At 63.0% G+C, this 52,247-nt stretch carries 70 protein-coding genes, 1 tRNA gene and 2 pseudogenes (1 of these 73 running past the window's edge); 45 read left to right on the top strand and 28 right to left on the bottom strand.

The genetic code is table 11. The annotated features are described in order from the left end of the window. The 7 genes from KBY85_RS02990 to hisF all read right to left on the bottom strand — a co-directional run. Positions 1–728, bottom strand: partial view of a tyrosine-type recombinase/integrase gene (locus tag KBY85_RS02990; RefSeq protein WP_254960062.1) — the 5' portion only. It extends 571 nt beyond the left edge of the window; the window shows 728 of its 1,299 coding nt (coding positions 1–728); the start codon lies at positions 726–728; its stop codon lies beyond the left edge, outside the window. Between the two features lie 188 nt (positions 729–916). Further along, positions 917–1,423: a GGDEF domain-containing protein gene (locus tag KBY85_RS15950; protein ID WP_254960061.1), complete on the bottom strand. Its 507-nt coding sequence runs from the start codon at positions 1,421–1,423 to the stop codon at positions 917–919. Positions 1,424–1,450: 27 nt separating this feature from the next. Then, positions 1,451–2,038, bottom strand: coding sequence for a cache domain-containing protein (locus KBY85_RS02980; protein ID WP_254960058.1), 588 nt, complete (start codon positions 2,036–2,038; stop codon positions 1,451–1,453). Positions 2,039–2,189: 151 nt separating this feature from the next. Beyond that, on the bottom strand, positions 2,190–2,936 hold the full coding sequence (locus KBY85_RS02975) for an EAL domain-containing protein (protein ID WP_254960057.1): 747 nt from the start codon (positions 2,934–2,936) through the stop codon (positions 2,190–2,192). A gap of 98 nt (positions 2,937–3,034) precedes the next feature. Then, positions 3,035–3,739, bottom strand: coding sequence for a bifunctional demethylmenaquinone methyltransferase/2-methoxy-6-polyprenyl-1,4-benzoquinol methylase UbiE (gene ubiE, locus KBY85_RS02970; protein ID WP_254960056.1), 705 nt, complete (start codon positions 3,737–3,739; stop codon positions 3,035–3,037). Beyond that, positions 3,726–4,010 (bottom strand): hypothetical protein, encoded by a 285-nt coding sequence (locus KBY85_RS02965; RefSeq protein ID WP_254960055.1) that lies wholly within the window; start codon positions 4,008–4,010, stop codon positions 3,726–3,728. The genes ubiE and KBY85_RS02965 overlap by 14 nt, the downstream gene beginning before the upstream one ends. Before the next feature lie 45 nt (positions 4,011–4,055). Further along, entirely contained in the window at positions 4,056–4,841 is a 786-nt protein-coding gene (hisF, locus tag KBY85_RS02960; RefSeq protein WP_254960054.1) for an imidazole glycerol phosphate synthase subunit HisF, read from the bottom strand. A 57-nt stretch (positions 4,842–4,898) separates the two neighbouring features. Here hisF and KBY85_RS02955 point away from each other — a divergent pair, with 57 nt between their 5' ends. From KBY85_RS02955 to KBY85_RS02945, 3 genes are all read left to right on the top strand, one after another. Beyond that, the gene (locus KBY85_RS02955; RefSeq protein WP_254960053.1) at positions 4,899–5,114 is read left to right on the top strand and encodes a DUF2862 domain-containing protein; all 216 of its coding nucleotides are present in this window, start codon (positions 4,899–4,901) and stop codon (positions 5,112–5,114) included. A gap of 71 nt (positions 5,115–5,185) precedes the next feature. Next, positions 5,186–6,106 (top strand): chlorophyll synthase ChlG, encoded by a 921-nt coding sequence (gene chlG, locus KBY85_RS02950; protein ID WP_396121808.1) that lies wholly within the window; start codon positions 5,186–5,188, stop codon positions 6,104–6,106. A 1-nt stretch (position 6,107) separates the two neighbouring features. Continuing rightward, positions 6,108–8,228, top strand: a complete 2,121-nt coding sequence (locus KBY85_RS02945; protein WP_254960051.1) for a transglycosylase domain-containing protein — start codon at positions 6,108–6,110, stop codon at positions 8,226–8,228. A 7-nt stretch (positions 8,229–8,235) separates the two neighbouring features. Here KBY85_RS02945 and KBY85_RS02940 read toward each other — a convergent pair whose 3' ends face one another. Continuing rightward, positions 8,236–9,579 (bottom strand): 16S rRNA (cytosine(967)-C(5))-methyltransferase, encoded by a 1,344-nt coding sequence (locus KBY85_RS02940; RefSeq protein ID WP_254960141.1) that lies wholly within the window; start codon positions 9,577–9,579, stop codon positions 8,236–8,238. Between the two features lie 120 nt (positions 9,580–9,699). Next, positions 9,700–10,062, bottom strand: coding sequence for an MGMT family protein (locus KBY85_RS02935; protein ID WP_254960050.1), 363 nt, complete (start codon positions 10,060–10,062; stop codon positions 9,700–9,702). 163 nt (positions 10,063–10,225) lie between these two features. Here KBY85_RS02935 and KBY85_RS02930 point away from each other — a divergent pair, with 163 nt between their 5' ends. Beyond that, the gene (locus KBY85_RS02930) at positions 10,226–10,921 is read left to right on the top strand and encodes a TrmH family RNA methyltransferase (protein WP_254960049.1); all 696 of its coding nucleotides are present in this window, start codon (positions 10,226–10,228) and stop codon (positions 10,919–10,921) included. Between the two features lie 21 nt (positions 10,922–10,942). Here the strand turns inward: KBY85_RS02930 and KBY85_RS02925 are convergent, their stop codons facing one another. Beyond that, positions 10,943–11,155, bottom strand: a complete 213-nt coding sequence (locus tag KBY85_RS02925; RefSeq protein ID WP_254960048.1) for a hypothetical protein — start codon at positions 11,153–11,155, stop codon at positions 10,943–10,945. A gap of 101 nt (positions 11,156–11,256) precedes the next feature. Here KBY85_RS02925 and KBY85_RS02920 point away from each other — a divergent pair, with 101 nt between their 5' ends. Together KBY85_RS02920 and KBY85_RS02915 are read left to right on the top strand one after the other, a co-directional pair. Continuing rightward, on the top strand, positions 11,257–11,385 hold the full coding sequence (locus tag KBY85_RS02920) for a hypothetical protein (RefSeq protein WP_254960047.1): 129 nt from the start codon (positions 11,257–11,259) through the stop codon (positions 11,383–11,385). Between the two features lie 45 nt (positions 11,386–11,430). Next, entirely contained in the window at positions 11,431–12,549 is a 1,119-nt protein-coding gene (locus KBY85_RS02915) for an ATP-binding protein (protein WP_254960046.1), read from the top strand. 40 nt (positions 12,550–12,589) lie between these two features. Here KBY85_RS02915 and KBY85_RS02910 read toward each other — a convergent pair whose 3' ends face one another. Genes KBY85_RS02910 through KBY85_RS02900 form a run of 3 tightly spaced genes read right to left on the bottom strand, consistent with a single transcriptional unit; the run spans position 12,590 to position 14,248 of the window. After that, positions 12,590–13,453, bottom strand: coding sequence for an ABC transporter permease (locus tag KBY85_RS02910; protein ID WP_254932458.1), 864 nt, complete (start codon positions 13,451–13,453; stop codon positions 12,590–12,592). A gap of 17 nt (positions 13,454–13,470) precedes the next feature. Continuing rightward, entirely contained in the window at positions 13,471–13,926 is a 456-nt protein-coding gene (locus tag KBY85_RS02905) for a TA system VapC family ribonuclease toxin (RefSeq protein ID WP_254932459.1), read from the bottom strand. Continuing rightward, positions 13,907–14,248, bottom strand: a complete 342-nt coding sequence (locus tag KBY85_RS02900; RefSeq protein WP_254960045.1) for a hypothetical protein — start codon at positions 14,246–14,248, stop codon at positions 13,907–13,909. Before KBY85_RS02900 ends, KBY85_RS02905 begins: the two co-directional genes overlap by 20 nt. A gap of 38 nt (positions 14,249–14,286) precedes the next feature. Between KBY85_RS02900 and KBY85_RS02895 the strand changes: the two genes are divergently transcribed. From KBY85_RS02895 to KBY85_RS15940, 8 genes and pseudogenes are all read left to right on the top strand, one after another. After that, positions 14,287–14,589 (top strand): AbrB/MazE/SpoVT family DNA-binding domain-containing protein, encoded by a 303-nt coding sequence (locus tag KBY85_RS02895; protein WP_254960044.1) that lies wholly within the window; start codon positions 14,287–14,289, stop codon positions 14,587–14,589. A 5-nt stretch (positions 14,590–14,594) separates the two neighbouring features. Beyond that, complete coding sequence (locus KBY85_RS02890) at positions 14,595–14,750, top strand: type II toxin-antitoxin system PemK/MazF family toxin (RefSeq protein ID WP_254932462.1); 156 nt, start codon at positions 14,595–14,597, stop codon at positions 14,748–14,750. Between the two features lie 201 nt (positions 14,751–14,951). Further along, entirely contained in the window at positions 14,952–15,221 is a 270-nt protein-coding gene (locus KBY85_RS02885) for a CopG family transcriptional regulator (protein WP_254932463.1), read from the top strand. Further along, positions 15,218–15,703: a TA system VapC family ribonuclease toxin gene (locus KBY85_RS02880; protein WP_254932464.1), complete on the top strand. Its 486-nt coding sequence runs from the start codon at positions 15,218–15,220 to the stop codon at positions 15,701–15,703. The genes KBY85_RS02885 and KBY85_RS02880 overlap by 4 nt, the downstream gene beginning before the upstream one ends. Before the next feature lie 69 nt (positions 15,704–15,772). Further along, positions 15,773–16,024, top strand: a complete 252-nt coding sequence (locus KBY85_RS02875) for a FitA-like ribbon-helix-helix domain-containing protein (RefSeq protein WP_254932465.1) — start codon at positions 15,773–15,775, stop codon at positions 16,022–16,024. After that, complete coding sequence (locus KBY85_RS02870) at positions 16,024–16,422, top strand: type II toxin-antitoxin system VapC family toxin (RefSeq protein ID WP_254960043.1); 399 nt, start codon at positions 16,024–16,026, stop codon at positions 16,420–16,422. Before KBY85_RS02875 ends, KBY85_RS02870 begins: the two co-directional genes overlap by 1 nt. Before the next feature lie 107 nt (positions 16,423–16,529). Then, positions 16,530–16,757: pseudogene (locus KBY85_RS15945) on the top strand (response regulator transcription factor); the annotation flags it as partial. A 105-nt stretch (positions 16,758–16,862) separates the two neighbouring features. Next, complete coding sequence (locus KBY85_RS15940) at positions 16,863–17,126, top strand: winged helix-turn-helix domain-containing protein (RefSeq protein WP_315859525.1); 264 nt, start codon at positions 16,863–16,865, stop codon at positions 17,124–17,126. On the opposite strand, the gene KBY85_RS02860 is transcribed toward KBY85_RS15940, so the two are convergent. The 5 genes from KBY85_RS02860 to KBY85_RS02845 all read right to left on the bottom strand — a co-directional run bounded on the left by KBY85_RS02860 (position 17,095) and on the right by KBY85_RS02845 (position 19,280). Further along, positions 17,095–17,706 carry a zeta toxin family protein gene (locus KBY85_RS02860; protein WP_254960040.1) on the bottom strand — a complete coding sequence of 204 codons (612 nt, stop codon included), beginning with the start codon at positions 17,704–17,706 and terminating at the stop codon, positions 17,095–17,097. The genes KBY85_RS15940 and KBY85_RS02860 overlap by 32 nt on opposite strands. Continuing rightward, a complete protein-coding gene (locus tag KBY85_RS02855; RefSeq protein ID WP_254960038.1) occupies positions 17,703–18,119 on the bottom strand; it encodes a ParD-like family protein in 417 nt (138 codons plus the stop codon). The genes KBY85_RS02860 and KBY85_RS02855 overlap by 4 nt, the downstream gene beginning before the upstream one ends. Before the next feature lie 42 nt (positions 18,120–18,161). Next, positions 18,162–18,371 (bottom strand): hypothetical protein, encoded by a 210-nt coding sequence (locus KBY85_RS16040; RefSeq protein ID WP_396121805.1) that lies wholly within the window; start codon positions 18,369–18,371, stop codon positions 18,162–18,164. Beyond that, on the bottom strand, positions 18,277–19,038 hold the full coding sequence (locus KBY85_RS02850; RefSeq protein ID WP_254960037.1) for a HAMP domain-containing sensor histidine kinase: 762 nt from the start codon (positions 19,036–19,038) through the stop codon (positions 18,277–18,279). Before KBY85_RS02850 ends, KBY85_RS16040 begins: the two co-directional genes overlap by 95 nt. An 86-nt stretch (positions 19,039–19,124) precedes the next feature. Continuing rightward, on the bottom strand, positions 19,125–19,280 hold the full coding sequence (locus KBY85_RS02845) for a hypothetical protein (protein ID WP_254960036.1): 156 nt from the start codon (positions 19,278–19,280) through the stop codon (positions 19,125–19,127). A 108-nt stretch (positions 19,281–19,388) separates the two neighbouring features. On the opposite strand from KBY85_RS02845, the gene KBY85_RS02840 reads away from it, so the two are divergent. From KBY85_RS02840 to KBY85_RS02810, 7 genes are all read left to right on the top strand, one after another. After that, complete coding sequence (locus KBY85_RS02840) at positions 19,389–19,817, top strand: prepilin-type N-terminal cleavage/methylation domain-containing protein (RefSeq protein ID WP_254960035.1); 429 nt, start codon at positions 19,389–19,391, stop codon at positions 19,815–19,817. A gap of 621 nt (positions 19,818–20,438) precedes the next feature. Then, positions 20,439–21,479 (top strand): hypothetical protein, encoded by a 1,041-nt coding sequence (locus KBY85_RS02835; protein WP_254960034.1) that lies wholly within the window; start codon positions 20,439–20,441, stop codon positions 21,477–21,479. A gap of 86 nt (positions 21,480–21,565) precedes the next feature. Further along, positions 21,566–22,117: a hypothetical protein gene (locus tag KBY85_RS02830; protein WP_254960033.1), complete on the top strand. Its 552-nt coding sequence runs from the start codon at positions 21,566–21,568 to the stop codon at positions 22,115–22,117. Next, complete coding sequence (locus KBY85_RS02825) at positions 22,114–22,653, top strand: type II secretion system protein (RefSeq protein WP_254960032.1); 540 nt, start codon at positions 22,114–22,116, stop codon at positions 22,651–22,653. Before KBY85_RS02830 ends, KBY85_RS02825 begins: the two co-directional genes overlap by 4 nt. Further along, complete coding sequence (locus KBY85_RS02820) at positions 22,653–23,228, top strand: prepilin-type N-terminal cleavage/methylation domain-containing protein (RefSeq protein WP_254960031.1); 576 nt, start codon at positions 22,653–22,655, stop codon at positions 23,226–23,228. The genes KBY85_RS02825 and KBY85_RS02820 overlap by 1 nt, the downstream gene beginning before the upstream one ends. A gap of 9 nt (positions 23,229–23,237) precedes the next feature. Further along, positions 23,238–23,756, top strand: coding sequence for a type II secretion system protein J (locus KBY85_RS02815; protein ID WP_254960030.1), 519 nt, complete (start codon positions 23,238–23,240; stop codon positions 23,754–23,756). A 16-nt stretch (positions 23,757–23,772) separates the two neighbouring features. Then, positions 23,773–23,907, top strand: coding sequence for a hypothetical protein (locus KBY85_RS02810; RefSeq protein ID WP_254960029.1), 135 nt, complete (start codon positions 23,773–23,775; stop codon positions 23,905–23,907). 103 nt (positions 23,908–24,010) lie between these two features. On the opposite strand, the gene KBY85_RS02805 is transcribed toward KBY85_RS02810, so the two are convergent. Genes KBY85_RS02805 through KBY85_RS02790 form a run of 4 tightly spaced genes read right to left on the bottom strand, consistent with a single transcriptional unit; the run spans position 24,011 to position 25,956 of the window. Then, a complete protein-coding gene (locus KBY85_RS02805) occupies positions 24,011–24,589 on the bottom strand; it encodes a prepilin-type N-terminal cleavage/methylation domain-containing protein (RefSeq protein ID WP_254960028.1) in 579 nt (192 codons plus the stop codon). Further along, positions 24,586–25,098 carry a GspH/FimT family pseudopilin gene (locus KBY85_RS02800; RefSeq protein ID WP_254932257.1) on the bottom strand — a complete coding sequence of 171 codons (513 nt, stop codon included), beginning with the start codon at positions 25,096–25,098 and terminating at the stop codon, positions 24,586–24,588. The genes KBY85_RS02805 and KBY85_RS02800 overlap by 4 nt, the downstream gene beginning before the upstream one ends. Next, a complete protein-coding gene (locus tag KBY85_RS02795) occupies positions 25,085–25,492 on the bottom strand; it encodes a hypothetical protein (RefSeq protein WP_254932258.1) in 408 nt (135 codons plus the stop codon). The genes KBY85_RS02800 and KBY85_RS02795 overlap by 14 nt, the downstream gene beginning before the upstream one ends. Then, complete coding sequence (locus KBY85_RS02790) at positions 25,489–25,956, bottom strand: hypothetical protein (RefSeq protein ID WP_254932259.1); 468 nt, start codon at positions 25,954–25,956, stop codon at positions 25,489–25,491. Before KBY85_RS02790 ends, KBY85_RS02795 begins: the two co-directional genes overlap by 4 nt. A 92-nt stretch (positions 25,957–26,048) precedes the next feature. Between KBY85_RS02790 and KBY85_RS02785 the strand changes: the two genes are divergently transcribed. From KBY85_RS02785 to KBY85_RS02775, 4 genes are all read left to right on the top strand, one after another. Next, positions 26,049–26,189, top strand: coding sequence for a hypothetical protein (locus KBY85_RS02785; protein ID WP_254960027.1), 141 nt, complete (start codon positions 26,049–26,051; stop codon positions 26,187–26,189). A 33-nt stretch (positions 26,190–26,222) separates the two neighbouring features. Beyond that, positions 26,223–26,387 carry an EAL domain-containing protein gene (locus tag KBY85_RS16035; protein ID WP_396121807.1) on the top strand — a complete coding sequence of 55 codons (165 nt, stop codon included), beginning with the start codon at positions 26,223–26,225 and terminating at the stop codon, positions 26,385–26,387. An 81-nt stretch (positions 26,388–26,468) separates the two neighbouring features. Then, the gene (locus KBY85_RS02780) at positions 26,469–26,663 is read left to right on the top strand and encodes an Rpn family recombination-promoting nuclease/putative transposase (RefSeq protein WP_254932260.1); all 195 of its coding nucleotides are present in this window, start codon (positions 26,469–26,471) and stop codon (positions 26,661–26,663) included. Positions 26,664–26,682: 19 nt separating this feature from the next. Beyond that, positions 26,683–26,823, top strand: a complete 141-nt coding sequence (locus tag KBY85_RS02775) for a DUF4351 domain-containing protein (protein ID WP_254960026.1) — start codon at positions 26,683–26,685, stop codon at positions 26,821–26,823. An 82-nt stretch (positions 26,824–26,905) separates the two neighbouring features. On the opposite strand, the gene lepA is transcribed toward KBY85_RS02775, so the two are convergent. After that, on the bottom strand, positions 26,906–28,714 hold the full coding sequence (gene lepA, locus KBY85_RS02770) for a translation elongation factor 4 (RefSeq protein ID WP_106502140.1): 1,809 nt from the start codon (positions 28,712–28,714) through the stop codon (positions 26,906–26,908). A gap of 163 nt (positions 28,715–28,877) precedes the next feature. On the opposite strand from lepA, the gene KBY85_RS02765 reads away from it, so the two are divergent. From KBY85_RS02765 to serS, 8 genes and pseudogenes are all read left to right on the top strand, one after another. Then, positions 28,878–29,480 carry a hypothetical protein gene (locus KBY85_RS02765; protein ID WP_254960025.1) on the top strand — a complete coding sequence of 201 codons (603 nt, stop codon included), beginning with the start codon at positions 28,878–28,880 and terminating at the stop codon, positions 29,478–29,480. Between the two features lie 53 nt (positions 29,481–29,533). Next, the gene (locus KBY85_RS02760) at positions 29,534–29,806 is read left to right on the top strand and encodes a NifU family protein (protein WP_254960024.1); all 273 of its coding nucleotides are present in this window, start codon (positions 29,534–29,536) and stop codon (positions 29,804–29,806) included. Positions 29,807–30,284: 478 nt separating this feature from the next. After that, complete coding sequence (locus tag KBY85_RS02755; protein WP_254960023.1) at positions 30,285–33,080, top strand: hypothetical protein; 2,796 nt, start codon at positions 30,285–30,287, stop codon at positions 33,078–33,080. Beyond that, complete coding sequence (locus tag KBY85_RS02750; RefSeq protein WP_254960022.1) at positions 33,077–33,724, top strand: hypothetical protein; 648 nt, start codon at positions 33,077–33,079, stop codon at positions 33,722–33,724. Before KBY85_RS02755 ends, KBY85_RS02750 begins: the two co-directional genes overlap by 4 nt. Beyond that, complete coding sequence (locus KBY85_RS02745) at positions 33,721–34,287, top strand: prepilin-type N-terminal cleavage/methylation domain-containing protein (RefSeq protein WP_254960021.1); 567 nt, start codon at positions 33,721–33,723, stop codon at positions 34,285–34,287. The genes KBY85_RS02750 and KBY85_RS02745 overlap by 4 nt, the downstream gene beginning before the upstream one ends. A 4-nt stretch (positions 34,288–34,291) precedes the next feature. Then, positions 34,292–34,945: a prepilin-type N-terminal cleavage/methylation domain-containing protein gene (locus KBY85_RS02740; protein WP_254960020.1), complete on the top strand. Its 654-nt coding sequence runs from the start codon at positions 34,292–34,294 to the stop codon at positions 34,943–34,945. Beyond that, a pseudogene (locus tag KBY85_RS02735) lies at positions 34,946–35,062 on the top strand (NifU family protein); the annotation flags it as partial. Positions 35,063–35,118: 56 nt separating this feature from the next. Beyond that, a complete protein-coding gene (serS, locus tag KBY85_RS02730) occupies positions 35,119–36,396 on the top strand; it encodes a serine--tRNA ligase (protein ID WP_254960018.1) in 1,278 nt (425 codons plus the stop codon). A 50-nt stretch (positions 36,397–36,446) separates the two neighbouring features. Here the strand turns inward: serS and KBY85_RS02725 are convergent, their stop codons facing one another. Then, positions 36,447–37,697, bottom strand: coding sequence for an ATP-binding protein (locus KBY85_RS02725; protein WP_254960016.1), 1,251 nt, complete (start codon positions 37,695–37,697; stop codon positions 36,447–36,449). A gap of 214 nt (positions 37,698–37,911) precedes the next feature. Here KBY85_RS02725 and KBY85_RS02720 point away from each other — a divergent pair, with 214 nt between their 5' ends. Then, positions 37,912–38,055 (top strand): type II toxin-antitoxin system YoeB family toxin, encoded by a 144-nt coding sequence (locus KBY85_RS02720; protein ID WP_254931161.1) that lies wholly within the window; start codon positions 37,912–37,914, stop codon positions 38,053–38,055. Between the two features lie 84 nt (positions 38,056–38,139). Here the strand turns inward: KBY85_RS02720 and KBY85_RS02715 are convergent, their stop codons facing one another. Continuing rightward, complete coding sequence (locus KBY85_RS02715; protein ID WP_254960015.1) at positions 38,140–38,958, bottom strand: neuromedin U; 819 nt, start codon at positions 38,956–38,958, stop codon at positions 38,140–38,142. Between the two features lie 195 nt (positions 38,959–39,153). Between KBY85_RS02715 and rseP the strand changes: the two genes are divergently transcribed. From rseP to KBY85_RS02700, 3 genes are all read left to right on the top strand, one after another. Further along, positions 39,154–40,242: an RIP metalloprotease RseP gene (gene rseP, locus KBY85_RS02710; protein WP_254931163.1), complete on the top strand. Its 1,089-nt coding sequence runs from the start codon at positions 39,154–39,156 to the stop codon at positions 40,240–40,242. Between the two features lie 56 nt (positions 40,243–40,298). Next, positions 40,299–40,601 carry a 30S ribosomal protein S14 gene (gene rpsN, locus KBY85_RS02705; RefSeq protein WP_254960014.1) on the top strand — a complete coding sequence of 101 codons (303 nt, stop codon included), beginning with the start codon at positions 40,299–40,301 and terminating at the stop codon, positions 40,599–40,601. 143 nt (positions 40,602–40,744) lie between these two features. Then, positions 40,745–42,871, top strand: a complete 2,127-nt coding sequence (locus KBY85_RS02700) for a polyribonucleotide nucleotidyltransferase (RefSeq protein WP_254931165.1) — start codon at positions 40,745–40,747, stop codon at positions 42,869–42,871. 234 nt (positions 42,872–43,105) lie between these two features. On the opposite strand, the gene KBY85_RS02695 is transcribed toward KBY85_RS02700, so the two are convergent. After that, positions 43,106–44,041 carry a 3'(2'),5'-bisphosphate nucleotidase CysQ gene (locus KBY85_RS02695; RefSeq protein WP_254960013.1) on the bottom strand — a complete coding sequence of 312 codons (936 nt, stop codon included), beginning with the start codon at positions 44,039–44,041 and terminating at the stop codon, positions 43,106–43,108. Between KBY85_RS02695 and rsmI the strand changes: the two genes are divergently transcribed. Together rsmI and KBY85_RS02685 are read left to right on the top strand one after the other, a co-directional pair. Beyond that, entirely contained in the window at positions 44,040–44,948 is a 909-nt protein-coding gene (gene rsmI, locus KBY85_RS02690; protein WP_254931167.1) for a 16S rRNA (cytidine(1402)-2'-O)-methyltransferase, read from the top strand. The genes KBY85_RS02695 and rsmI overlap by 2 nt on opposite strands. A gap of 39 nt (positions 44,949–44,987) precedes the next feature. Beyond that, entirely contained in the window at positions 44,988–45,227 is a 240-nt protein-coding gene (locus KBY85_RS02685; protein WP_106502124.1) for a hypothetical protein, read from the top strand. A 42-nt stretch (positions 45,228–45,269) separates the two neighbouring features. Here the strand turns inward: KBY85_RS02685 and KBY85_RS02680 are convergent, their stop codons facing one another. After that, positions 45,270–46,073, bottom strand: a complete 804-nt coding sequence (locus KBY85_RS02680; protein ID WP_254960012.1) for a hypothetical protein — start codon at positions 46,071–46,073, stop codon at positions 45,270–45,272. 50 nt (positions 46,074–46,123) lie between these two features. Then, positions 46,124–46,372, bottom strand: coding sequence for a hypothetical protein (locus KBY85_RS02675; RefSeq protein ID WP_254931169.1), 249 nt, complete (start codon positions 46,370–46,372; stop codon positions 46,124–46,126). A 68-nt stretch (positions 46,373–46,440) separates the two neighbouring features. Here KBY85_RS02675 and KBY85_RS02670 point away from each other — a divergent pair. The 6 genes from KBY85_RS02670 to KBY85_RS02645 all read left to right on the top strand — a co-directional run. Beyond that, positions 46,441–46,514: transfer RNA gene (locus tag KBY85_RS02670), tRNA-Arg, on the top strand. Positions 46,515–46,699: 185 nt separating this feature from the next. Further along, positions 46,700–47,872 carry a site-specific integrase gene (locus KBY85_RS02665; RefSeq protein WP_254960010.1) on the top strand — a complete coding sequence of 391 codons (1,173 nt, stop codon included), beginning with the start codon at positions 46,700–46,702 and terminating at the stop codon, positions 47,870–47,872. A gap of 174 nt (positions 47,873–48,046) precedes the next feature. Further along, on the top strand, positions 48,047–48,253 hold the full coding sequence (locus KBY85_RS02660; protein WP_254960009.1) for a helix-turn-helix domain-containing protein: 207 nt from the start codon (positions 48,047–48,049) through the stop codon (positions 48,251–48,253). Further along, positions 48,253–50,982, top strand: coding sequence for a DUF3987 domain-containing protein (locus KBY85_RS02655; RefSeq protein WP_254960007.1), 2,730 nt, complete (start codon positions 48,253–48,255; stop codon positions 50,980–50,982). The genes KBY85_RS02660 and KBY85_RS02655 overlap by 1 nt, the downstream gene beginning before the upstream one ends. 441 nt (positions 50,983–51,423) lie before the next feature. After that, positions 51,424–51,549: a hypothetical protein gene (locus tag KBY85_RS02650; protein WP_254960006.1), complete on the top strand. Its 126-nt coding sequence runs from the start codon at positions 51,424–51,426 to the stop codon at positions 51,547–51,549. Positions 51,550–51,649: 100 nt separating this feature from the next. Continuing rightward, on the top strand, positions 51,650–52,247 hold a 598-nt coding region (locus KBY85_RS02645), incomplete at its 3' end, for a transposase (RefSeq protein WP_396121804.1).

Genomic DNA, 52,247 nt, shown 5'->3' with positions numbered 1-52,247 from the left:
CTTGCAACCAGCTCTGACGGCCGGTTGCCGACCCAGCGGGCAGTTTGCAGGTAGCGACGGAAGCACTGCCGCCAGTAGCGGTGGGAGGCCCGCTTAAGCGGCTCCTCTGACCAGGTCCGCAGGTGCCTCCAAGTTTTTTCCCACTCCTTTGAGCTGAAGGGCGGGTTGGCTTCAAAAGTGTCGTCGTAGGTGTCGCGCAGCTTCACCCTTGGTTCAACACCAGTCAGACCTCGTTGCTTGAGGTACTTGGTGAAGAACGTTCTAAAGGCGGTCAACTCGCGGTTCAGGGTGCTGTCCTTGACGCCTGTGGTCTTTTGACTGCGCTTCACCAGCTTTGGTGACACATTCAGGCGCCACTGCCGGTAGTCGTTGAGTCCGTCAGCTGGAAAGTCTCGAACAAACCGAAAACCCTTGTGTTTGCAGTACAGCAGGAAAACTGTCGAGAACAGGGTTCTTGTGCACCTCAAGGTGTTCGCGCTCACCTCGCTGTCTGCACAGCGCTGGTCCTGCAGCTTCATGTACTCCCCTACTACCTGTTCCAGAGAGGTTCCCAGTGGCGAGCCACCGGCTTCAGCCGTGTTCCGCCAGACCCTCCAGGTTTTAACAGCGAACTCCTTTGCTTCCTCAAGGTCGTTGGTCTTGCAGCTCTTCGTGGCGTAGCGACGCTCCCCAGACAGGTACAGCCGGGCGCAGTAGTACGGCTTGGTGGCGTAGAGGACAACCTCCACCTCGCCGCCCAGAAGGGGGTGGCGCTCAAGGACACGAGGCAAGGACCAACACGGGCGACCGCCGCGACGTCAGAAGTCCGGACGCTAGCCCAGTTTTATTGGTCGTTTGCTGGTCTGTGCAGTTTACCCGGCGCAGAAGGCTTGCAAAGTCAGGGCTTCCGGAAGGGTTGCACTTCTGTCCTGGAAGTTCACGCTGCTGTGCTGGGCTTTGGATCGATTCTGCCCAGTAGGGGGGCCTCAGCCTCCAGGCACACAACCCGATCACGCCCCCCACGCTTGGCCGTGTAGAGAACCTGATCAGCCCGCAGCAGCAGCTCCTTAAGAGTTTCACCGTGCTGATAGGTGGTGACGCCGCAGCTGAGGGTGGGTGGGGCAATGGGCTCAGCCGAGCTGGAGGAAGCGGCCAGCAGCAACACCACCGCTGACACCGCCAGGGCAATCAGCAGATTCTGAGCAAGGATCGACAGCAGAGCTGCCTTGCTCGGATCGTTTTGCTGCAGCACCACAATCACCCAACCGAGTGCGGGGATCTGGCGACTGTTCACGAACAGCTGGCCCTCGCCATGGGGGAACTGCAGGGATGTGGCGGGCTGATTAAGGATCCGGGAAACATAAGGAGCCAGCCCGGAAACCTTTTTGAGGGTTGCCCCAGAGTCGGCGCCGGGGGAGAGCACCACCTGACCTGCATGGGTCACCAAAAGCACCCGGGCGCCATAGCGATCCTAATAGCGATTCAGCTCCCGGGCCAACTCGCGCACGTCCATACCTAAGCCGATAGAGCCAATGAAGCCACCCGCCTGATCCAGCACCCGAAAGTTGGTGAAGGCGGTTACCCGGTTGGGATCGGCCGTATCCCTATCGATGTTGACTTCAAAGGGATCGGCACTGGCCTGCACCCGGTAAAACCAGCGGTCGTTGGGATCGCTAGGGGAGACAGACTTAATCACCCCGTTTAGGTGGTAATAGCGACCGGTGCGATCGGACACAAAAAAGGCAGTGGTGGCTCCGTGTTCGGCCTGGATATTGCGGAGACAGCCAACCATTGCGGTTTGATCCCGCTCCCCGGCGGCAACCCAGCTCTCCAGGAAGGTGTTGCGTGCCATTGAAGACGAAAGCAGCGCCTGCGGGGTGAGGTACTGCTCCACTTCACCGGAGAGCGCCTGGGCCGTTAACGGCAGGGTGGTGTTGGCCAGCTGGCGATCAAGGATGCCGCGGGCACTGAAGTAGCTGAAGGCGCTGGAGGCTCCAAAACCGCAGAGCAGCAGCACCCCCATGGTGGGCAAAAACGGAAAGCGCCGCCCAGCCCGCACCGAAACAGGCCCAAAAGAAAAAGCTACTTAGCGTAAGCGGAGTCATAGGGCACTTAGCTCCAAGTTACCCCTCAAAAGATAGAGAATTAAAGGCATCTAGCCAGCCTGTTATCGCTCAACGCATTTGCTATACCAGCGACGGGGTTTTGATTCAGGATGCGTTGAGCATGCGGCCGAGCGACTCAGTGACGGCTGCGCTTGGCACGGTGAGGTTTTCAAACTGCTCAGCAGGTATGGCCTTGCTCCACAGCCAGCCCTGGCCCTGGTTGACGCCGATGCGGCGTAGGAAGGTGGCCTCCGATTCCGTTTCCACACCCTCGGCGCAGACATCCACGTTGATGGCGTGACAACCAGACACCAGCCACTTGAGAAAACGCTGGCGGAAGGAATCGGCATCAATGCCGGAGACAATCGAGCGATCCACCTTCACCTTGCTGAAATTCAGATTCAGCATGTGGGACAGGGGCGCATCTCCAGTGCCGAAGTCGTCCACCGCAATGGTGTGCAGCGAGGTGAGCTCGTTAATAAACGACGACTCATGCTGGCCGGACACACCACGCTCTGTGACCTCCACCACCAGGCGGCGACCAACCTTGCGGCGCAGGGTTTCGAGATCACCAACCGCCTTGGAGATCGGCCGGAAAAACATCTTGCCAGAGCCGATGTACTGGCAGGAGAGATTCACCGACAGCCACACGTTCGACTGCATCCGGTCGAGGGCCCGCAGAGCAAATATGAAAGAGTCTTGTGTGACGGAGATATTGAGAGCGGGATCTTCATCTAGAGCCTGAATCTCCTCAGAGCTGGGCACGTTGTGGTTGGGGCGCCACAGGACCTCGCCGCCGCAAACCCGGCCGGAAGAAAGGTCGATGATGGGCTGGATGTAGAAGTTTTCCAAAACCCTTGGGGATTCAACCCCTATTCAAAACAGATACTCCAATAGTAGTCACAATCGGGCCGCACACCAGGAGCCAGGATCCAAGCTGTCCACTGGCCTCAGGCCACCAGCTCCAGCAAACCCATCAGGCCACCAGCCAGGGGCCGATGCCTCACTTCGCTGAAGCCCGCCCGCCTCGCCAGCTGCTGCTGCTCGGAGCCCGTGGGAAACCGCTGCAGGCTCTCCTCCAGGTAGGCGTAGTGCTCGGGAATGCCGAACCGCTCGGCGGTGGGCACCACCAACCGGCGTAGATAAAAGCTCTGGAAACTCTCTACAGCCCCAGAGGTGCGATTGAAATCAAGCACTGCGGCGCGGCCGCCGTCGCGCAACAGCCGTCGCAACTCCAGCAGGCCTGCCCCTGGATCAGCGAGGTTGCGCAGCCCGTAGGCGATCACGGCCCCATCGCAACTAGCGCTCGCCAAGCCAGTGGCCAGGGCATCCCCCTGCTGCCAGCTCACCGCTAGCCAGGGCTGGGCGGCTGCCCGACGGGCCGCCACCGCCAGGGGGGCAGCGGCCGCATCTATGCCGAGCACGCTTCCACCCGGCCGCACCCGGTCAGCCAGCACTAGGGCCAGATCGCCGGTGCCGCAACAAAGATCTAAAAGATGCTGGCCAGGCTGGGGCTGCAACCAAGCAATCGCCTGACGTTTCCAGAGGCGATGCAGGCCAAAACTGAGCAGGTCGTTGAGCTGGTCGTAGCGGGGCGCTATCTGTTCAAACAGCTCCTGAACCGCATGTGGATCTCCGGGCCTAAAGCTGGCCATCCCAAGGCAACACAATCGAATCGAGACTGATGCCCGCATCCACAGCAGGCAAAAAGCTGGGGCTGGTGAAGGTGAGCACCATCACGGTGGCCAGGCCAACTGCAGCTGAGCACACCATGCAGCCAGCCAGCATCAACGAAAATTCCTGGCGATCGTTGGCGGCCTGCATCAGCTGCAGCGCCCAAGCAACCAGAGCCACCACAGCCGCCACCATGCCGAGGGCAATTGCGGTGGAGGCATTAGACGGGAGTACGGGAAGGGCAGAGAACAAGTGCTGGCCGAACCGAGTGAAGGTCTCTAGCCAATGTAACGAGCCTTAACAACTCAATGCGAGGGGCCGTATCGGCAAACCACGGCGCAGCAGCTCGGTCTTGATCTGCTCAACGCTGAGAATGCCATCGTGCAGCAAGGAGGCCAATAGGGCTGCTGAGGCATGGCCACCCGCCAGACCGGGGTCGAGGACCTCAGCGAGGTGGTCGATGCAGCCGGCACCGCCGGAGGCGATCACTGGCACCTGCACCGCATCGGCCACGGCGCGGGTGAGCTCCAGGGCGTAGCCCGCCTGGGTGCCATCACCATCCATGGAGGTGAGCAGGATCTCGCCAGCTCCGAGGGCCACCACCTGCCGGGCCCAGGCCACCGCATCGAGGCCCGTGTTCTCGCGGCCACCTTTGACGTACACATCCCAGCCCCCGCCAGCGCGGGCCCGGGCATCGATCGCCACCACGATGCATTGGCAACCAAAGCGCTCGGCGCCGCGGGCCACCAGCTCGGGATCGCGCACGGCTGATGAGTTGAGGCTCACCTTGTCGGCGCCGGCGCGCAGCAGGGCGGTGATGCCCTCAACGCTGCTGATGCCACCGCCCACGGTGAAGGGAATGGTGACCGCTTCAGCGGTGCGTTGCACCAGCTCCACCAGGGTGCCGCGGCCCTGGTGACTGGCGGCGATGTCGAGGAAAACCAGCTCATCTGCCCCAGCAGCGCTGTACCGACAGGCCAGCTCGACCGGATCACCAGCATCGCGCAGCCCAACAAAATTCACCCCCTTCACCACCCGGCCATCGGCCACGTCGAGACAGGGAATGATCCGCTTGGCAACCATGGACTGGAGCTCCGTAGGGCACTGTTAAGGTTGCGCCACTTTCCAGTCGCGCCGGCCATGTCCCAGGCTGCCACCATCAACATCGGCTCGAAGGTGCGGATCACCCGGGTTCGGGATCGCATCTCCAGTGAGATGGTTGATTCCCTGAAGGCCGATTCCACCGGCACCGTGACCGGCTTCCGCACGGTGGATGGCAAGGGCATCGGTGTGGTGGTGGAGCTAAGCGGTGGTCAGATCGCCTGGTTCTTTGACGACGAACTCACCCTCGCCTGAGGCCTAGGCCGTTGACCAACAGCCCCAATCCCGAAGCGGCCAGCGGCGGCGGCGCCCGTCAGCTGCTGGGCATGAAGGGTGCCAGCGGTACCAGCAGTATCTGGAAAATCCGGCTGCAGCTGATGAAGCCGGTCACCTGGATACCCCTGATTTGGGGTGTGCTGTGCGGTGCTGCCGCCTCAGGCAATTTCCATTGGAGCCTCAGCGAGGTGGGAGCCTCGATCGCCTGCATGCTGATGAGCGGGCCCCTGCTGGCCGGCTACACCCAAACGATCAACGACTACTACGACCGCGAAATCGACGCGATCAACGAGCCATACCGGCCGATTCCTTCAGGAGCGATTCCTTTAGGCCAGGTGAAGGCCCAGATCTGGATCCTGCTGCTAGCAGGGCTAGGAGTGGCCTACGGCCTTGATCTCTGGGCCGGTCACACCACCCCGGTGCTGCTGCTGCTGGCCCTGGGCGGCTCCTTTGTGAGCTTTATCTATTCAGCTCCGCCGCTGAAGCTCAAGCAAAACGGTTGGCTGGGAAACTACGCCCTTGGCGCCAGCTACATCGCCCTGCCCTGGTGGGCAGGCCAGGCTCTTTTTGGCCAGCTCACCTGGACCACCGCCCTACTCACCCTGGCCTACTCCCTAGCGGGCCTTGGCATCGCCGTGGTCAACGACTTCAAGAGCGTCGAGGGCGACCGTGCCATGGGCCTGCAATCCCTACCGGTTGCTTTCGGTATCGAAAAAGCCAGCTGGATCAGCGCCGGCATGATCGATGTATTTCAGCTGGCGATGGTGGCCGTGCTGATCGCCATCGGCCAACACTTCGCGGCGGTGTTGTTGGTGCTGCTGATCATTCCCCAGATCACCTTCCAGGACATCTGGCTGCTGCGTGATCCAGTTGCCTTCGATGTCAAATACCAGGCAAGTGCCCAACCATTCCTGGTGCTCGGCATGCTTGTGACCGCCCTGGCAATCGGCCACAGCTCCCTCGTTAGCTGAGGTGAACCGCCAGCCCCCCGCCAACGGCAAAGCTCCCCAGCCCCGCCGCACCAACCTGGTGGGAGTAGGGCTGCTTGCAGCCCTGATTGGCGGTGGCGTTGCCTGCGGCCAGGCGGCGCTAGTGGCGGGCTTTGACAGCCTGCTGCCCGACGCCCGCGGCATCAACCACTTCAACCGCCCAGGCACCCTCACCATCCTCTCGGCCGATGGCCAGGTGGTGCACAAGATCGGGCCGGTTACTCGCGAAAAGCTGACGCCCGAAACGATGCCGGCGTTGGTGCAGCAGGCTTTTATCGCCGCGGAAGACCGGCGCTTCTATCGGCACGACGGCATTGACCCGGTAGGGATCGGCCGGGCCATGGTGCGCAACCTGCGCAAGGGCTCGGTGGAGGAGGGGGCCAGCACGATCACCCAGCAGCTGGCCCGCACCGTATTTCTGAGCCAGGATCGCACCCTGATTCGCAAGCTCAAGGAGGCCGCCCTGGCCGGCAAGCTCGAGCGCCAGCTCAGCAAACCGCAGATCCTCACCGAATACCTCAACGTCGTTTATCTCGGCTCAAGCGCCTACGGCGTGGCCGACGCGGCCTGGGTGTATTTCACAAAAACCCCAGACCAGCTAACCCTCCCGGAAGCCGCCCTGATCGCAGGGCTGCCACCAGCCCCCTCGGTTTATTCGCCCCTGGTGAATCCCGACCTGGCCCTGGAGCGGCGGGCAGTGGTGCTGCGCCGCATGGAGGAGGCGGGCTTCATCAGCGTCAGTGAGCAACAGCAGGCTGAAGCGGCACCGCTGCAACTGAAGCCAGCTGAACCCAAATACTTAGACAGCCGCGCCCCCTACTTCAGCAGCTGGGTGCAGCAGGAACTGCCCAAGGTGCTCAGCCCCGAGCAGCTCGAGGTGGGTGGTTTGACAGTGCGCAGCAGCGTCAATTTGGCCTGGCAGGAGAAGGCGCAGTCGGCGGTGAACATCTATGCCACCGGCAGCATGCAGGGCGCTCTGGTGGCGATGGAGCCCGGCACCGGCCTGGTGCGGGCGATGGTGGGTGGCACCGACTTCAAGGACAGCCAGTTCAATCGGGCAGCCCAGGCCCTGCGCTCGCCCGGCTCCACCTTCAAGTTGTTTGTGTATCTCACGGCCCTGCAGCGGGGGATGCTGCCAGAGCGAATATTCCGCGATTCGGCCCGCTGCTTCGCCGGCTACTGCCCCAAGAACTTCGGCAACCGCTACTTCGGTTCGGTGTCGATGGTGATGGCGCTGCAGAACTCGCTCAACACGGTGGCGGTGGGGCTGCTGCAGGAGCTGGGCTTCGACAAGGTGATTGAAACGGCCAAGAACCTCGGCATCACCCGCGAGCTGGGGCGCTTCTACCCCCTAGCTCTTGGCGCTACCGAGCAAACCGTGGTGGACATGACCGCCGCCTACGCCGCCATCAATAACGGTGGTATCTACGTGAAACCAACACCGTTTGAAGAGATCCTCGGCCCCGATGGCGAGCTGCTGTGGAGCCGCCGGGTGGATGGCGATCAAGGGCGCCGGGCCGTCAATAGCGACATCGCTGCCCTGATGCTGTGGATGCTGGAGCAGGCGGTGCGGTCGGGCACGGGCGGCGGCGCGGCCCTGCCAGACCGGCCGGTGGCCGGCAAGACGGGCACCTCAGAGGGGGGCCGCGACCTGTGGTTTATCGGTTCGATTCCCCAGCTCACCACTGGGGTGTGGCTGGGCTACGACGACAGCCGCACAACCAGGGACACCAGCGTGGTGGCCACCTACGCCTGGCGGGCCTTTATGGCGCCGATAAGCAAGGACCTGCCAGTGCGCCAGTTTCCGCCCAAGCCGCAGCTAGAGGACACCTACCGGCGCGATAAGAAGCAAGCTGAGCGCCGCCGTAAACCGGCAGCCAGCCCCGAAAGCTGGCGTGAACCGGCACCCCAGCCGTTGGAGCTTGATCCCACCCCCAGCCTCAACGAGCAGCCCTACACACCAGCCGTACCGGCCAGCCCTGCCGCGCCCCAGCCGCAAACACCAAGCACCCCTGCTGCTCCAAGCCCGGCGCCCGCCCCACCGCCACCGCCACCGCTGGAAGCCCCGCCACCCCCGGTGATGGCGCCACCACCACCCCCCTAACCCCGCCTTAGGCCTGCAGCCGGCCGGCAAAAAAGCCGTCGCCACCACTGGCGGCTGGCCAGCGCTGCCAGCTCTGCTGCAGCTGCCAGCCGGGGTGATCAGCAAGGAAGCCAGCGAGCAGCTGGCCATTTTCAGCCGGATGCACGGTGCAGGTGGCATACACGAGCTGACCGCCCGGCTTGAGCAGGGGCAGCAGGGATTCCAGCAGGGCCCGCTGCAGGGGCACCAACTCGGTGATGGATTCAGGGCTGATCCGCCAGCGGGCATCGGCGTGGCGGGCCAGGGTGCCGAGGCCCGAACAGGGGGCATCCAGCAGGATGCGATCAAACCAGCCGAGCCACTCAGGCTTCTCAGCCGCCAGGGCAGTGGCATCGGCGGCCAGGGTGTGGATGCACTGCAGGCCAAGGCGGGCGGCATTGACGCCCACCCGGCGCAGGCGCCCCTCGGAGCGATCCACGGCCCACACCTCACCCTCGTTGCCCATGAGCTCAGCGAGATGGGTGCTCTTGCCACCGGGGGCGGCGCAGGCATCGAGGATCCGCTCGCCGGGCTGGGGATCGAGCAGCAGACCCACCGCCTGGGCAGCGCGATCTTGCACGCACCAGTGCCCCTCGGCGTAGCCGGGCAGGGCGCGCAACTCACCGCTGCGGCCCAGCAGCGTGAGGCCCCCGGGCAGATCCGGCAGGGGGGCCGCCTCGATCCCGGCGGCAGTGAAGGCCTCCAAAACAGCAGCAGGCGTGGTGCGCAGCAGGTTGAGGCGCAGGTCGAGGGCGGGGGGTTGGTTGCAGGCCAGACCGAAGGCCTCGGGATCAGGCCACTGCAACGCCAGCTCAGCGAGCCAGGCGGGCAGGGAATGGCGCAGGCCATAGCTGGCGGCGGGGTCGCTGGGCAGGGGGCCCAGACCATCCCAGGGCTCAGGCCCGGCCTCCGCGCGCCGGCGCCCGCAGGCCCGAAGTAGGCCATTGGCCACCGGCGCCAGCCGGCCGAGTTTGCCCCGTTTCGCCAGCTCCACGGTGGTGCTCACCGCCGCGGAGGCCGGCACCCGGCTGCTGAACAGCAGCTGGTAGAGCCCCAAGTGCAGCAGCCAGCGCAACTTGGGCGGCTGGCGGGCTGCGGGCACCTTGCCGAGGGCATCGAGCCAGGCATCGAGCAGGCGCCGCTGGCGGATGGTGCCGTAGGCAAGTTCGGTGGCTAGGGCCCGGTCGGCGCCCTCAAGGGGATGGCGCTGGAGCTCCCGCTCGAGCGCCACATCGGCGTAGGCGCCAGCGCCCACCGCCAGCAACACCTGCCAGGCAAGCTGGCGCGGCGCCAGGCCAATCGCGGGAGTTTCGGCTGGGGGGGCGAGTGCCAGGGAGTGGGAAAGCGGAGGTCAAGGCTCCACAACTAGCGCGCAGGGGTGTGATGGGCGGGGGGAGGCGGCGGGGAAGGTGGCTGGGGAGGTGGATGTTTTTTGCTAGTTAGCTAAGGAGAACTAATTGATAAACACACCTTCTCCATCCCCAGCTCCAGTTCCAGCCCGCCAACGGTGCTGGGCCAGGGGAAGCTGGCCGGCTGCATCTACGGGGATGCCTTCAGCGAGCAGCAGCTCACGCTGGATCCAGTCGCTGCCTTCACGGCTGGGGTTGAAGCTGATCTGGCCGCGGGCATTCACCACCCGCTGCCAGGGAATGGGCGACGGCAACGGCAGCCGCCGCAGGGCCCAGCCCACCTGGCGGGCGGCGCCCCACACCCCAACCAGCTCAGCGATCTGGCCGTAGGTGGCCAGCTGTCCGCAAGGGATCTGGGCAACGACGGCGTAAACCCGCTGATCAAACGTGGGGGCGGGAGCTTGCATCGAGCGCCGGGCGGGAGGAAGCAAAGCTGGTTTGAGCTTGGGCAACCGAATGTTGAACCCAGCCTAAAAACAAAAAAGTGACTGCCGAAGGCCTACTTGTCATTAGGGAGACTGGGCATTCGGGAGATGCCCGTGATTCCGCACCTCAACTAAGCCCGACGCCATGCCCCTGCTGCCCCGCCGCTTTGAGCGGCTCAAGGCCGTGCTCGATCGCCGCATGGGCGATCTCACCGTGGTGCTTGAGCACGTGGATAAGCCCCACAACCTCTCGGCGATCCTGCGCAGCTGCGATGCGGTGGGGGTGCTGGAGGCCCATGTGGTGAGCCTGGCGGGCCGCACCCCCACCTTCAATTGCACCTCTAAGGGCAGTGAAAAGTGGGTACCGCTGCATCGCCATAGCGACGGCGCCAGCGTGGCCCTGCTGCGCCAACTCAAGGACCAGGGCTTTCGGCTCTATGGCACCCACCTGTCGGTGGAAGCGGTGGACTACCGCCAGTGCGACTTCACCGGCCCCAGCGCCCTGGTGCTGGGGGCGGAGAAGTGGGGTTTAAGCGCTGAAGCGGCGGCATTGGTAGATCAGCCGATCGTGATCCCGATGCACGGCATGGTGCAGTCGCTGAATGTGAGCGTGGCCTGCGCCACGCTGCTGTTTGAGGCGCTGCGTCAGCGGCAGGCCGCCGGGGTGCTGCCACTCCACGGCGAAGGGGTGCCGGCCGGGCGCTACGACAACCTGCTGCTTGAGTGGGCCTATCCGGAGGTGGCGGCCTGGTGCCAGCGGGAAGGCCGCCCCTATCCAAGCCTTGATGCCGAGGGGGCCATCAGCGAAACCCTGCCCCGCACGATCAAGCTCAGGCACTGAAGCCCGGCTACTGATGCTGGGCTACTGATATCTGCGGGCACTGGGCAGCCACAGGGCCAAGCCGAGGGCCAGCAGCTCCAGGAAAATCTGGCGGCCGCCCAGCAGCACCACCGCCAGGGCAACGGCAGCGAGAAACTTCTGGAACAGGCTCCAAACGTCGTCGTCATTGGCGTTGCCGCTGCACCAAAGCGCCGTCGCTGCAGAGAGCAGAAGCAGATCCAACCACCAGGGCATGGCTATCCACAGGCTGGCGGGACGTTCCCATTGTGGGGCGCCACTTGCAGGCCGTGTCCCCTAGCCCTGCAAGTTTGCAGATTCCGGCTTCGATCGGGTAGGTGGTCGACAAGATCACGATCCTGGAGCCCAAGGCCGCGCGGCTCAGCGGCGAGCGGCAGATCAACGCCAAGCCCGGGAGCATCAAGAAACAAGCGAGTAAACGCCTAGATCCCGTGCAAAATGGCTAGCAAAACTCCATTTTGGCTGCGTATATGGCGGCAATGCGGCGATTTTTGCAGCCACCTCCTGGCAGCTTCTTCCTTTTTGGCCCCCGCGGCACCGGCAAGTCGACCTGGCTGGCACAGGTGTTTCCCGAAGCCCTGCGGCTGGATCTGCTGGCACCGGATGTACTGAGGGCCTACCAGGCCCGGCCAGAGCGGCTGGCCGAATTAATCGCTGCCGCTGGCAAATCCGCTCACACGGTGGTGATCGACGAAATCCAGAAAGCCCCCCAGTTGCTCGATGTGGTGCATGCCCTGGTGGAGCAGCGGCGTGATCTGCGTTTTGTGCTCACCGGTTCGAGTGCTCGCAAGCTGCGCCACGGGGCTGCCAACCTGCTCGGCGGGCGGCTGGTGGCAGTGCACATGGGGCCCTTCATGGCTGCTGAGCTCGGCCAGGATTTTGATCTGATGCGGGCCCAATCCAATGGACTAGTGCCCCTCGTGTGGCAGGCAGTGGATCCCCAGGCAACCCTGGCGGCCTATGCCTCGCTGTATCTGCAAGAAGAGGTGCAGGCAGAAGCCCTGGTGCGTCAGATCGGGGATTTCGCAAGGTTTCTAGAGGTGATTAGCTTTTCGCAGGGCTCATTACTAAACCTGGCAAACCTGGCCCGGGAAACCGAGATACCCCGCAAAAGGGCCGAAAGCTATCTGGGAATTCTTGAGGATCTGTTGATCAGCTTTCGACTACCGGTGTTTCAACGACGGGCCCAGCGGCAGCTGGTGCAGCACCAGAAGTTTTTCTGCTTCGATGCCGGAGTTTTTCGCTCCCTCAGGCCCCGCGGCCCGCTTGATGCACCGGAAGAGATTGGCGGCATCGCTCTGGAATCCCTGGTGGCACAGCACCTGCGGGCGCTCTGCCAGCTGCGGCCAGGAGGGGCCCAACTCAGCTTCTGGCGCACCCGATCTGGATTGGAGGTGGATTTCGTTGTGTATGGCCCAGACCTGTTTATGGCAATCGAGGTGAAACACAGCAGGCGCATCGATCGGAGCGACCTCAAGGCGCTGCGGGCCTTCGGCGAGGACTACCCGGAGGCAGAGCGCTTGCTGCTCTCCTTTTGCCCAGAACCGCTGCTGATCGATGGCATCCGCTGTGAACCTCTGGAAGCCTGGCTTAGGCAGCTGCGCCCCTGAAGGAGCCAGGCTTCTGCTCTGGGCTTTCAAGATCTGGGCTTCAGGATCCCGTCCGCTGGGCGCTGCCACCGCTGAGCCAGGTCTCGAGGCCTTCACCTAAAAACGACAGCCCCAGCACCAGCACAAACATGGCCAGGCCCGGGTAGAGGGCGGTCCACCAGATGCCGGTGGGCACGGCGGTGAGGGCCTGCTGCAGGTCGCCGCCCCACTCGGGGATGGTTTCGGGCAGGCCCAGGCCAAGAAAGCCGAGGCCACCGAGCACCAGCACGGCATCGGCGGCGTTGAGGGTGAGCAGCACCGGCACCGAGGTGATCACGTTGCGCAGCAGGTAGCGGCGCAGGATCCAGATCGGGCCGGCGCCAAGCGACTGGGCCGCCTCCACAAACAACTCGGCCTTCACCTGGGCGGTTTGGTTGCGCACCACCCGGAAGTATTGGGGGATGTAGACGACGCAAAGGGCGGCGGCGGCATTGGGCAGGCCCCGGCCCAGCAGGAAGGCCAGCACAACCGAGAGCAGCAGCACCGGCAGGGTGTAGAGGGTGTCCATCAGCAGCACCAGCACCCGATCCACCCAGCCGCCCAAGTAGCCGCTCACCATGCCAAGCGGCACACCGATCAGCAGGGCGATCACCAGGGCCAGCAGCACCACCTGCAGGGCCACGCCACTGCCGGCCAGGGTGCGCACGCACACGTCGCGGCCCAAACGATCGGTGCCGCACCAGTGGCTCAGCGAGGGCTGGGCGTAGATCGGATTTTGCAAGCCGGAGTTGGGATCGGCCAGCCAGCCGGCATGCACCAGCAGCGGCGTGAGCAGGGCCACCAGGGCGTAGGCCACCACGATCACCAACCCCCAGCGGGCCATGCGGGCCGAGAGGCTGGGGGCGCGGCGCAGCGATAGGAGCATGGCGCGACCTTACGCAGCTAGGCGGCGTGAGGCAACAGCCACAGATCCAATCCCTGGGGCTGAAAGCTGCGGAAATCGCGATCGAAGCTGATCAAACACCAGCCGCCCGCAATGGCCACGGCAGCCAGATAGGCATCCATCCAGCGCTTGGGGGCCACCTGATCGACAGCGGCCAACCTGGCCCAGTGGGCCATCACCCCGGGCGGCTCCTCCACAAACGCCACCTGCCGAAGCACCAACCACTGCTCAAGTGCTGCCATGGCATCGGCATTGGTAGCTCGTTCCACTCCGCACGAGCGAAACACGGCCGCGGTGCTGGCTAGGCGCAAAAAACTCTGCTGCGTGGCCCGGCACCACAGCCAAGGATCGGCGGGTGTGGCAGCCAAGAGCTCCTGACGGGCGCTTTGATGACAGGGATGGCCTTCAAAAGTGGCGGCCAACCACACGTTGGTGTCAACCAGGGAAGCCGGCACGCTGCTGGTCCTCCGCCGCCAGGGTGGTGTGCTCGAGCTCCAGAAGCTCCTGCAGCGAGGGGATTTGCGGCGCCACAGCTGGATCGCGGCGGAACACCGGCAGGCCATCGGCCGCCAACTCAAGTGGACTGCCTGGCCGGGTTGCTGGCTTGGCACCCACCTGGCTCAATCCCTGGCGAATGAACTCGGCAACCAGGTCTTTAAAGGGGCGACCTTCATGCAAGGCGCGCTGCCTGGCCTGATGCAGCAGTGTGTCTGGCAGATCGATGGTGGTTTTCACGGTCGACGCCCTCAGCAGCCACAAAAGCCAGCTTACTGGCATGCCAGCAAGCATGCCCAGTTGACCATGCCCAGCTGACCATGCGAGCCGAAAGGCTTCCTTACCGAAAGGAGACCTCAGCCCTAGGGTGGGATACCGAGGGCATTGGTGAGAGGGTGATGGAGGTCGCAACCCATACGGCCAAGGGGCAAGTGACCGTACCCAAGGCGGTGCGTGAAGCCTTGGGGCTGCGGCAGGCGGATCAACTCAGCTGGGAGATGGAAGATGGCTCGGTCCGCGTGCGGGCAATTGCTCCACTCGACCTGGCCTACTTACGCAGCCTCGATGCCAGCCTGCAGGAGTGGAGCAGCCCAGCGGATGAGGAAGCCTTCGCCGGGCTATGAAGCCGTTGGAACGTCATTCGCTGGTTCTGGTGCCGTTCCCCTTCACGGATCGCGCCACCCAGAAGCGGCGACCGGCGGTGGTGCTGTCTTCACCCGACTTCCAGCGCGCCTCAGGCCACGTGCTGCTGGCGATGGTGACGTCGGCCAAACAATCCGCGTGACCCCTGGATTGGAGGATCCAACACCACCAGGCCGCCGGCCTGCCCCAGCCCTGCCTGGTGCGCTTCAAGGTGTTCACGCTGGATGAACGCCTGATCCTGAAGACCCTGGGACACATGGCCCCGCCCGATCGCGATGGGGTCGCAGCCCAGCTGCACAAATTGGTGGGCTGAGAACGAGGCTGAAGATCGCGGCTAAGGTTGATGATTGATGCCTCACACCAGATGCGCACCACCCTGCGGCTGGATGACGACGTGCTCTCAGCAGCACGGGTGCTGGCTCGCGAACAGCGCCAACCCATCGGGAACGTGATCAGCGACTTGCTACGCCGCGCCCTAACCACCCCAGGGCCAGCAGATCCCGGCAGCCCGCCGCCGGAGCAGCGCAATGGGTTTCCGTTGCTGCCCCTGCAACCCAGCGGAGGCCCCGTGGATCTTGAGCTCGTCAACAGCCTGCGGGAGGACGGGGAGTGATCCCTGTTGCCCTGCTCGATGCCAACGTGCTAATCGCCTTAATCGACCCAAGGCATGTGCACCACGAGAGCTGCCACCGCTGGTTTTCCAGCCGGGGCGAAGCTCCCTGGGCCAGTTGTGTGATCACCCAGAACGCAGTCCTGCGGATCGTGGGGCATCCCCGCTACCCGAATTCCCCGGGATCGCCGGCGGTGGTGAGCCGGATCCTGGAGGAGCTGGTTGGCCATCCGCAGCACCGGTTCTGGGCAGACGCCCCGAGCCTGCTGGGCCTTAGCCATGTCAACCCCCGGGCCCTGGTGGACTCGGGCCAGATCACCGACACCTATCTCCTAGCTCTGGCGGTGCAACAGGGAGGGGTGCTGGCCAGCCTCGACCAACGCCTCACCACCGTTGCCGTGGCAGGCGGGCAGGCCAGCCTCGAGCTGATTGCCACGGACACCGCAGGCTTGGCAGGTCATGCCCCTGAACGCGCCAGCCAGTAGCTGGAGAGCCCAAGCAAGTGCATGCATAACGCATGCGCTTGCATTAAAGTGTTTACCGAGTCCGACACGATGACGATGCCGTCGCTTCAGATTCGCGACCTGCCCGAACCGCTGCATCGGCTGCTGCAGCGGCGTGCCCGGGCCCACAAACGCAGCCTCAGCCAGCAGGCCTTGTCCGACCTGGAAACCCAGGCGGGCGGAGATCCCCGTCTACGGCGCCGAGCGGCCCTGGAGCGCATCGAACAACGCTGGTCACAGAGCCCGCCCCTGAAGTGGTCCCAGTCCCCGGAAGATCTGGTCCGGGCCGACCGGGAGCGCTAATGGACGCCATGCCGACTTGTGTGCTGGATGCCTCTGCAGCGATCCGGGTGATAACGGGCGATCCGGTGGGGTCCAAGTGGCTGGATCAACTCAAAGAGGCCCCGCTGGTCCTGGCACCAGAGTTGATGTTGAGCGAAGTAGCCAACACCTTGTGGAAACTGCAGCGCGGCGGCAACCTCAACGGACTTGATCCGCAGGCCCTGCTGGCGGATGCCCGCGATCTGGTGGATCAAATCGAACCGGATCGCCACCTACAGGTGGAGGCACTGGCACTGGCCTGCCACCTCGACCATCCTGTCTACGATTGTCTTTACCTTGCCCTAGCCAGGCGAGAGGCAGCCCAGCTATTAACGGCTGATCAGCGCCTTGAGGGACTTGCCTCCAAGGTGCTGCCGTGAAACTCATACCCAGCCCCCGCCTACTGATCGTCGACGACGACCCGGAGCTGCGGATGTTTCTGCGCACCGAGCTGGAGATCGAGGGCTAAGCCTGCACGGAGGCGGCCAGCGGCCAGCAGGCCCTGGGGTTGATCCGCGCCGAATCCTGGGACCTGCTGCTGCTGGATTGGACCCTGCCGGATTTCAGCGGTGTGGAGATCTGCCGGCGCTTGCGGGGCAGCGATGATCACACGCCGGTGCTGATGCTCACCGCCCGCGACGACGTGCGCGAACGGGTGGAGGCGCTCGATGCCGGCGCCGACGACTACCTCACCAAACCCTTTTCAATCGAGGAGCTGCTGGCCCGGGGACGGGCACGGCTGCGCAGCACCAGCAAATCCAGCAGCGAGCCGGAAATACTGCAGCTAGCGGATCTGCAGCTCACTGCGGCCAGCCGGGAGGTGAGCCGGGGCGGCGAAAGCATCACCCTCACCGGCAGGGAATTTGAGCTGTTGCACCTGTTACTGCGTCAGCCCAATCAGGTGCATAGCCGCGAAGCGATCCTCAACGCGGTGTGGGGCGAACAATGGGTAGGCGACGACAACGTGCTTGATGTCTATATACGGGCGCTGCGCCGCAAGCTAGAGAGAGAGGGCCAACCCAACCTGATTCAGACGGTGCGCGGCGTGGGCTTCATGCTGAAGGAGGCACCCCCAAGGGCCTAAGCAGATCGAGGGCCCAATCCGGGAGTGGATCTTGGTAGCGCTGCTCAAGGCCAGCAATGATTGTGGCTACAGGCAAAAACGGATTATCAGCAGAGGAATTATCAACAAGACGCACTTGATCGCAAAGGGGCAATGAAGCCTTTACATTTTTGAGCAGTCGGGGGATACGGCTGATCACCTTTTCAGCCGGAACGTGATGACCACCCTCTGATATGCGTTGGACGATCCGTGCCTGGTTTAAGGAGGCGTTATTGAGATGAATCAGCACCAAGATCACCTCGTAACCCAGTGCCTTGGCGCGGGCAACAAAATCGACCTTGGAAGGATGGGAATAGACCGTTTCAAAGCAAAAGCTGAAACCTCTCAGCAGCAATAATTCGCGCTGCTGCTCAGCCAGTAGGGCCGCCTCAAGCCCATGGGCTTCCGGGGCCTCCGGCTCGATGAGTTTGGCGAGGTTGTCGGCATTCACAAAGGGAAGACCCAGGGGCTCCAGGAAAAGCCGATGAAAGGTGCTCTTGCCGGCGCCGTTACCGCCCACCAGCAACCAGAGCTGTTTGCCAGAAACCACACGCTCGCTCAACCCAACTCCGGCTCACAGGGAATAAAGATGCCGTTGGAAAAGCTGCCGGTGCTGCGGCTGCCATCTGCTGCAATGCGCTCCAGCGCTCCGGGCTGACTGGCAGAAGCCTGGTAGCGGATGGCGGCATGACTCACCAAGTGGGGCAGCTCCCCGCTCTGCCTTGTCCTTTCAATGGCAGCGAACACCGCTTCTGGCGCCACGGGCTGAGCCACAACCGGCTCCACCTGCAGCCGCGCCAGCCCAGCTTGCACATCCAGCAAGCTGTCGGGGTCGACAAAACGACAAACCTGCCGGCCCAGTGCTGCCCAGTATTCGATCTGCTCGGCGGCGCTGCGATGGTGCCGGGCACCTGCCTGGGTAGCGCTTTGCATCAACTCCTCCTGCAGGCGCACCGGGGATGGGGATTTCGCCATAGCCCAGCTCGACAGGAGAACGGATTTGATCGTAGCAATCTGCTACGCGCTGACCGCCTCCAAGCTCCTAGACAGGGGTAGATGCAGCTGAAAATCAGCGCCACCACCGGGGGCCTCGGCCACCTGCACCGAGCCAGCTTCCACACCAGGGCCTTGGTCACACACATGCAGCACCAGGGAATCGCCCTGCTGATCGGCGGCAAGGCTGACCGGCTGCGGCGTGGGGCTGTAGTGGAGGGCGTTTTCGATCAAGGCGGCCAGGCACTCCTGCAGCCGCTCCGGATCCCCCATCGCCACTAGCAGCTCCGCCGCTGGCGTATCTAGGCGCAAGCGCCAACCGCTGCTGACGGCCCGAATCAATGCGGGCCAGATCGAGCAGGTTGCTCACGAGGCTGCCCATGCGCAGGGCCTCCTGCTGAATCAGCTGCAGCGAGGGCGCTGTGGCCTCAAGACCCGGCTGGCGCAGCAAGCGCTGGGCATGGCCGGAGATCAGGGTGATCGGCGTGCGCAGCTCATGGGCCACGCCATCCACAAAGGAACGCTGCCGCTCCCAGGGAACCGAAAGGCGCTGCTGAAGATCGTTGAAAGCAAGGGCGACGGGCTGCAGCTCCTCGGGCTGCTCGGCCACGGGAATCTGGTCCCAGGCCAGGGGCGACGGCTGGGTGGCGGAGAGATGATTTGTGAATTCCTGCAGGGGCTTCACCAGACCCCTCTGCAACACAAGGCGCAGCAGGCCATTGGTGAATAGGCTGGATACACCGGCGGCTACCACCAGCAGCCAGAAGGCCAGGCGCTCCTGCTGCACCGAGGCGGTCACGTTTTGCTCTACCAACAGGGTGGCAGCGCTGCCATCCACCAGGGCCAGGGGCACCTGGCTCACCAGCCACTCCTGGCCACCACGGCTCTGCAGCACAGGCATCGCCTTGGGCTCTGAAGGGCGGCTGCCCCAGGGCTGCAGCAGCTGCAGGTGCCAGCCCGGCAGCAGGGCAGCCTTCAGCTGGGGCGCTAGCTGGCGGCGTTGCGGTGGGCGGCGTTGCGATGCAGCCCGGCCATCTGCTGGTTGAACAGCAGCAGCAGGCTGTAGCCAGCCAGCACCGCCAGCAGCGAGGTGCTCTGCAGCCAGAGCCGCAGTGGAGAAATCCGCACTGGCCAGCGGGCCATGGCGCAACAACCAGACAATCCTCTGATTCTGCTCAGATTGCCTCTGTTGGCACGGCGGCAAAACAGCGCAATAATTATTTCGTGTTTCAGTCGACGAGCCGCTTTTCCATGACCTCCAGCCTCCAATCCAAGCTTCTGGCCCAACGCGCGATATTCCAGCGCCTCCATAGCTCCAAGAAGCGCAGCAAGCTGCAAGCCGGCTTCACGCTGGTGGAACTGCTGATCGTTGTGATCATCATTGGCATCCTGTCGGCCATCGCCATTCCTGCATTCCTGAACCAGCAAGAAAAAGCCAGAGCGAAGGCAGCCGATTCAACCGTTATGAGCGCAGCACGAGCATGCGCCGCTCTTCAAATTGATACCGAACAGACTCAGTTCGTTGCGCCAGCTGGTATTACTCCCACCACATGTGCCGCAACCGGGACTGCGCAAACTTATACATCTTTGGTTGCTAATTTTCCCGCCCTTACCACACAAGCCGTTGCAACCATAGCAACTAATGGTGGCGTCTCCCTTACCACTCCAGCAGTTCCCTAGACCAATCTAAACAAGACCAGAGCCTCGCTTTTCCTATCCATCTAATTAATACTTTAGAACCATGCATCCCCGCTGACTACGATACAAGTAGTTGTCAGCCTTAAATCTCTTCCACGGGCAGGCTCCGGGGGAGAGATTTTTTATTAGATGCCAAGCCCCATATATTCCTTGCGACCCATACGCAAGCCAAGCGGGGAAAGCAAGCAGAGAGAGACCTTGGCGTAGTCAACTCAAAACCCAGCAAGCCCCTGCAGCTCCATTGCCTTGTGCGACCAGCTACTCAGCAAAGCTACTCTTTTATCATACGTTTCCCGCTTACACAAAATAGTATCAGGAATATCGATTTTTCAAATATCATGCAATCGAGCAGCGTTCAATCTAATCAACCACAGCCCCGCCCAGGCATCAACAGCCAGTCCAGCCAGCAGCATCCTCACTTGATATTTCCGGTTTAAAAACCTCACCGCACCCCTAAGAAGTGGGCCAAATCAGCTATTACGAGCGGTGCCGCCTGAACCGCAAATCCGTTATCCACCGCGTGGCCAATAAAGTTTGCCACCACTACCAATACCAATCCCAAATTCTCTGTATACCCTGAAGTAAGACACCCCTATTCCCAGGGTGAAAATCCCGCCCCGCCACCTCAACAGAGCCCACCCAGAAGAAGGCTTCTCCCTCCCCCTGGTGTTGGTGGCTTCGCTGATGGTGCTGCTGGGCGGCCTGATGCTGGCCGATCGTGCCAGCGATGGCGTGATCAGTGCCGCCTTTCAGCGCGACAGCAGCGATGCGCGCGATGCGGCTGAAACAGGGGTCACCCGCATCGTGGGCGAGCTAAACCGGCCCCAAAACCGCGGCTTACTGGCCAAAAAAACTAGCGGCGCCGACCCCGCCAGCTACCGCTGGACCGCGGCAGATGCAGCTGCATCGGTGAATCCCTGCCTTGGCGGCACAAGCGGCAGGCCCGATCTGGAAAGCAACGCCAGCCTCGGCTACGCCGCTAATGCCCCATACAACCGGGTGCTGCTCAATGCCAACGGCCAGGTGGTGACCAACCTCAGCCAGGCCACCAAGGCATATCAGCTGCTGTGGGTGAAACGCCAGCCCCTTGCAGGCGTTGACAGCAACCCCCTACTGCGCATATTTCAGCCCACGGGCCGAGGCAAGGTGGTGCTCGCAGCGGAGGGCTCGGCCCTGCGCAATGGCCAGACCATCAGCAGTGTGCGCCTGGAAGAGGAGCTGCAACTCGTTCCCAAGTGCTGTGGCGTGCCCTTCGGGGGAGCCCACGGCAATGTGAACTACGGCCTAGGTAGTGATGGGGCCAGCGTTTGCATCTCAGCCAACTGGGGCTTTCTTGGCGGTGCCGCCGAGAACAACACTGGTTACATCAAGATCAATGGCATAACCACGATTGAAACAGGAGGAAGTAATTCAAAACCAGTAAATCCGCTGATTTGCATTGCCGACTCCACTCCCGATTGCGACTTCGATCCCACCTCCACCTCCTACACCCTGCAGGTGGCGACAGTGGATCTAAATCCTGTGCCGCAAGTGCCCGCACCAGCCCCTACCGGCGTAGGAAGCATCGCCCGGCTTGGCGGCTCCCTCTCTGCGGCAATCAAAGACACCCCCTGGCCTTTGCAACTTGCCACAGCAGTGATGTAATCAACGCCGCAAACCTAAGCAGCACGATCGTGCCGAATTGCAAGGCCGCAGACACCAGCACCGTAGCGTTTAATGCCGCTGTAGACATGAGCAGCACGACCAACCACAACTACTGCAAAACCCACGACAGTGATGGCGATGGCAGAGAAGAATTGCACTGCGTGCTGGACACGCTTGATTACAGCGCTTTCAACATAAAAGTGATCGGCACAAGTGTTCGGCTCCTACGGCTTTACTTCCCCAATTCAGGCACAGTAATTAGCAGCGGCGGCGGCAAAACACTGGAACATGCCGGGGGCGCGAAAATCACCGATCTATCCCTATTCGGCTGCGCCAGCTGCGGCACCCAGGTCGTTTCCCTAGCAGGTGGGGTCAGCAGTCTCAATCTGTTTGCCTGGTTTCCCCAAGGCTCAGTGACAATCAGTGGTGGCTCGCACTACAGCGGCGTGCTGTGGGCCAACCGAATCACCTCTAACGGCAGCGTCGCCTGGGTGGTGCCTGGCTCGGGGGTTGCCCAGGCCATGGGTCTCGCCGGCCACGGAGTACCGCCAGACACCGCTACCACCAACGCTACCAATCCGCTGGTGTTCGACTGGGTGGCACGGGCGGTCGAAGGCTTCCGTTGGTATGGCAAATGATCCAATCCCATCAAGCTCAGCCACAACGCAACTCCGGCTTCAGCCTGGTGGAGTTGCTGGTGGCTGCTGTAGTGATGGCGATCTCCTCAATGGGCGGCACCTACCTGTTTAACCAGGCCACTAGCCAGGCCAGAGCCATCAGCCAAACCCTCGAACAGCAATTTGCGATCAACAATGAATTAGCGGTGATCCTTGATCACAACGACCGCTACACCTGCGCAACCATCCCCTGCAGCGTGCAAACCGGCGGCAATCCGCCAAACCAGAACCAATACGTGCCCGCCAATCCTGACAACCCAGCCCACACGCCCACTTTCCGTCAGCTCTGCGCAGTTGGGCTAGCAGACAACCTGATTAGCCACATCAACAGCACTCCAAAGCTCACTGGCTCCGAGATCACCCGCCGTGCCAGCACTGATCTCAGCAGCTCTGGCTCACCATCCTCCACACCACCTCAGCGCTACTTAGTGCGCTGGAGCGGCACCGATGGCCGCGTGCTGCGCCAGGTGCAGCTAATGCCCACCGTGGCGGCCTGATGCCCATGAAGCGCCCCTATCCAGGCTTCAGCCTGACGGAAGTGTTGGTGGTGGTGGCAATTTTGGGCGTGCTCTCAGGCCTGGTTATCGACGCAGGCAACCGCGACTGGCGCCGCGAGCAGGTGAATGCCGTGGTGGTGGAGCTAGCCGGCTGGCTCGAATCAGTGCGCCGCGCCGCCCTCAAGGGCAGCAGCTGTCAAGTGACACTTTTCGACGGCACCCTGGCCGCTGGTGCCGTACTGGCCCAGGGAGCTGATGTGGGTACAACCGATGCCGACTCTGTTGCCGCCGCCTCGCCCATCGCCAACAACTGCCGCAGCAGCCAGCCCCTGGTCATTCCCAGCCTCGGCACCAGCCAGCGCTTCCAGGTGGTAACCACCGCAGGCAGCTTTGTATTCACCCCGGCTGGCACCCTGTTTCCAGCGCCGGCAGCCAATGCGCCGATCGTAATTGAGGTGTCGCTGGCTGATGGCCAGGATCCTCTGCGCTGCGTGCAGCTAGAGGGCCTGATGGGCCTTATCCAGGTGGGCCGCCTCAACGCAGGCCACTGCGACACCGCCAGCGACCGCATCTGAGCAGAAGCCATGCCTATCCGCCGCCAACTCCGCACCGCAGGCATAACCCTGGTGGAGCTACTTGTGGTGCTGGCGATCGGCGGCGTGATCCTAAGCGGCGCCATCACCATGATGCTTACCCACATACGTACCAGCAGCCGGCTGACCGCCCTGCTACGCCTGCAGGACCAATGCGGCCGGGTGCAATTTCTAATTAACCACGAAATCCAGCAAGCTGAGCAAGCACATACTGAGGGCAGCGCCCTAGTGCTTGACGTGCCAGGAATGACCGCACCGATTCGCTACGAAGTTATTAGTGGTGAGCTAATCCGCAACGGACCACCCATAAACGCCCAAGGACGATTGGTGGATTCCAGCGCCAGCGATGCCTTGGTGGTGCGAGGCGTAGTCGACTTTGATGTGGACACCAGCAATGCCCGTCAACCGACTTATCGAATCAGCGTGCAGGATTCAAACGGCGTTATCTATAAAACTGCTAGTCCCGACGGCGCCCAGTGCCGCGTGCGCTCGATCACGGAAGGTGTATGAAAACCATGAACCAGTAGTGATCACACGCCGCGGTGAGGAGGAAACAACCTTTCTCCTGCGCAGCCCTGCCAACGCCCAGCGCCTGCTCCGCTCTATCGCCTGCCTGAACAGCGGTGGCGGAGAAGAACACGACCTACTGCCGTGCGACTGATTTTCTCCCCAGAGGCATGGGAGGACTAAATCCACCCTGCGTCATGCTTTAACCGGCTATTGGTAACGGCGCATCGACGCTGAAAATCGCATCGTCTACTGCATCAGCTGTCGCCAGCGTGGTCTGTCTGGTTTTGTACGGTATTTGCCCCAATAGCCACCGGCAAGCGGGAGCTCAGCCGCCCCCCATCGGCCCAGGCCTGCGCCAATTCCAGCTGCAGCACCCCCGCGCCAGCGGGCTGGGCCCGGAAGCCATCGCTGGCCGCCAACGCATCGAGCACCACCCGGTTTTGGGCTGCGCCGCTGCCCAGCTCGCCATGCAGGCCGTAGGCCGGTCCGCAGCGCATCAGCACCTTGCCCCGCCAGATCGGTTCAGCCGGCTTACCCAATGAATAGGTGATCGGGCCAGAGGCAGTATCCAGATGCAGCACCACGCTGCGGCCCGCCAGGTTGCAGGCCGGCGCCAGCCCGGCGGGATCGGCCAAGCCCCGCGCCTGGAGCAAATCACCGCGCACCAGCTCCAGGGTGCGCTGGGCCACAGCCCGCTCCCGCAGCAGCCGGCCAAAGCGCTGGCTCGTGGCCCCCTCCGCCACCAGCGCCTGCAGGATCACGCCACTGAGGCCGCAACCAATCGCCAGGGCCAGCAGCAACTCCACCAGCGAAAACCCTTGCTCCTCTTTCACAACGCCTCCTCGGCCCGGCAGGCGCTGCTGCTGGGCGAATCGCCCTGCCCGCCCTCGTAGCGGCCCAGCCGCACCACCCCCAGCGGCAGCGACATCACCAAACAACGGCGCAGATCCGTGCCCGCTGCGCTGATTACCACCGTGCCGCCATCAAGCACCAGGCCGTTGCTGCTGAAACGCAAGGCCCCAGGGAAATTGGAGCCGATAGCCACCCCGGTGGCCTCATTGGGCTGAAGCTCAACATCAGCCAAGCCGCAGCCGGGCAGGCTGCCGCCACTGGGCTGGCGCCAACCGCTGGGGCCCAGCTCGAGGGCGCAGGGCTGGCCCAGGCTCTGGGCTTGGCGGCGCGCCTGCTCTAAGCCCCAACCCAGCCGCCGGCTGGTGGTTTCCACCCGCATCCGCGCCAGGCTGCGCTGGCCGCCATCTATGGCCAGGCTGGCCAGCAAGCCCAGCACACTCACCGTCACCAGCAGCTCGGGCAGGCTGAAGCCTGAGTCAGGTCGTTGCATCGCCCTGCTCCGGGGGGTGGGCACCGCACAGCCCATAGGCCGCCGGGCTGAGCCAGCGCTGGCGCTCCAGGCCATTGGCGTCGCTAACCGCCACCCGCACCAGGGCTCCGGGCTCGGCGCTCACCTGGCGCACGAGGCCCTCGCCACTGGGCAGGCTTTGCAAATGGGCCGCAAGCCAGCTGCTGGCGGCCGTGCAATCAGCGGCAATCGCTGTGCCTGCCAGGGCCGTGAGCTGGGCCTGGCTAGCCAGGAGCGCTGCCTCCAGCTGGGCAGCCTGCTGCTGCTGCGCTTCCGCCTGGCGCGCCCAGCTGACGCTGCCCGACCACAACTGCAAGGAGCAACTCGACGAGGTCACAAACATCGCCGAAGCCACCATCGCCTCCACCAAGTTCATGGCGCCACCCCATTGCTGGTGCGGCCACGCAAACCGAGCTCCCGCACTGCCAGCAGCTGCTGGCTGCCTGTGCCTTCAGGGGTAAGGGTGCGGGACAGCTCCAGGCCATAGGCCGCCCGCAGGGCACGGGGCTGCTCCGCCGTGGGCTGCAGCTCCAAGGTGGCGGCAGCTCGGCCCCGCTGCAGGCCGCCGGCCGCAAGGGCGCCATCCCAATGGGGGCCGTCAAAAGCCACCAAGCGGTAGGCCACCGGGCCCACCTGGCCGGTTTGGCCCTCGACGGGGGTAGCTGGCGCCGCCAGCAGGTGCTGGGCCGCCGACATCAACTGATCTTCCGCCTGCCGCAACCGCTGGCCGGCCTGCACCTGGCTACGGGCCTGCAGCGCCGCCGCCTGGAGCGAAACGCTACTGAGCACAAGCAGCAGCGAGGCTGTGGCAGAGAGGGGCAACAGAAAACCAGCCGCCATGGGAGGAGGGCTAGCTAAAGAACGGGGGAACCGGGCCATGGGGCACCTGGCGTACAACGACCCGATCAGTGTTCCCACGGGCAGCAAAATCCTTGAAATTGCTATTGGCTCTGCTGCTGCTCACGGCAGTTGTTCTGGCAGTTGTTCTGGTAGCGGTGTTGCTGATGCGCGCCAAAGTGATGCTGAAGCGGCGGCGCCATTTCATTGAGCCGCCTTGCGGTGCTGTTTATTGATGTAGATAAGTTGAAAGCAATCAACGACACCGACTGCTGCTGGGCATCCTGGATCGCTCCGCCACCACCAAAGCAAATCTCCAGGCCTTACGCGCCGCGGGCATCGAGCTGTCGCCGGATAATTTCGGCACCGGCTACTCCTCGCTCAACTTGTTAAGTACTCAGCAGCCAAATGAGATAACAACCGATCGCCGTTAGCCACAGCGCTGCCATTGGTGCTGGCACCTAGGGCTGTTGACGCACAGGCACTGTCGAAGACTTCCTCAAAACCAGATCCACATGGAGATCGTGGCTATCGGCCTTTCTGTCCGCACTCTTAAGGAGTTTGTACAGCTGTACAAACTCCTTAAGCAGTTCCAAAACAATCCCAACCGGATCCTCTCGCAAGTTGAGGGGCTTCCTGCTGACGCCGCCGGTTACACCTTTTCAGCACCAGCACTGAAAGAGCGCGAATATCGACTCGACGCTCGATGATGTGATCGCCCCTATCTTGGTGAGACGCTTTCCAACCCGATCTATCCCGGAGGCATGCGCCATGGGCGGCATCACCGCCCAGATCGAGACCCTTGCGGAAGCCCTGCTCGATTTTCATGGACAGGACGACCTGGCCGCCTGGTTCGCTGCGCTCCCCTGAATTCCGTACAGCTTGTACAGATTTCAGGAGACAAAGCTTTTAAGACCCATCTACCCCAGAAATCACCCCGACCAGCAGATCCTTACTGATTCAGCTTGAGCACGGCCATGAAGGCTTCTTGGGGCACATCAACCTTGCCCATTGCCTTCATGCGCTTTTTGCCCTTGGCTTGCTTTTGGAGCAGCTTTTTCTTGCGGGAGATGTCACCGCCATAGCATTTGGCAAGCACATCTTTACGCATGGCGCTGATGCTTTCGGAAGCAATGATGCGGCTACCGATTGATGCTTGGATTGGAATCTTGAACTGCTGACGGGGGATCAGCTCCTTGAGTTTCTCCACCAAACCCTTGCCTACGTTGTAGGCCTTATCGCGATGCACAATCGTGGTGAGGGGATCGGCCTTTTCGGCATTTATCAATACATCAAGACGTACCAACTCATTTTTGCGGTAGCCGATCAGGCTGTATTCCATTGAGGCATAACCCTTGGTGCGCGACTTCATCTGGTCAAAGAAGTCTGTAACCACCTCGGCCAGCGGCATCTCGTAGTGGAGGGTTACCCGATCGGTGGTGATGTATTTCATATCGATGAATTCACCGCGCCGCTCCTGGCACAGCTCCATCAAAGCGCCGTTATAGATATTCGGGGTATAAATTTCAAGCTTCACATAGGGCTCTTCTATGGATTCACGCTTTTGCGGGTCGGGCAGGGTAGCTGGGTTATCCACCATCATGACGGTGTTATCGAGCATGTTCACCTGATAGATCACCGATGGCGCAGTAACGATCAGATCAAGGTTGTATTCCCGCTCCAGCCGCTCCTGCACGATCTCCATGTGCAGCAAGCCGAGGAAGCCACAACGGAAACCAAAGCCCATGGCGCTACTGGTTTCCGGCTCATATTTGAGCGCGGCATCAGAGAGCTGCAGCTTGTCTAGGGCTTCGCGCAAATCAGGGTATTGGTCAGCATCGGTGGGAAACAGGCCGCAGAACACCATGGGCTTGGCCTCGGTGTAACCGGGCAGCGGCTCAGCGGCAGGGTTTGATGCAAGCGTGATGGTGTCGCCAACGCGGGCATCGGCCACGGCCTTGATAGAAGCGGCCATGTAACCCACCTCGCCGGCATGGAGGGAATCCACCTGGCGCTGATCGGGCGCCATCACGCCCACCTCATCCAGTTCCACCACCTTGCCGCTGGCCATCAGCAGCACCTTGTCGCGCTTGCTAATCGAGCCGGAGATCACGCGGAAATACACGATCACGCCCCGGTAGGCGTCGTAGTAGGAGTCGAATATCAGGGCCCGCAGCGGCTCGGCCACTTTGTCGGCGGGAGCCGGCACCCGATCCACCACAGCCTGGAGGATTGCGGGCACTCCGAGACCAGTTTTTGCCGAGCAATGGATTGCATTGGAGCAGTCGAGCCCGATGATTGCCTCAATTTCTTCAGCGATGCGGTCTGCATCAGCACCAGGCAGATCGATCTTGTTGAGAACAGGAATGATCTCAAGATTGTTTTCAAGGGCCAGGTATACGTTGGCCAGGGTTTGGGCTTCCACCCCCTGGCTGGCATCTACTACCAGCAGGGCGCCTTCACAAGCCTGCAATGAACGGCTTACTTCATAGGAGAAATCGACGTGCCCAGGGGTATCAATCAGGTTGAGGATGTAGACCTCGCCATCGGCCGCGGTGTATTCCATGCGAGCGGGCTGGAGCTTGATGGTGATGCCGCGTTCGCGCTCCAGCTCCATGTTGTCGAGAAACTGCGCCTGCATGTCGCGAGCCGCAACGGTGCCGGTGTCCTGCAGGAGCCGGTCGGCCAGGGTGGATTTACCGTGGTCAATATGGGCGATGATGCAGAAATTACGGATCCGCTGAACGGGAACGTCGGTCATCTCGCCGGCGGAGGCTTCATGGGTGCTGCTGCCAGCTTAGGAGACGGAAGCCTGGGGCGAAACGGCCAGCTGGTCTACCCATCGAGGGATCGCCCCCAACTGCCAGTAGAAGAATCCACAAAGCTATAAAATTATTAATTGTTTTTGGGCCAGCGCTTTATCCATGGATCAGCCGTACCTTCCCAAGCCGCAAGCCCGAGACGATCACCGGCTCGTGAATCGGGAGGAGGGGCTGAACCTGCTGTTTGCCGCAGCCCAGGATGTGGCAAGGGCGGAGGGGAAGCTGGCTGATGGCATTTATGGCTCTTTGGAGCAGTCACACATCAGTGCGACCAGCTTCACACTGAAGAGTTCCACTGGCCAGATGATTGCCCGGATGTCCCTGGCTAAGGCAAGGGAGGTGATCGGTATACGGCGTCAGATTGCGCGAGATATGACCCGCAAGGCAGGGCTTAAGATCACACCCTATGCAAACGACCAATCAAATAAACGCAATTTCCGCAATCTCCCCGAGGAAATCCGGGCGCTCGGCTGGGCGATCAGTAATGGCCGTAGGTTCCCGGTCAAGGGCTACCAGAAGCGTGACATCTGGATCGGCCTGCTGCTTTTGATCCCAGGCATCATCCCAGGGGTGCTGTATCTGGGCTGGATCGCGCGGAAGCGCCGTCGCTATGAAAAAAGCCTCAAAGAGCTGGAAACTCGCTGGCATACCTACGGGCGGCAGGAGCCAGCCGAGAACCTATTTGCCCATTTCCACCTGGACTAAGCCAGGCGCAGGCCCAGCTGTCCTAAGCTTGGATTTGATTCCGGCTGGCCCAAATGAGCAGCGAAACCACGAGCGCAGCCCAGGCCCAAGACCCCCACGCCCTGACGCTGGAAAACGTGGAGCGCACCCTCGATGAGCTGCGCCCCTACCTAATGGCCGACGGCGGCAACGTGGAAGTGGTGGAAATCGACGGCCCAATCGTGAAAGTGCGCCTGCAGGGCGCCTGCGGCAGCTGCCCCAGCAGCACGATGACGCTCAAGATGGGAATTGAGCGCAAGCTAAGGGAGGCGATTCCTGAGGTGAGTGAGGTCATTCAAGTTATATAAACCAACCAAGCGGAATACCAATCAATTCCAGCCACTGGCAATCGATTCACCATAATGGATGCACATCCAAGGCCTCCCTTGTGGGCACATCAAAGACATAATTAGGCCTTGCTTACGCGCGCCCAATGACCTATGACCTAGCGAGTAAAATGTGTCGATCGGCGCGATGGTCGCGCTCCTAGCCATAGCGTCGGGGGGCTTGGGTATGGCTAATCCGTCGTTATGTGGCCTACCGCAAAGCTGTTGAAGACCTCGTTCTTCGCTGGCATATGAATGGCAAACGAGACCCCGACCCGTGCTTTTTCAAGCTTTAGAGCCGAAAAGGGTAGCCAGGCGTTTATAACCATCACAAAGGTGTCCATGCTGAGCACTGCCGTTTGCGGGCACCTTCCCCAGCCCTAGGCTGAATACAGCACCCCTGGCAGAGTCAACGAAGAAGCCGGGATCCTTCAGTGGAGTAGTGAGGATGTCTGGCCCCTTGAACCGACGCCTGCGAGTGGCCAAGGTGCTGATGCATGCTCTCGTCGCCAGTCGGCGCTCCGAAGATCACGGTGTAATCACCGTGGCAGTGGGAATCGTCGCGGCCCTGGTGCTGATCCTCAGCGGTGCGGCGATCGTGCAGTTGAGCAGCGGTAACCTGCGCGGGGTTTTTGCCTCCTCCGACACCCGCCAGGCGCGAGGGGCTGCGGCCGAGGGCACGGATCTGATGATCGACACATGGAACCAGCCCCAGAACCGTCAGCTGCTCGTATCGGGCCAGACCCCCACCACCTGGAACGCAGCCAACCTCAGAAGCCCCTGTTTTGAGTCAACCACCAACACCCGGCCCGGCCCCAACAATGACGGACTGCCCGATCAAGCCGCCATCAATTTGGGTGATGGCCAGTGGCGCAATGTGTTGAGCGGAGCAGTGGCCACTGCCACGCAGGATGGGCGGCAGTTCAGGCTGGTTCGGATCAGTTTCACCGCCTCAAACGGCGGCGCCACCCCCAATCCCCGCGGCCTGCGTCGCACCGCAACCCCTGGGGCTGCCGCCACCGGCGACACCCTGCCCGCGGGAGTCACCAGCTGGGACCAGCTGGTGAACCTCGATGATCCGGATGGTCTCGGCAACGCCCAGCCCGGGAGCAACAGGGGCTTTGTGGTGCTGGAGGTGGAGGGACGAGTGGTGCGCAATGGCCAGGTGGTAGCCAACTCCCGAGAAACCCGCGAATTCGAGGTGTTGCCCAAGTGCTGCGGCGCCTCAGTGGGAAGCAACAACTCCGGCGGCATGAACTACGCAGGCACCACTGGCTCGCTGGGCTCAGACAGCCGCGTGTGCAATCTCCAGTATGGAGTGGTTACGGGCTTCAACGATGGCTGGCATTGGTCGTATTTCGCCAACGACCAATTCACCCAGAGGAATCCCATCACAGGCGCGGTGGAGCGCTATTCGCCGATTCTTGGCGTGGTGGCGAACCCTGGCGATCTCTTCGAGCGCCGTAACTGCCGGGTGCGACCCGGCCGGGGCAAGCTTCAATCTGGGGACTGCCCAGACACATTCCAATCAGGCGATCCACGCGGCACCGATTCTAGCTTCAGCACCAACATCCGTGGTGCTGGTGCACCCGATGCTGCTGAGCAGATCTGCCAGCAAACAGGCACTCCCAGCTATTTTTCTGGTCCTGAATCTGATATCCGCGGCACATCGGCATCATGTTCACCGATCGTGCCTCTCCAAGCGACGGCCTTTCCCAACGTCAACGACTTTGTCCTCGGATGGACCGCCGGCTGGGGTCCAAGGAACATCATCACCCTGGCTACGGCCACCACCAACCAAGTGGCCAATGCAGCCATCTGGCCCAGCCTCAGCACCGACAACGGCGACGGCACAAGACCCAACAGCCAGGCCACCCTTCGCCTGCGCACCAACAATGAGGCCAACCGGCAGCGGGTGGAGCTCTGTTTGACCGATAAAACAACGGCAAGCACCGACAACTGCACCGCCAACACCTGGCTGAATGTGACAGCTTCTGAGGCACCGAACAGCAACTTCTACGGGCTCGGAGCCAGCGCTGCAGGCAGCCAGCTCTTTTTGGAAGCAGGGAATCCCTCCACCACGTCGAACCCTCTGCCCAACCTGACTATTTTTGGAGCTCAAACAATCCAAGGGAATACCAATCTGTTCCGTGACGTGAATCTTGACAGCTTCACAGCACCTTTCCTGCAGACTCCCTATCTCGAATTTGCGGTCAACAGGCAGGGCTTTGGTTCGACTACCAACAAGAGCCTGGCCGTCCAAGCGTCTCCCAACAACGGCACCAGCTGGTATGCCCTCACCGCGGCGCCCATCCCCGTGAGCTCAATCATCTCAAACACCAGCACAACAATCAGCCCAACAACAACCACAAGCTTCCGGCTGGGGCTGCCGTTCTCGGGCTCGGACGTGCGCATTCGATTCCTAGATGCTGGGACCACACAATGGGCCAGCAATGATAACGTCACCATCAGAAATCTGAAGATCGAATCAAGCCAGCCCACGACCGTGGCGAGCACCCCAACGGGAGTGAGAAACCTGACGGAAATCTTCCGAGGCCCCTGGTGTCAGTTCAGCAGCAGCTCCCCCGTCACGGCCGAGCCAGGCTTCCATTGCATCGGTCCCACCATCAACCAATTCGACGGCGGTCGCGTGTTCATCGACACCACCGGCGGCCCCTTGAGTTTGATTTATAACGAGCCCACCACCACAGACCGGCGATTCGGTATTGCCAATACGGCAAATCCGGAACGCTTCATCTTCCTTTCGCAGTCACCCGCCCAATTCACCCACGTCTTCTGCCCCTCCATCGTATCCGAATGCGCCAACGTCATCGACGATCAAACCTACAACTTCTCCGCCGTTGGCGAGCCTGATCGACTCAACTTCTTCGGTCGCAACACTGGATCAGCCGGCCAGGAACAGAACGTTTCAATAACAACGCCGTTTGGACAAACCGCCAAGGTAGGTGGTGTGTGGTTCTATCTACCCCAGGGGTTCGTGGAACTCACCATCAATGACTCTGGAGCAGCCGGCAGCGTTCCAGCAGGCTTCTACACCAACAACGAAGACAACTGGAGCTTCTACGGCCGAATCTGGGTGAAAAATTTCAGGCCCTTCGGCGCATTCCACCTGAGACTGCCCGATTCCAGGGTGGCCGGGGCTGGCGCCCTGGGCGTTGCCAACCCCGCCCAGTTCACCTCCCAGAGCGGTGTCGACTGGGTCGCCCGGGCCACCACCAGTTCCCGACTTTGGTGACCTTCCCACAGCGCGTGCAGCGGCGCCTCCGGCAGCTGCATCCCCAGGAACGGGGTGGCTTTCTGGTTGAGGCGTTGGTGGTGAGCGTGATCGTGACCGTTGCCCTACTCGGCACGCTCAGCGTGTTCAATATTTCCTCCCAGCTGCGCAATCGGGCAGGTGAGCGCAGCCAACTCAACGACGCCATCGACGCCGATCTGGCAGCCATTGAGGATCGGGCTGCAGACCTCACCTGTTGCACCGGGGTGTGCAGGCTTGGCTTGGCCGGCGTGACCACAGACAACACGGCCCCCTTCACCCAGCCGTGCAACACCGCCAATCGACGCGACGATCGCTATTTCTACCCTCAACTTGATTCGGATCCGGGGACTGCCGGCAGTGAGGCGGAAACCGTGGATGCCCTCTGCCGGGAACCCGTGCGCGGAATCATCAGCGATGCCGTGTTGATCGCGTTCAACACCATCCCCGTCAATGGCGCCCTCACGACAGCCAATCATGCCCGGACGATCGTGCGCCTCAACAGCGTTCAGAACCAGCTGGGCAATCAGAACATCCTTCAGGTCACTTACACCGACACCAACAGCGGGAACGCGGTCGTGCGCGTCGCGCGCGTTGTGCCACCCATGGCCCGCTTCTGCCCATGACGCGTCCTCGACCTCCCAGCAGCGGCTTCAGCCTTCCGGAAATGTTGATCACGGTGGTGATCCTCGGCGTGATCGCTGCCATTGGAACCGACTCCCTGGTGAACCTCGCCCGGCGCGAGCGCGCCAACTCTGTGACCACCGAACTGACGGGTTGGCTCGATCAGGTGAGTCGCGATGCCAGTCGCTTCAATGCCCAGGCCGGTGGCGCCCTCTGCACCGTGACCATCAGCACCGGCACCGTAGCCGTCGGAGCCCAGCTGGCCAGGATCGAACCCGCTGCCTGCGCCTCCCAAAACATCCTCACGCTGTCGGACCTCTACGCCAACAACGCCAGCGCCACTATCACCGGCACCCCATCCCAGTTTGTGTTCACCCCACGCGGCACCCTCTCCACCACCACCACCAACGCCGCTCTTCCCAACGGCCAGGTGCTGATCAATATCAACGTGAACAATGAGCGTCCCCTCCGCTGCATACGCCTAGTGGGCCTGATCGGGGTGCTGGAGGTGGGGCGCAACAACGCGGCCGCAACGGGTGCCTGCACCGAGTGGGGTCGGGTGTAACGCAATGACCAATCCCGTCTCCAGCCCGAAGCTCTCCAGGCCCCAGGTCACATCCCAGCACGGGTTCACCCTCGTGGAACTGCTGGTGGCCCTGGCGATTAGCGCCCTGTTCGTGCCCCTGATCTGGAGCAGCATTCAGGGAGCCATTCGATTTTTCGAAGCCAACCTCTGGCAGGTGCAGCTTGAGCGTGATCTCAACCGTGTTTCAACCCTTCTCGATGCGGAGGCGGAGGATGCCTGTGTGTTCGGCACCACCGCCGCGCCAGCCGCCTGCGCCGCAGCCGCTCCCGTGTGCGCCGCAGCGGCAAACCAACTGCGCATGCGCGTGACCCTGTTGGATGCCAACAGTGTTCCCACCGGCGCCGATGCGGTGATCCTTTACACCCGCAACACGGCGACCAACGAGCTCCTCCGCTCTGGCCCCCAGATCCTGGCCAACGGCCGGCTCGATCCCGCCAACACCGCCGCCAACGACCAGCTGGTGATGCGTGGCGTCACCGGCTTCGCCGTGACCCCCAACAACGACTGTGACACCGCCACCGTGGCCATTACCGCTACCCCTGTGGCCCCCAACACCTTCACCGCTGCCCAGGGATTCGGCAATCCCGTGACCCGCACTATCAGCCTGCGCACCGGCTCTCGCCCTTATGTGGACTGAGTTGCATCCATGTCCAGCCCCCCCGATGAGCTGCGCCTGCAGGGCGCCTGCGGCAGTTGCCCCAGCAGCACGATGACGCTCGAGATGGGAGTCGCCGAAGTGGTGCAGGTGCTCTGAGCACCACGGGGCACCACTCCGTTGGCTTTTAGGCTCCCCCCAACCGCCCCGCCCCCGTGCTCGACCAGCGCCTCCTGCGCGACAGCCCTGAGCTGATCACCACCCAGCTGGCCCGTCGGGGCATGGCGCTAGACCTCGCTCCTCTTCAGCAAATCGCCCGCCAAGAGCGCGATCTCGAGGAGCAGCGCAGCAACTTTCAAGCCGAGGGCAACCGCATCGGCAAGGCCGTGGGGCAGCTGATCCAGGGCGGATCTGCCCCAAACAGCCCCGAAGTGCAGGCCCTGCGCGATCAGGGCAACGCCATCAAGCAGCAGGTGGCCGCCCTCGAGGAGCAGGAAAAAGCCCTAGAGCTGCAGCTGCGCGATGCCCTATCGGCCCTGCCCAACCTGCCCTCGCCCGAGGCCCCTGATGGTCGCAGCGAAGCCGACAACATCGAGATCAAGCGTTGGGGCAGACCCCGGGTAGAAGACGGCCTGCAGGAGCACTGGCAGATCGGCGAGCGGCTCGGCCTATTTGAAACCGAGCGCTCCGTGCGCATCGCCCAGAGCCGTTTCATCACCCTGATGGGCGCTGGCGCCCGCCTGGAGCGGTCCCTGATCAGCTTCATGCTCGATCTGCACACCGCCAAGGGCTACCGGGAGGTGATGCCGCCGATCCTGGTGAATTCCGCCAGCCTCACCGGTTCGGGCCAGCTGCCCAAATTCGCCGAGGAGAGCTTCCGCTGCGCCGACGACGACCTCTGGCTTACCCCCACCGCCGAGGTGCCAATCACCTCCCTGCACCGCGACGAGGTGATTCCCGCCGAGCAGCTGCCGCTCAAATACGCCGCCTACACCCCCTGCTTCCGCCGCGAAGCCGGCAGCTACGGCCGCGACACCCGCGGCCTGATCCGCCTGCACCAGTTCAACAAGGTGGAGCTCTACTGGTTTTGCCATCCCGACCACTCCGCCGCCGCCCACCAACAAATCACCGCTGACGCGGAAGCCGTGCTGGAAGCCCTCGAGCTGCCCTACCGCAAGATCGAGCTCTGCACCGGTGATATGGGCTTCTCCGCCGCCCGCACCTACGACCTCGAGGTATGGCTGCCCGGCGCCGGCTCCTACCGCGAGATCTCCAGCTGTTCGGTGTGCAACGACTTCCAGTCCCGCCGCTCCGCCATCCGCTTCAAAGATGGCAAAAACACCCGCCTGCTCCACACCCTCAACGGCAGCGGCCTCGCCATCGGCCGCACCATGGCCGCCCTGCTCGAAACCGGCCAGGAGGCCGATGGCTCCGTGCGCCTACCCGCTGCCCTAGTGCCTTACTTCGGTGGTGACACGATCAGCGCGGGGTGAGGGTGGGGGATAGCGCACCGTGACCAACACCTGAACACCCAAGGGGATGGCTACGGCCCAAGGGCACCGACCGGCACCACCACAACCCCATCGGTCCGGCGATAGCCGTACCCCTTGCCGCAGATCACGGCCAGAAACGCCGGTGCCCCCGAGCGTTGGCTGTCGATCTGCTCTGAGAAGCGCTTGAGGTTGGCGGCGGCCTGGTCAACCTGCCCCTCGCCGAGCTTGATCTCGATGGCGCCCCAGCGCCCATCGCGCAGCTGCACGATCGCATCCGCCTCCACCCCGTAGTCATCGCGGTAGTGCAATACCTCTCCTTCCAGGGGTTGGCTGAGCACGCGCAAATCGCGGATCACCAGTGATTCGAACAACTGCCCGAACCACTCAAAATCCTCGAGCAATCGCTCCGCAGCAGCCCCGCTGGCCGCCAGCGCCAGCGATGGGTCGACGAAATGACGCTTTGGGGCCTTGCGCAGCCGCGCCCTCGAACGCAGATGGGGAGCCCAGGCGGGCTGATCTTCGATCACCATCAGCTGCTCCAACGCCTGCAGGTAATCCGTCACGGTGCGCTCATCCAGGGCGCCATCGGCGCCACCGGCATCGGCGGCCAGTGTTGAAAGCCTGGCCTCAGTGGCGCAATGGCGTCCGAGAGAGCGCAACAGTGCCCCCACCCTGGCTGGATCGCGGCGGCGATCCACTCGGCTGATGTCAACCTGCCGCACCTGCACGAGGTAGTCGCGGGCGGCCCGGCTCGCCGCTTTCAGGGGCCTGCCCTGCTGCGCCGGCCAGCCGCCGCGGGCAATCAGCGCACCGAGATCCTGCACGCTCAGCCCTGGATCCGCCACGGCCTGCACCTCGCCAGCAAACAGCTGACGCAGCGACACGGCGCCGTTGGAAACTCCGGATTCGAACAAGCTCATTGGCCGCATGCGCAGGAACCCGAAACGGCCGGCGCCGGTGTGGCGGCTGGCATCTTCCGCCGGCACCGCTGAGCCGGTGAGCAGAAACTGGCCGGGTTGATCGGAGGCATCGACGGCCCTGCGCACCTGATTCCAGAGCTCGGGTGCCACCTGCCACTCATCCAGAAGTCGCGGCCTTGCTCCTTCCAGCACCAGCCTCGGCTCCACCGCCAGGGCCTGCCGCGCGGCCTGGTCGATGTCGAGCAGCACGCGGGAGGCGGATTGCTGCGAGGCCGTCATCGTCTTGCCGCAGGCCTTAGGCCCTTCGATCACCACAGCACCTGCGGATTCCAACAGCTCCCGCAGTTCACCATCCACGATCCGGGGGCTGTAGACAGGCACTCAGGCTCACTAATACGGTAAACAGCGGCATCTTAATGCGGAAAATGCGGAGCTTCGAATCCGGTTTTTGCAGGCAGCATGATGATGCTTTTGCCGACCAGCTGGCGTCAGTCGATGGAGCGCCCCTTGGGCAGGAGTGCCCGTGACCGGCACCTCATGCTCCAAACCAGCTTGCTGCAGCAGGGGTCGATTCCAGGGATGGGCGAATCGATCCTTGAAGGCATGGCCACCGCCCTACGAAGCCCTTGTTGGTGATCTGAGCGGCGCCTACTCACGGCGCATCAACATTCAGCCCCGGCTGATATACCAGGTACTCGATAACGAGCGCAGGGAATACTCATCGAGCCTGCCAGGGTAGATAGGCATGGACGATTGACTGAGGGTTCAGCTAATCGCGCGTATCTAGGCCGCGTATCTAGGCACAGTGACGGAGCCGCCTCACCTACTTCGGGAACAAAAACTGAATCTGGGCCCGGATCGTGACATCACCGAAAAGATCAGGATTCACCACATTTGCATAAGCCTGCAGCGACGCATTGATCGGTTGCTTGCCGATGCGAAACAAGCGGCCCACACCGCCGCCCACAGGCAGAATCCACTGGTCGCCACTGGTCGCCCGCCAGTTGGCGGTGATGATCGGCGAGGTCACCAGATACCAGCCGTGGGGCAGGTTGAAGTTAATGAAGGGCTGCAGCAGGAAAGCACTCACCGAGCTGCGATCGCTTTTGCCCGCAAACGACCAGACGTTGTTCACCAGCGCCCCAGCCACCCAGGGGCCCTTGCTGTACACCGCCACCGCCGCCGGCCCCGCAGACCACTTACCCCGGCCCAGGCTGCTATCGCTAGCCGTTGGTAATACAAGCGTGGGGCCAAAACCAAAGGTCCAAGCGCCCCTGCCCTTGGGCACGAAGAAGAAGCTGGGGTTGAGATCGCCGATGCCATTTTGAATGCCCGTTGCCGTCGGCTGGCTCAGCACCGGCAGAATCGTGCGGGTCACCAAAGTGAGATTCGGGCTGAGCGAAAACGGCACCACTGGCTGAATATTCAGCAGGCTCTGGGTTTGGTCTTCATTGGGCCCAATGCCCGGAGTGAGGTTGTACTGAAACGGAACACTGACCAAATTCGAGATCGGGTTCTGGGCCTCAGTGGCCAGCGCCTCGGTTTGGGCTTCTTGCACTGCTTCTTGCACTGCTTCCTGCTCTGCTGCGGCGGGCAGTTGCAGCAAGGTGGCGCAGATCAGGGCACTCAAATAGCGCGTCATATGGGTAAAAACAACTACTGCTGAGGCGGGATCTTAAGGGTCGAGCTGCTGCTGCCACGGCCCGGATTCGGCGGGGGAACACACGGCCGCAGCAACTGGACTTAGCCAAGACTTAGTTCAGCGTTTAAGCGTGCATGCCGCCCCCCTGGCCCCAAGCAAACCCAGCACAATGGATGCATAAATAGCGGGGCCTGGATGGGCGTTCTCACAGCACTGGCGATCCTGGCGGGGCTGATCGTGGTGCACGAGGCGGGGCATTTCTTTGCCGCCACCTTGCAGGGAATCCGCGTCAGCAGCTTTTCGATCGGCTTTGGGCCGGTGCTGATCGAGCGCCAGCGCCGCGGTGTGCAATTCGCCCTAAGGGCCATTCCCCTGGGCGGCTTCGTGGCCTTTCCCGATGACGATGAAGACAGCCCCATCCCCAAAAACGACCCCAACCTGCTGAGCAACCGGCCCCTAGCCCAGCGGGCCCTGGTGATCGCCGCCGGCGTGTTGGCCAACTTGGTGCTCGCCTATGCGGTGCTACTCGGCCAGGGCCTAGTGCTCGGCATACCCGCCGGTTTCAGCGCCAGCCCCGGCGTGCTGGTGAGTGGCGTGCAACCCGGCCTAGCCGCTGCTGCTGCCGGCCTCCAGCCGGGCGACCGCATCTTGAGCCTCAATGGCAGCGATCTGGGCGGCGGCCAAAGCGCCGTTGCCGCCTTGGTGGAGCGCATCAAGGCCGCCCCCGAGCAAACCCTGCGCCTCGAAGCCGAGCGCAACGGCCAAACCCTGCCTCTAGATCTCACCCCCGCCGATCTCGGCGGCGTTGGCCGCATCGGCGCCCAGCTGCAACCAAATGGCACCGAGGCCTTCCGCCCCGCCCGCACGCCCCTGGAGCCCTTCCGCCAGGCCAACCACGACTTCGCCGCTCTCACCAGCCGCACCGTGGAAGGGTTCGTGACCCTCGCCACCCACTTCGGCGAGACCGCCGGCCAAGTATCTGGCCCCGTAAAAATTGTGGAAATGGGGGCGTCGCTGGCCAAGCAGGGCGGCAGCAGCCTGTTCATCTTCACCGCCTTGATCTCAATCAACCTGGCGGTGCTCAATGCCCTGCCGCTACCCCTGCTCGATGGCGGTCAGTTCGTGTTTCTGCTGCTCGAGGGCCTGCGGGGTAAGCCCCTGCCCGAGCGCTTTCAGATGGCTTTCATGCAGTCGGGCTTTGTCTTCCTGGTGGGCTTGAGCGTGGTGCTGATCGTCAAGGACACCTCCCAGCTGCCGGTCGTGCAGCAGCTGCTTGGGCGCTGAGCCTCACCGCCGCAAGGTAAGATTGAAAGCACTTATCCGATCGCAGTTCAGGCCGCATGGCGAAGAAGTCGATGATTGCGCGCGATGTCAAGCGCAAGAAGATCGTTGAGCGTTTTGCCGCCAAACGCTCTGCCCTCAAGGCAGCCTTCGACGCCGCTGCAGGTCCCATGGAGCGTCTGGAAATCCACCGTAAAATCCAGCTGCTGCCCCGCAACAGCGCTCCCAACCGCGTACGCAACCGCTGCTGGGCCACCGGCAAGCCCCGGGGCTACTACCGCGATTTCGGTCTGTGCCGCAACCAGCTGCGCGAGCGTGCCCACAAGGGTGAGCTGCCTGGAGTGGTCAAGTCTTCCTGGTAATCAGCCAAAGATTCCCAAGGCGCCTACGGGCGCTTTTTTTATGGCCAAGAAAGCCCATAAACGCGATAAAAAGCGAAGGATGCCCCAGTAGTAACTGCCTAAATGCGAGAATGGTCCCTGACAACAACAGGACATAAGCGCACGTGCAAGGACAAACTCAGTCGATCTCCTTCGATGGTCGGGAGATCCGGCTGACCACCGGTCGTTTCGCCCCCCAGGCTGGGGGCTCGGTGATGGTTGAGTGTGGTGATACCTCGGTTTTGGTCACCGCCACCCGCTCCGGCGGTCGCCCAGGCATCGATTTTCTGCCCCTAACCTGCGATTACGAAGAGCGTCTCTACGCCGCTGGGCGCATCCCTGGCAGCTTTTTCCGTCGCGAAGGCCGTCCCTCTGAGCGAGCGATTCTCACCTGCCGCCTGATCGATCGGCCGATCCGGCCCCTATTCCCCAGCTGGATGCGCGACGACATCCAGATCGTGGCCACCTGCCTCTCCCTCGATGAGCGCGTGCCACCCGATGTGCTCGCAGTCACCGGCGCCTCGATGGCAACCCTGCTGGCCGGCATTCCCTTCTATGGCCCCATGGCCACCGTGCGGGTGGGTCTGCTCGGCGACGACTTCGTGCTCAACCCGAGCTTCCGTGAAATCGAGCGCAGCGAGCTTGATCTGGTGGTAGCTGGCACGCCCCAGGGCGTGGTGATGGTGGAAGCCGGTGCCAACCAGCTGCCCGAGCAAGACGTGATCGAAGCGATCGACTTCGGCTACGAAGCGGTGTGCGAACTGATCAAGGCGCAGCAAAACCTGCTCAAGGAGCTCGGCATCGAGCAGGTGATCCCCGAACCTCAGGTCATCGACCCCACCCTGCCCAACTTCCTTGAAAAGGAATGTGCCGGTGGCATTGGTGAGGTGCTCAAGCAGTTCTCCCAAACCAAAACCGAACGCGACGAGAAGCTCGACGCCATCAAGGCCGAAGTGAGCCAGAAGATCTCCGCCCTAGCCGAAGACGACCCGATTCGCTCCGCTTCCAGCGGCAAGGCCCTGGGCAACAGCTACAAGGACCTGACCAAAAAGCTGATGCGCGCCCAGATCCTCCAGGAGGGCAAGCGTGTCGATGGCCGCAACCTTGATGAAGTGCGGCCGATCAGCGCCGCGGCCGGCGTACTGCCCAAGCGGGTGCACGGCTCAGCGTTGTTCCAGCGCGGCCTCACCCAGGTGCTCTCCTGCGCCACCCTCGGCACCCCGAGCGACTCCCAGGAAATGGACGACCTCAACCCGTCCACCGAGAAGCACTACCTCCACCACTACAACTTCCCCCCCTACTCCACCGGCGAAACCAAGCCGATGCGCTCCCCCGGCCGCCGCGAAATTGGCCACGGCGCCCTGGCTGAACGGGCGATTGTGCCCGTGCTGCCCAACAAGGAGTCCTTCCCCTACGTGCTGCGCGTGGTGTCGGAGTGCCTCAGCTCAAACGGCTCCACCTCGATGGGTTCGGTGTGCGGCAGCACCCTCGCCCTGATGGATGCGGGCGTGCCCCTTAAGGCACCAGTGAGCGGAGCCGCCATGGGCCTGATCAAGGAGGGCGAGGAGGTGCGCATCCTCACCGACATCCAAGGCATCGAAGATTTCCTTGGCGACATGGACTTCAAGGTGGCCGGCACCGAAAAGGGCATCACCGCCCTGCAGATGGACATGAAGATCACGGGTCTAGATATGAAAACCGTGGCTGAAGCCGTTAACCAGGCTCGCCCTGCCAGGCTGCACATCCTCGAGAAGATGCTCGAGGCGATCGACAAGCCCCGCGACACCATGTCGCCCCACGCCCCACGCCTGCTCAGCTTCCGCATTGATCCGGAACTGATCGGCACCGTGATCGGCCCCGGCGGCCGCACGATCAAGGGCATCACAGAGCGCACCAACACCAAGATCGACATCGAAGATGGCGGCATCGTCACGATTGCCAGCCACGATGGCGCTGCCGCCGAAGAGGCCCAGCGCATCATCGAAGGCCTCACCCGTCGCATCAGCGAAGGCGAGGTATTCAGCGGTGCCGTAACCCGCGTGATCCCGATCGGTGCCTTCGTGGAGATCCTGCCCGGCAAGGAAGGGATGATTCACATCTCCCAACTCTCCGAAGCCCGAGTAGAGAAGGTGGAAGATGTGGTGAATGTGGGTGATCAGGTAACCGTGCGCGTACGCGAAATCGACAACCGCGGCCGCATCAACCTCACCCTGCGCGGTGTGCCCCAAAGCGAAGCCCCTGCACCGGAGTGATTGAAAGGGAGGGCGGCTAACTAGCCCTTTCTAAATTTGGCCTCGAGCACTTAGAGCCGGCCCTGCAAGGCCGGCTTTTTTGTTGGAAACCAGCGCATGAATGAGCTCGCCTTAGCGCCAACTAAAAACTGAAGACCAGGGAGGGTCAAACAACATTTTTCGAGGCGGGCTAAGCCCTAGCTAAGTCCACCAGCAAAAAACGACCACTCCCCTCCAGCAATCACCCTCTGGCCCTCAAACAACAAAACCAGGATCAATCACAGCCATCGCAGCCGCCGCCTCTTCGCACAATTCGGCGTGGGCTAGGCCGTGGCTGGCGATTAGACAGCCGGCCTGGCGTACGTCACCGCTGTTGTAGGCCAGGGCGCGGCCATCGGCATGGCTGAAAGCGCCACCGGCGGCGCGCAACACCGCCTCAGGAGCAGCCATATCCCAATCCTTCGGGGCGCTCTTGCCCGACAGGGAGATATAGAGATCCGTCTCGCCGCGCAGGATCGTGGCCACCTTGCCGCCCACGCTGCCGATCGCCTTGGTGTCGCCCAGGGCCAGGGCCGCAAGCAGCTGCTCGAGCCGCTGGTCGCGGTGGTTGCGGCTGGCTACCAGCACCAGCTCCCCCAGGGCGCGGCGGCCGCTGAAGCGCACGGGCGAGCGCACACCAGCGCGGTTTTCGCACCAGGCCTCTCCTGCCGAACCCGCCAACCCCGGCATCACGCCCAGCCACAGCTCCTCCAGCTCCGGCAGCAGCACCACCCCCAGCACCGGCTCGCCGCCGTGCACCAGGGCCAGATGCACCGCATATTCGCCCGTGCCCTGCAGAAAGTCTTTAGTGCCATCGAGGGGATCGAGGATCCACAGCCACTCCGCCGCCAGGGGCTCGCCTTCAGTGAGCTGCTCCTTGGCGGTTTCCTCGCTCAGCACGGTCCACGCGGCCATGGGGAAGGCTGCGGCCAGGCCCTCCAGCAACCACTGGTTCACCGCCAGATCCGCCGCACTCACCGGACCCTCGCCGCCCTCATCCACGCTCAACGCCGGCGGGAAGCCATAGGGGGGCTGCTCGACGCGGCCGTAGGCCAGCAGGATGTCTGCCGCGCCCCAGCTAAGCCGCCGCAGCTCCACAAGCAAGCCTTCGAGCGCAATGCCTGAGGGCAGGGGGAGGGCAGCCGGCATCATGGGTGGGCAGGGCTCAGCATTTTGCAGGAGCCCACCCCAAGCCGTGCAAGCCCCCGAACCCGCCCCCGGCGTGCTCTACCTGGTGGGCACCCCCATCGGCAACCTGGCCGACCTCTCACCCCGCGCCCGCCAGGTGCTCGCCGGCGTGCAGCGCATCGCCTGCGAAGACACCCGCCGCAGCGGCCTGCTGCTGCATCAACTCGGCCTACGCCATAAGGAGCAGGGGCCGCGGCTGGTGAGCTTCCACGCCCACAACCAAACCGCCCGCATCCCCGAACTACTCGCGGCCCTCGCCGCCGGCGAAGCCCTGGCCGTGATCAGTGACGCCGGGCTGCCGGGCATCTCCGATCCTGGCGAGGTGCTGGTGGCGGCCGCCCGCACGGCTGGGCACAACGTGATCTGCATCCCCGGCCCCAGCGCCGTCACCACCGCGCTGGTGAGCAGTGGCCTGCCGTGCGGCCGCTTCTGCTTTGAGGGCTTCCTGCCGCCCAAGACCAACCAGCGCCGTCAGCGACTGCAGGAATTGCAAGCTGAGCAGCGCACCATGGTGCTGTTTGAAGCCCCGCACCGGCTGCTCGATCTGCTCGACGATCTGCTGGCGGTGCTGGGTGATCGGCCCCTGCGCGTCGCCCGCGAACTCACCAAAAAGCACGAAGAGCAGGTGGGCCCCAGCGTGAGCGCAGCCATCGAACACTTCCGCCGCACGCCGCCCCAGGGGGAATGCACCCTGGTGTTGGCAGGCGCCCTGCCGCCAGAGCCCCTGGCCTGGGATAGCGCTGCCCTCAGCGCCGAGCTCCAGGAGCTGCAGCGGGCCGGCCACAGCAGCAACGCCGCCGCCAAGCTGCTGGCCGAGCGCACCGGCCACAGCAAGCGGGAGCTTTACGCCCTGCTGCACCAGGAGTCCTGACCGGGCAGACTGCCGCCAGAGAGTTCTCCTGTTGCCCTGATGGTCTTGCGCCTGCGCCTGCTTGCATCCAGCCTGCTGGGCGGTGGCTTGCTGCTCGCGATTCTCTGCCTGGGTGCTCAAAACCTCGACCAGCGCCCCAGCCTCAACTTGGGCTTTGCCCGCAGCACCCCTCTGCCAGCCGGTTTTCTGGTGGGAATTGCTCTAGTAATTGGCGTACTCAGTGGCGGCTGCAGCGCCGCCCTGCTCGCCCCCCGCAACGAGCAACTGCCCGGTGATTAACTGCCTGGCAATTAACTGACTGTCAATTAACTGCCTGGCCGATTAACTGCCTGGCAAAGAGTAGAGGCTGCCCTCCATCACAACCCGGCTGATGCCCTGGGCGATCAAGTAGGGCGCCGTGCGCTCCAGGATGCGAGTGTCTGGCACCTTGATCACCCGCTGGGTGCGGCCGCAGTGGCGTTTGGCCTGGCGGGGATTAGCAAACACCATCAGGGCCTGCCGCTCCTCTTCGCCATCGGGTAACTGGCCAAGTTCGGGGAAGTCCTTGAGCGGCTTGGCTTGGAGCTCCACTGTTTTGTCCACCAGCATGTAGACGCTGGCTGGAAGGGGCGCATCTGCGAGCGGCTGGCATTGGGCCAGCTCACCAACGTGATCCACCAGCAACAGCGGCACGGCCACAAACTGGTCGGCTAGGTCGTCGTCAGCGAAGTCGAGTTCATTGGCGTCATCGCCAAAATCATCGGCGTCATCGATTGCCAGCACCGCATGGTCTTCGTCGTCGCCGGCCGGCTCTGGCAGCTCAGGCTCTGCCAGCTCAAGCGCAGGGGGTTCAGGCTCTAGGGGTTCAGGCTCCAAGAGTTCAGGCTCTGATGGAGCTAGTTCTGAAGCGGCTTGTTCTGGAGCAGCTGGTTCTAGAGCAGGTTGTTCTTGTGAAACTTTGAGCGGCCGAATGCGTTGCTGCTTGAGCTGCTCGTATTCAGCTGGATCTAGACCAGCCTTCACCACGCGGCTCACCGTGTTGGTGCTGCAGCCATAGGCCTCTGCCAGTTCGGCGCTGACTTCACCAGCGCGGTAGCGAGCCACGATCTCGATCTTCTGGCTGTCAGTGAGCCGGGTGGCAGCCATGGGGCGAGAGTTGCGCAGCAGACCAGTGTAGGCCTAAAGAGCCAGCAGGTTTAGGGGGTTGGTGGCTTGACGTTCGGGCAGCTGGCACCGTTGAACCTCGAGGCGATGCGCGCTGAGCCCTCTTGATAGATCTTCTGGGCTTTTTGGGTATCACCCGCAGCCTGGGCGGCACTGAGCTTGCCGGCAAATATGCCGCAGGCCTCATCCAAGCTCACAGCCTGGGCGCCCAAGGGAGCCGCCAGGGCCAGCAGGCCAGCAGCAGAAAAAAGCAGGGCGAGCCGCATTTCAAAAAAGATCACTACAACTACTTTGGCGCCAGGGCAGCAGTTGTGTGGCCCCCACCTGCTGAGCGATCATGGCAACGGCTGCTCCCTTAGCTCAGCCGGATAGAGCAGCTGCCTTCTAAGCAGCCGGTCGTTGGTTCGAATCCAACAGGGGGCGTTACCAAAAGCCAAGCGGGATCTAGGGTTTCTCCCTGTCCTGGCTTGGCTTTTTATTTGCCGTCTCATTCTGCGAGATAGCCCAGAATCCCTCTGGATTCGTCAGGGTCGGCTAGTTTTTCCCACAGATTTCCCACCGAGGGGGAAATGGGGCAAAAGCGACTGGGATGGTTGGCGGACCTGAGCGTGGCCTTCAAGCGGCACCGTCAAGGCCGATCTGGCTGGTTCATTGAGCTGAAAGGCGACCGCCTCAGGGTCCGCTCCACCGAGCTGCCGCCACGACCCGATGAGGCGGCCGACGCCCCACTAAGACGCCGCGACGCCTGGCTGAGCACACCCGCAGGGCCGGCCATGTTCAAAGACGCCCTGGCTGAAGCCTGCGCCCTTTTTGATTCGGTGATTGCAGGGACCTGGAGGTGGCCCGACCCCGACGCTCTCCCAACCGAAGGGAAAGCCGGGCAGCTGGCCCCGGCCACACTCCAGCGGCTCACCGATCGGCTCAAGGCCGCCCTAGTGGGCGAGCGCATTGGGATGAGCACCTGGAACCGCACCTACCTCCCCTATCTGAATCGGCTGGTGGAGGTGGCCGGCTCCAGGGCCTGGCCCGATGAAAGCGATCTTTTGGAGGCCGTGCTGCGCAACTGGGAGCCCAACGGCAGGGCCCGGCAAATGGCCCACGACCGCATCCGTGCCCTGTGGAAGCAAGCCGGCTGGGAATGGCCGGAAACCATCGTGGCGATGCGTGGCAATGGCAAGGCCGCTGCCGCTGCCGAAGGTGTGCGGGCTTTCAACGATCCAGAGATTCAGGAACTACGCGCCAGACTCCTGCGCAGCTATCGCCTCACACCCGCCGATCTGGTGGCTTGGGATTGCCTGATCGCGTTCGGGCTACGCCCCGCAGAGCTGCAGGGCCTGGAGCTGCGGACCGATGAGGGATTGCCCCTCGCCCAAGTCACTCGCACCAAGCGCAGCAGCAAAGGCTCCAGCGGTCCCAGAGCAGTGCCGGCAGTCCCGCCGGAAGACTGGCCCGCTGATTGCTTTGATCTGGTGCAGCGATTCCAGGAGCATGGCCTGCCGCCAGGGATGGTGGCGGCTCGATCACCAGGAGAGGTGCTGGGCCAGCAGCTGGCCCGCCTGATGGATCGGCAGCCAATGGAGATCGAGCTGCCGCGCGAGCTGACGCCCTACGGGCTGCGCCATGCGTTCGCCCTGCGCTTGGGCCTGCAGTTGGGACTCCATGTCAGAGAGAGCGCGCAGCTGATGGGGCACAGCCCCCAGGTTCACCTGTCCACTTATGGGCGCCGATTGGATGCACCGAAGCTGCTGGCCACCGTGCGGGATCGGGTGATGGCTCGCTGATTTCCACAATTCCCCAGCGACGACTAAAACAGCAAGGGATAAAGAATCCCCAGGTTTCGACTAGACGCCGCAGTTAGTTTCAGGGTTTTCCACTAACTGGGGAAAGCCGAAGAAGCCCGATTAAATCTGCAAAAACGAGGTCCATAGGTTGAACGGGACAGCTCGTTATTAACCATGGCTTTCACCCTCACAACCACCGAAGCCGCCCAAGCGATTCGGCTTTCCCCCGCCACCCTGGCCCGCCTCCGAGCTGAAGGCGTTCTGAAAGCAGGTGTTCACTACCGCGCCGTAGGTGCAGGGCTGAAGCGTCCGCCGCTGCTCTGGAACGCCGAAGCCTGCGAAACAGCCTTGGCTCAGCGCAGCCGCCGGGTTCTGGCCTGATGAACGCCGCCCAGCGCAAAGGGCCCCCGATGGAGGCCCAGTGCGTCGCCGGCAGGGGACCGGCAATCAACCAACCGCAACCGTCTGGGGACGTTGCTGCAATGCAATCTAATTCGAGATCATTAGACCATCACGCACAGGCCGCCGCCGAACCTGAGCGGACCCTGCCCAATCACCCCGCAGAGCAGTTTCTGCAGCTGCTGGGCAAAGACCCCGGCCAGACCTACTTCCGCACAGTCCGGCACGGCAAGGGAGCCAACCGCAGCCGCAGGGGCAAAGACCTACACGGCTTCGACCTGCAGGCCCTGGCCCGCGACAACCAGGCGGGTGAGTCGATCTACTTCGTCACCGGCAACAGCACCACCGCATCAGGCAAGGCCGGCGGCGTCGAGAACGAGGACGTAACGAGCTGCCCCGCGTTGTTTGCTGAATGGGACGACAGGCCGATCGAGTGGCAACTGCAGGCCTGGCTAGAGCTGGGGTTGCCCGAGCCAACCATCCAGTTGTTGACAGGCAACAAGTCGGTGCACTGCTACTGGCTGCTAACCGAGGCCATGGAGAAAGCGCAGTGGCGGCCGCTGCAGGCCCAGCTGATTGACCATTGCGGCTCCGATCAGAAGTGCAAGAACGAAGCCCGCCTGATGCGGCTGCCTGGCTTCGCCTACATCGACAAGAAAACCGGCCAGCCCAACGGGAAGGTGGCCGAAGTGGTGCACACCAGCGCCACCCGCTACAGCCCAGAGCAGATCGAAGCCTGTCTGCCCTCGCTGTTGACCCCACCGCCAGCAGCACCCGCGAAACCGCCAGCCCGAGGCCTGCCCCATCGCACCCTGCAGGAGATCGAGGCCGCCGCAGCCTGCATCCCCGAGCGGGTGGTGGGGGGCAACACCTACGAGCCCAGCCGCCGTGCCCTATGTGGTTGCGCAGCCGCCCTGGCGGAGATTGGCCTGCCTGAGGAGCAGGCCCTCGACCTGCTGGCCAGCAAGTGGCCAGACCGCGCTACAGCCAAGCAAGTGCTCCACAGCAGCAGCACCCGCGAGGCCGCTTCGTTTTGGGCAATAGCGGGTGAGCACGGTTTCAGCCTTGCCAGGAGCGCCACCAATAACAAGGTGGTTCCGCTCAAATCGAAGCGGAAACAACACCAGGCGCCCGAGCCCAAGCACAGCCGTTTACTAACGATGGCTGAGGTTGCCGAGCGACTGCGCGAAGCGATCAGCGAAGGCATGGGCGGCGCTGATCTGGCCGCCCTGGTGGCCGAGCTGGCCGCAGCAGCGGAACAAGCATCATTCGACGTTCAGCGGATGGCCGAAGCGATCCGCGCCGAGCAACTGCAGGTAGTGGCCGTTGCCGTTGAGGCGCAGCAGATCGCCGCCGAGCACGACCGTCAAGAGATTGGCGAGTTGCTCAGTGCTGGCTACCTGCTGCCCCCCAGCATTGCCGCAGCGATCGAAACCCGCTCCCGCTACCTGCCCTGCTGTGGCCCATCGGCTGTGCTGCCATTCCTGGCAACAGTGGCCGGCCTGGTGAAGTTGGGAACCGAGGTTGAGGGCTGCGCAGTCGCTGGCTACCGCGTACCCATAAACCTGTTCGCCTGCCTGGTGGGGCGATCTGGGGCGAAGAAGTCGCCTATCGGTCGGCTGCTGGTGGAAGCGCCAACCGCTGGCCTTCGGGCTGAGCTGGCCCACGCCAACCAACGCGAGCGCGCGGCCTGGGAACAGGAGTGCCGCGAGATGAAGAAAGGCGAGGCCAAGCCAGCCGCGCCAACCCCTAAACGCCTGAGCGTTTCCGACTTCACCGGGGAGGCCCTGGCCGCACAACTGCAGACACAGGAGGCCGCCGGCCTGGGCCTGCTGGTGAACCGCGATGAACTGAGCGGACTATTCGGATCGCTGAACGCCTACCGGGGAGGCAGGGGAGCCGATGAGCAGCAGTTGCTTGAGCTGTTCGACGGCAGCGGGCTCAGCAGCCTGCGGATCGTGGGAGACCGCCACTACAGCCGCAGCCAGCTGAGCATCTGGGGCAGCACCCAACCCGATGTGCTGCGGCAGCTGGTGGCCGATGGCGACGCCTCAGGCCTGTGGGCTCGCTTCCTGTTTGTGCCGCTGCCTGAGCGGGCCATACCGCTGCCGATGAGCACCAGCGCCGCCGAGGTGGGAGAGGTGGAAGCCGCAGCGCAAACCCTGGCCGACGCCTGCAGCGCCGTCTATCGGCTGCCACGCCACACCTACCGGCTGGCACCAGCAGCGGCTGAGAGCTTCGCTCACTACGAGCTGAACCGGCAGCGGGCTGCCCTAGGAGCCACCATCGGCGCCCAGTCCGCGCTTTACGGCAAGTCGGCCGGCAAGGTGCTCAGGGTGGCCGGTGTCCTGCACCTGCTGCGCATCGCCGCCGGGGAGGCAAACAGCGGCGCCCTGATCGAACAGGCCACCATCGAGCAAGCCGCCGCCCTGGTGGATCACCTTGATGCCTGGGCGCTAGGGCTCCATGCCGAGGTTGCAGCTGGTGGCGTGGGCCAGCTGATGCGCACCGTTCATCGGGTGGCCGAAGCAGTTGCCGCGCCGATCCGGTGGAAGGAACTGGCAGTAAGGCTGAGCGCCAAGGCCAGGAAGGAAACCGACGCCGCAGCGTTTGCCGAGGCCGCCCGAGCCCTGGCCGCTGCTGGCTACGGGGAGGTGGAGGTGGGCAAGCGGCAAGCGGTCAGCTACCGGGCCACCTGTGCCCTGCCCTGAAGGTTGGTTGGTTGGCTGAAGGTTGGCGATGCAGCCAACCTTAAAAAGTAAGTCCCTCACAGGGAAGTAGGCCTGAAGGTTGGTTGGTTGGCTGTTTTTGATGTTTTTCCTGCTCACTGTGCTTTCAGTCATTTTTCACGTTCAAAACCGCCAACCAACCAACCAACCAACCTTCAGCACCAAACCGCCTGCAGCGCAAGGGATGTAAAGGTTGGCAGGGCAGCCAACCTAAGAACCAACCGCCAACCTTCAGGCCAACCGCCAACCATCGGCACCCGCCTGATCCGTGCTCGCTGATAGGCGCTGAGGGGCTAGCTGGGCCGATCCCCTTCGATCCCCCCGCTGGCCTAGTCGCCCCCTTGCGCCTGGGCCCAGGTGCGCGATAATGCAGGGACGCCATGAGCGAGGCCAGCAGCAGGCCCCCAGGACGTTCCCCAATCAATGAACCGCACTGCCCTATTGGCGGCACGGTTGCGCGATCTGCAGGCCCGCTCCGAAGCCACTGATCACGCTGCCGAGCGGCGTCCCATGGAGTGGTGTAACTCGGGGGGATCAGCCCCGGCGTAGCCGGGGCTGACGGCTCGCCTCCCTCAGACATCAGCTGTGGCAATGGGTGGGCCGGTCTGTGACCCTGTTCGGAGAACTACCACCAAACCGAACACAGACCATGACCCTTACCCATAGTGGCGCCTCCGAGCTGAGCCAGCTCATGGAGGGCACCACCGCTGGCGCCCTGATCCCTGAGATCGTGCGCCGGGGCTTCCAGGATCTGCTGGAGGCCGAGGTCTCCGCTGCCATTGGAGCCACGCGCCATGAACGCTGCCCCGATGAGCGATCCACCCACCGCAACGGCTACCGCCAGCGACTGCTCACCACCCAGGTGGGGGATCTCAGCCTGGCCATCCCAAAACTGAGGCAGGGCAGCTTCTTTCCAGATTGGCTTGAGCCACGCCGCCGTGTCGATAAGGCCCTCTACGCCGTGGTTATGGAGGCCTACACCGGCGGCATCTCCACCAGGAAGGTTGATGCCCTGGTGGAGGCATTGGGCGGCGCCAGCGGCATCTCCAAATCGGAGGTGAGCCGCATCTGCCAGGGGCTCGATGAGCAGGTCAAGGCCTTCCTGCAGCGGCCGCTTGAGCATGCCCGCTTCCCCTACGTCTACCTCGACGCCACCTACCTACACGGACGTCTGGGGCAGAACATGCAGGTGGTATCGCGGGCGGTGGTCGTGGCCATCGGCATCAATGCCCTCGGCTACCGAGAAG

It is taken from the genome of Cyanobium sp. BA5m-10, assembly GCF_024346255.1.
Classification (GTDB): domain Bacteria; phylum Cyanobacteriota; class Cyanobacteriia; order PCC-6307; family Cyanobiaceae; genus Cyanobium_A; species Cyanobium_A usitatum.
This window is presented reverse-complemented; position numbering and strand designations above follow the sequence as displayed.

Excerpts from the sequence above, each read along its gene's own strand:
- KBY85_RS02855 (WP_254960038.1), bottom strand. The coding sequence starts at position 18,119 with ATGGCGAAATCCCCATCCCCGGTGCGCCTGCAGGAGGAGTTGATGCAA.
- KBY85_RS02935 (WP_254960050.1), bottom strand. The coding sequence starts at position 10,062 with ATGCAAGCTCCCGCCCCCACGTTTGATCAGCGGGTTTACGCCGTCGTT.
- KBY85_RS02740 (WP_254960020.1), top strand. The coding sequence starts at position 34,292 with ATGACCAATCCCGTCTCCAGCCCGAAGCTCTCCAGGCCCCAGGTCACA.
- KBY85_RS02715 (WP_254960015.1), bottom strand. The coding sequence starts at position 38,958 with ATGACGCGCTATTTGAGTGCCCTGATCTGCGCCACCTTGCTGCAACTG.
- KBY85_RS02655 (WP_254960007.1), top strand. The coding sequence starts at position 48,253 with ATGAACGCCGCCCAGCGCAAAGGGCCCCCGATGGAGGCCCAGTGCGTC.
- KBY85_RS02870 (WP_254960043.1), top strand. The coding sequence starts at position 16,024 with ATGGACGCCATGCCGACTTGTGTGCTGGATGCCTCTGCAGCGATCCGG.
- KBY85_RS02790 (WP_254932259.1), bottom strand. The coding sequence starts at position 25,956 with ATGGCGGCTGGTTTTCTGTTGCCCCTCTCTGCCACAGCCTCGCTGCTG.
- KBY85_RS02650 (WP_254960006.1), top strand. The coding sequence starts at position 51,424 with ATGAACCGCACTGCCCTATTGGCGGCACGGTTGCGCGATCTGCAGGCC.
- KBY85_RS02780 (WP_254932260.1), top strand. The coding sequence starts at position 26,469 with ATGGAGATCGTGGCTATCGGCCTTTCTGTCCGCACTCTTAAGGAGTTT.
- KBY85_RS02910 (WP_254932458.1), bottom strand. The coding sequence starts at position 13,453 with ATGCTCCTATCGCTGCGCCGCGCCCCCAGCCTCTCGGCCCGCATGGCC.
- KBY85_RS02840 (WP_254960035.1), top strand. The coding sequence starts at position 19,389 with ATGACCTCCAGCCTCCAATCCAAGCTTCTGGCCCAACGCGCGATATTC.
- KBY85_RS02900 (WP_254960045.1), bottom strand. The coding sequence starts at position 14,248 with ATGCCAGTAAGCTGGCTTTTGTGGCTGCTGAGGGCGTCGACCGTGAAA.
- KBY85_RS02800 (WP_254932257.1), bottom strand. The coding sequence starts at position 25,098 with ATGCAACGACCTGACTCAGGCTTCAGCCTGCCCGAGCTGCTGGTGACG.
- KBY85_RS02745 (WP_254960021.1), top strand. The coding sequence starts at position 33,721 with ATGACGCGTCCTCGACCTCCCAGCAGCGGCTTCAGCCTTCCGGAAATG.
- KBY85_RS02895 (WP_254960044.1), top strand. The coding sequence starts at position 14,287 with ATGCGAGCCGAAAGGCTTCCTTACCGAAAGGAGACCTCAGCCCTAGGG.
- KBY85_RS02695 (WP_254960013.1), bottom strand. The coding sequence starts at position 44,041 with ATGATGCCGGCTGCCCTCCCCCTGCCCTCAGGCATTGCGCTCGAAGGC.
- KBY85_RS02765 (WP_254960025.1), top strand. The coding sequence starts at position 28,878 with ATGGATCAGCCGTACCTTCCCAAGCCGCAAGCCCGAGACGATCACCGG.
- KBY85_RS02760 (WP_254960024.1), top strand. The coding sequence starts at position 29,534 with ATGAGCAGCGAAACCACGAGCGCAGCCCAGGCCCAAGACCCCCACGCC.
- KBY85_RS02680 (WP_254960012.1), bottom strand. The coding sequence starts at position 46,073 with ATGGCTGCCACCCGGCTCACTGACAGCCAGAAGATCGAGATCGTGGCT.
- KBY85_RS02825 (WP_254960032.1), top strand. The coding sequence starts at position 22,114 with ATGATCCAATCCCATCAAGCTCAGCCACAACGCAACTCCGGCTTCAGC.
- chlG (WP_396121808.1), top strand. The coding sequence starts at position 5,186 with ATGAAGGGTGCCAGCGGTACCAGCAGTATCTGGAAAATCCGGCTGCAG.
- KBY85_RS02850 (WP_254960037.1), bottom strand. The coding sequence starts at position 19,038 with ATGCCTGTGCTGCAGAGCCGTGGTGGCCAGGAGTGGCTGGTGAGCCAG.
- KBY85_RS02815 (WP_254960030.1), top strand. The coding sequence starts at position 23,238 with ATGCCTATCCGCCGCCAACTCCGCACCGCAGGCATAACCCTGGTGGAG.
- KBY85_RS02875 (WP_254932465.1), top strand. The coding sequence starts at position 15,773 with ATGACGATGCCGTCGCTTCAGATTCGCGACCTGCCCGAACCGCTGCAT.
- rseP (WP_254931163.1), top strand. The coding sequence starts at position 39,154 with ATGGGCGTTCTCACAGCACTGGCGATCCTGGCGGGGCTGATCGTGGTG.
- lepA (WP_106502140.1), bottom strand. The coding sequence starts at position 28,714 with ATGACCGACGTTCCCGTTCAGCGGATCCGTAATTTCTGCATCATCGCC.
- rpsN (WP_254960014.1), top strand. The coding sequence starts at position 40,299 with ATGGCGAAGAAGTCGATGATTGCGCGCGATGTCAAGCGCAAGAAGATC.
- KBY85_RS02930 (WP_254960049.1), top strand. The coding sequence starts at position 10,226 with ATGCCCCTGCTGCCCCGCCGCTTTGAGCGGCTCAAGGCCGTGCTCGAT.
- KBY85_RS02925 (WP_254960048.1), bottom strand. The coding sequence starts at position 11,155 with ATGCCCTGGTGGTTGGATCTGCTTCTGCTCTCTGCAGCGACGGCGCTT.
- KBY85_RS02820 (WP_254960031.1), top strand. The coding sequence starts at position 22,653 with ATGCCCATGAAGCGCCCCTATCCAGGCTTCAGCCTGACGGAAGTGTTG.
- KBY85_RS02795 (WP_254932258.1), bottom strand. The coding sequence starts at position 25,492 with ATGAACTTGGTGGAGGCGATGGTGGCTTCGGCGATGTTTGTGACCTCG.
- KBY85_RS02885 (WP_254932463.1), top strand. The coding sequence starts at position 14,952 with ATGATTGATGCCTCACACCAGATGCGCACCACCCTGCGGCTGGATGAC.
- KBY85_RS02660 (WP_254960009.1), top strand. The coding sequence starts at position 48,047 with ATGGCTTTCACCCTCACAACCACCGAAGCCGCCCAAGCGATTCGGCTT.
- KBY85_RS02955 (WP_254960053.1), top strand. The coding sequence starts at position 4,899 with ATGTCCCAGGCTGCCACCATCAACATCGGCTCGAAGGTGCGGATCACC.
- rsmI (WP_254931167.1), top strand. The coding sequence starts at position 44,040 with ATGGGTGGGCAGGGCTCAGCATTTTGCAGGAGCCCACCCCAAGCCGTG.
- KBY85_RS02845 (WP_254960036.1), bottom strand. The coding sequence starts at position 19,280 with ATGGCCCGCTGGCCAGTGCGGATTTCTCCACTGCGGCTCTGGCTGCAG.
- KBY85_RS02685 (WP_106502124.1), top strand. The coding sequence starts at position 44,988 with ATGGTCTTGCGCCTGCGCCTGCTTGCATCCAGCCTGCTGGGCGGTGGC.
- KBY85_RS02830 (WP_254960033.1), top strand. The coding sequence starts at position 21,566 with ATGAGCAGCACGACCAACCACAACTACTGCAAAACCCACGACAGTGAT.
- hisF (WP_254960054.1), bottom strand. The coding sequence starts at position 4,841 with ATGGTTGCCAAGCGGATCATTCCCTGTCTCGACGTGGCCGATGGCCGG.
- ubiE (WP_254960056.1), bottom strand. The coding sequence starts at position 3,739 with ATGGCCAGCTTTAGGCCCGGAGATCCACATGCGGTTCAGGAGCTGTTT.